This window comes from Armatimonadota bacterium (genome assembly GCA_031081675.1).
In the GTDB taxonomy this organism is placed as follows: domain Bacteria; phylum Sysuimicrobiota; class Sysuimicrobiia; order Sysuimicrobiales; family Kaftiobacteriaceae; genus Calidihabitans; species Calidihabitans tengchongensis.
This window is the reverse complement of record JAVHLZ010000004.1, coordinates 55,799-111,109: the sequence shown is the minus strand read 5'-3', so window position 1 is coordinate 111,109 and position 55,311 is coordinate 55,799. Positions and strand designations below refer to the sequence as shown.

Annotated in this window: 63 protein-coding genes, 1 tRNA gene and 1 pseudogene (2 of these 65 only partly in view); 16 read left to right on the top strand and 49 right to left on the bottom strand. The window is 72.9% G+C overall.

The window, feature by feature from the left end:
- The 11 genes from RB150_02700 to RB150_02650 form a co-directional block, all read right to left on the bottom strand.
- Window positions 1–798 carry the 5' portion of a transglycosylase SLT domain-containing protein gene (locus tag RB150_02700; protein ID MDQ7819449.1) on the bottom strand. 126 nt of this gene lie to the left of the window's left edge, so the window shows 798 of its 924 coding nt (coding positions 1–798); it begins with the start codon at window positions 796–798; the stop codon falls past the left edge of the window.
- A gap of 30 nt (window positions 799–828) precedes the next feature.
- Window positions 829–1,416 (bottom strand): YqeG family HAD IIIA-type phosphatase, encoded by a 588-nt coding sequence (locus RB150_02695; GenBank protein MDQ7819448.1) that lies wholly within the window; start codon window positions 1,414–1,416, stop codon window positions 829–831.
- Window positions 1,413–2,417 carry an endolytic transglycosylase MltG gene (mltG, locus tag RB150_02690; GenBank protein ID MDQ7819447.1) on the bottom strand — a complete coding sequence of 335 codons (1,005 nt, stop codon included), beginning with the start codon at window positions 2,415–2,417 and terminating at the stop codon, window positions 1,413–1,415. Before mltG ends, RB150_02695 begins: the two co-directional genes overlap by 4 nt.
- 24 nt (window positions 2,418–2,441) lie before the next feature.
- Entirely contained in the window at window positions 2,442–2,744 is a 303-nt protein-coding gene (locus tag RB150_02685; protein ID MDQ7819446.1) for a DUF1292 domain-containing protein, read from the bottom strand.
- 95 nt (window positions 2,745–2,839) lie between these two features.
- The gene (ruvX, locus tag RB150_02680) at window positions 2,840–3,250 is read right to left on the bottom strand and encodes a Holliday junction resolvase RuvX (GenBank protein ID MDQ7819445.1); all 411 of its coding nucleotides are present in this window, start codon (window positions 3,248–3,250) and stop codon (window positions 2,840–2,842) included.
- Window positions 3,247–5,940 (bottom strand): alanine--tRNA ligase, encoded by a 2,694-nt coding sequence (alaS, locus tag RB150_02675; GenBank protein MDQ7819444.1) that lies wholly within the window; start codon window positions 5,938–5,940, stop codon window positions 3,247–3,249. Before alaS ends, ruvX begins: the two co-directional genes overlap by 4 nt.
- Window positions 5,941–6,206: 266 nt before the next feature.
- Complete coding sequence (locus RB150_02670) at window positions 6,207–7,517, bottom strand: aminotransferase class III-fold pyridoxal phosphate-dependent enzyme (protein ID MDQ7819443.1); 1,311 nt, start codon at window positions 7,515–7,517, stop codon at window positions 6,207–6,209.
- Entirely contained in the window at window positions 7,504–7,959 is a 456-nt protein-coding gene (locus tag RB150_02665) for an NUDIX domain-containing protein (GenBank protein MDQ7819442.1), read from the bottom strand. The genes RB150_02670 and RB150_02665 overlap by 14 nt, the downstream gene beginning before the upstream one ends.
- 45 nt (window positions 7,960–8,004) lie before the next feature.
- The gene (locus RB150_02660; protein MDQ7819441.1) at window positions 8,005–8,457 is read right to left on the bottom strand and encodes a GatB/YqeY domain-containing protein; all 453 of its coding nucleotides are present in this window, start codon (window positions 8,455–8,457) and stop codon (window positions 8,005–8,007) included.
- Between the two features lie 119 nt (window positions 8,458–8,576).
- Complete coding sequence (rpsU, locus tag RB150_02655) at window positions 8,577–8,747, bottom strand: 30S ribosomal protein S21 (protein ID MDQ7819440.1); 171 nt, start codon at window positions 8,745–8,747, stop codon at window positions 8,577–8,579.
- A 149-nt stretch (window positions 8,748–8,896) separates the two neighbouring features.
- A complete protein-coding gene (locus tag RB150_02650; protein MDQ7819439.1) occupies window positions 8,897–10,147 on the bottom strand; it encodes an AMP-binding protein in 1,251 nt (416 codons plus the stop codon).
- 79 nt (window positions 10,148–10,226) lie between these two features.
- Between RB150_02650 and RB150_02645 the strand changes: the two genes are divergently transcribed.
- The 4 genes from RB150_02645 to RB150_02630 all read left to right on the top strand — a co-directional run bounded on the left by RB150_02645 (window position 10,227) and on the right by RB150_02630 (window position 14,922).
- Window positions 10,227–11,006, top strand: a complete 780-nt coding sequence (locus tag RB150_02645) for an ABC transporter ATP-binding protein (protein ID MDQ7819438.1) — start codon at window positions 10,227–10,229, stop codon at window positions 11,004–11,006.
- Window positions 11,003–12,967: an AMP-binding protein gene (locus RB150_02640; GenBank protein ID MDQ7819437.1), complete on the top strand. Its 1,965-nt coding sequence runs from the start codon at window positions 11,003–11,005 to the stop codon at window positions 12,965–12,967. Before RB150_02645 ends, RB150_02640 begins: the two co-directional genes overlap by 4 nt.
- On the top strand, window positions 12,964–13,845 hold the full coding sequence (locus RB150_02635) for a branched-chain amino acid ABC transporter permease (GenBank protein MDQ7819436.1): 882 nt from the start codon (window positions 12,964–12,966) through the stop codon (window positions 13,843–13,845). The genes RB150_02640 and RB150_02635 overlap by 4 nt, the downstream gene beginning before the upstream one ends.
- Before the next feature lie 87 nt (window positions 13,846–13,932).
- Window positions 13,933–14,922 (top strand): branched-chain amino acid ABC transporter permease, encoded by a 990-nt coding sequence (locus tag RB150_02630; GenBank protein MDQ7819435.1) that lies wholly within the window; start codon window positions 13,933–13,935, stop codon window positions 14,920–14,922.
- Window positions 14,923–14,976: 54 nt separating this feature from the next.
- On the opposite strand, the gene RB150_02625 is transcribed toward RB150_02630, so the two are convergent.
- From RB150_02625 to RB150_02615, 3 genes are all read right to left on the bottom strand, one after another.
- Entirely contained in the window at window positions 14,977–15,798 is an 822-nt protein-coding gene (locus RB150_02625; protein MDQ7819434.1) for an ABC transporter ATP-binding protein, read from the bottom strand.
- A 36-nt stretch (window positions 15,799–15,834) separates the two neighbouring features.
- Entirely contained in the window at window positions 15,835–17,109 is a 1,275-nt protein-coding gene (locus RB150_02620) for an ABC transporter substrate-binding protein (GenBank protein MDQ7819433.1), read from the bottom strand.
- Between the two features lie 172 nt (window positions 17,110–17,281).
- A complete protein-coding gene (locus tag RB150_02615; GenBank protein ID MDQ7819432.1) occupies window positions 17,282–18,961 on the bottom strand; it encodes a hypothetical protein in 1,680 nt (559 codons plus the stop codon).
- 131 nt (window positions 18,962–19,092) lie between these two features.
- On the opposite strand from RB150_02615, the gene RB150_02610 reads away from it, so the two are divergent.
- The 3 genes from RB150_02610 (at window position 19,093) to speB (ending at window position 21,335) form a co-directional block, all read left to right on the top strand.
- Window positions 19,093–19,572 carry an arginine decarboxylase, pyruvoyl-dependent gene (locus RB150_02610; protein ID MDQ7819431.1) on the top strand — a complete coding sequence of 160 codons (480 nt, stop codon included), beginning with the start codon at window positions 19,093–19,095 and terminating at the stop codon, window positions 19,570–19,572.
- 16 nt (window positions 19,573–19,588) lie between these two features.
- On the top strand, window positions 19,589–20,413 hold the full coding sequence (gene speE / locus RB150_02605; GenBank protein ID MDQ7819430.1) for a polyamine aminopropyltransferase: 825 nt from the start codon (window positions 19,589–19,591) through the stop codon (window positions 20,411–20,413).
- Window positions 20,414–20,489: 76 nt separating this feature from the next.
- Complete coding sequence (speB, locus tag RB150_02600; protein ID MDQ7819429.1) at window positions 20,490–21,335, top strand: agmatinase; 846 nt, start codon at window positions 20,490–20,492, stop codon at window positions 21,333–21,335.
- A 103-nt stretch (window positions 21,336–21,438) separates the two neighbouring features.
- On the opposite strand, the gene RB150_02595 is transcribed toward speB, so the two are convergent.
- The gene (locus RB150_02595) at window positions 21,439–22,416 is read right to left on the bottom strand and encodes a dipeptidase (protein ID MDQ7819428.1); all 978 of its coding nucleotides are present in this window, start codon (window positions 22,414–22,416) and stop codon (window positions 21,439–21,441) included.
- 17 nt (window positions 22,417–22,433) lie between these two features.
- The gene (locus RB150_02590) at window positions 22,434–22,730 is read right to left on the bottom strand and encodes a MazG nucleotide pyrophosphohydrolase domain-containing protein (protein ID MDQ7819427.1); all 297 of its coding nucleotides are present in this window, start codon (window positions 22,728–22,730) and stop codon (window positions 22,434–22,436) included.
- Between the two features lie 143 nt (window positions 22,731–22,873).
- Here RB150_02590 and RB150_02585 point away from each other — a divergent pair, with 143 nt between their 5' ends.
- From RB150_02585 to RB150_02570, 4 genes are read left to right on the top strand one after another with little or no spacing between them, the layout of a single operon-like run.
- A complete protein-coding gene (locus RB150_02585) occupies window positions 22,874–23,407 on the top strand; it encodes a ComEA family DNA-binding protein (GenBank protein ID MDQ7819426.1) in 534 nt (177 codons plus the stop codon).
- Between the two features lie 59 nt (window positions 23,408–23,466).
- A complete protein-coding gene (locus RB150_02580) occupies window positions 23,467–24,048 on the top strand; it encodes a sigma-70 family RNA polymerase sigma factor (GenBank protein ID MDQ7819425.1) in 582 nt (193 codons plus the stop codon).
- Window positions 24,045–24,521, top strand: a complete 477-nt coding sequence (locus RB150_02575; GenBank protein ID MDQ7819424.1) for an anti-sigma factor — start codon at window positions 24,045–24,047, stop codon at window positions 24,519–24,521. The genes RB150_02580 and RB150_02575 overlap by 4 nt, the downstream gene beginning before the upstream one ends.
- The gene (locus RB150_02570; GenBank protein ID MDQ7819423.1) at window positions 24,518–25,531 is read left to right on the top strand and encodes a sigma-E factor regulatory protein RseB domain-containing protein; all 1,014 of its coding nucleotides are present in this window, start codon (window positions 24,518–24,520) and stop codon (window positions 25,529–25,531) included. The genes RB150_02575 and RB150_02570 overlap by 4 nt, the downstream gene beginning before the upstream one ends.
- A gap of 5 nt (window positions 25,532–25,536) precedes the next feature.
- On the opposite strand, the gene leuS is transcribed toward RB150_02570, so the two are convergent.
- From leuS to RB150_02405, 33 genes and pseudogenes are all read right to left on the bottom strand, one after another.
- Entirely contained in the window at window positions 25,537–28,017 is a 2,481-nt protein-coding gene (gene leuS / locus RB150_02565; GenBank protein ID MDQ7819422.1) for a leucine--tRNA ligase, read from the bottom strand.
- A 4-nt stretch (window positions 28,018–28,021) separates the two neighbouring features.
- A complete protein-coding gene (locus RB150_02560) occupies window positions 28,022–28,948 on the bottom strand; it encodes a branched-chain amino acid transaminase (GenBank protein ID MDQ7819421.1) in 927 nt (308 codons plus the stop codon).
- Between the two features lie 127 nt (window positions 28,949–29,075).
- Window positions 29,076–29,150: transfer RNA gene (locus RB150_02555), tRNA-Ala, on the bottom strand.
- 346 nt (window positions 29,151–29,496) lie between these two features.
- Window positions 29,497–30,147: an SPOR domain-containing protein gene (locus RB150_02550; protein MDQ7819420.1), complete on the bottom strand. Its 651-nt coding sequence runs from the start codon at window positions 30,145–30,147 to the stop codon at window positions 29,497–29,499.
- Window positions 30,148–30,200: 53 nt separating this feature from the next.
- Window positions 30,201–31,415, bottom strand: coding sequence for an MFS transporter (locus RB150_02545; GenBank protein MDQ7819419.1), 1,215 nt, complete (start codon window positions 31,413–31,415; stop codon window positions 30,201–30,203).
- A 77-nt stretch (window positions 31,416–31,492) separates the two neighbouring features.
- Complete coding sequence (locus RB150_02540) at window positions 31,493–32,347, bottom strand: GNAT family N-acetyltransferase (protein ID MDQ7819418.1); 855 nt, start codon at window positions 32,345–32,347, stop codon at window positions 31,493–31,495.
- Between the two features lie 12 nt (window positions 32,348–32,359).
- Window positions 32,360–32,704 carry a ribosome silencing factor gene (gene rsfS, locus RB150_02535; GenBank protein MDQ7819417.1) on the bottom strand — a complete coding sequence of 115 codons (345 nt, stop codon included), beginning with the start codon at window positions 32,702–32,704 and terminating at the stop codon, window positions 32,360–32,362.
- Window positions 32,701–33,327 (bottom strand): nicotinate-nucleotide adenylyltransferase, encoded by a 627-nt coding sequence (nadD, locus tag RB150_02530; GenBank protein ID MDQ7819416.1) that lies wholly within the window; start codon window positions 33,325–33,327, stop codon window positions 32,701–32,703. The genes rsfS and nadD overlap by 4 nt, the downstream gene beginning before the upstream one ends.
- A 54-nt stretch (window positions 33,328–33,381) precedes the next feature.
- Window positions 33,382–34,365: pseudogene (gene obgE, locus RB150_02525) on the bottom strand (GTPase ObgE).
- 76 nt (window positions 34,366–34,441) lie between these two features.
- Window positions 34,442–34,699, bottom strand: a complete 258-nt coding sequence (gene rpmA / locus RB150_02520; protein ID MDQ7819415.1) for a 50S ribosomal protein L27 — start codon at window positions 34,697–34,699, stop codon at window positions 34,442–34,444.
- A 15-nt stretch (window positions 34,700–34,714) separates the two neighbouring features.
- On the bottom strand, window positions 34,715–35,035 hold the full coding sequence (rplU, locus tag RB150_02515; protein MDQ7819414.1) for a 50S ribosomal protein L21: 321 nt from the start codon (window positions 35,033–35,035) through the stop codon (window positions 34,715–34,717).
- Window positions 35,036–35,239: 204 nt separating this feature from the next.
- Window positions 35,240–36,880 (bottom strand): Rne/Rng family ribonuclease, encoded by a 1,641-nt coding sequence (locus tag RB150_02510; GenBank protein ID MDQ7819413.1) that lies wholly within the window; start codon window positions 36,878–36,880, stop codon window positions 35,240–35,242.
- A gap of 16 nt (window positions 36,881–36,896) precedes the next feature.
- Complete coding sequence (gene rodA, locus RB150_02505) at window positions 36,897–37,991, bottom strand: rod shape-determining protein RodA (GenBank protein MDQ7819412.1); 1,095 nt, start codon at window positions 37,989–37,991, stop codon at window positions 36,897–36,899.
- The gene (mrdA, locus tag RB150_02500) at window positions 37,988–39,745 is read right to left on the bottom strand and encodes a penicillin-binding protein 2 (GenBank protein ID MDQ7819411.1); all 1,758 of its coding nucleotides are present in this window, start codon (window positions 39,743–39,745) and stop codon (window positions 37,988–37,990) included. The genes rodA and mrdA overlap by 4 nt, the downstream gene beginning before the upstream one ends.
- Before the next feature lie 35 nt (window positions 39,746–39,780).
- Window positions 39,781–40,278 carry a rod shape-determining protein MreD gene (gene mreD / locus RB150_02495; GenBank protein ID MDQ7819410.1) on the bottom strand — a complete coding sequence of 166 codons (498 nt, stop codon included), beginning with the start codon at window positions 40,276–40,278 and terminating at the stop codon, window positions 39,781–39,783.
- Between the two features lie 65 nt (window positions 40,279–40,343).
- The gene (gene mreC, locus RB150_02490) at window positions 40,344–41,165 is read right to left on the bottom strand and encodes a rod shape-determining protein MreC (protein MDQ7819409.1); all 822 of its coding nucleotides are present in this window, start codon (window positions 41,163–41,165) and stop codon (window positions 40,344–40,346) included.
- Between the two features lie 6 nt (window positions 41,166–41,171).
- A complete protein-coding gene (locus RB150_02485; GenBank protein ID MDQ7819408.1) occupies window positions 41,172–42,200 on the bottom strand; it encodes a rod shape-determining protein in 1,029 nt (342 codons plus the stop codon).
- A 135-nt stretch (window positions 42,201–42,335) separates the two neighbouring features.
- Window positions 42,336–43,028 carry a DNA repair protein RadC gene (gene radC, locus RB150_02480; GenBank protein ID MDQ7819407.1) on the bottom strand — a complete coding sequence of 231 codons (693 nt, stop codon included), beginning with the start codon at window positions 43,026–43,028 and terminating at the stop codon, window positions 42,336–42,338.
- A gap of 224 nt (window positions 43,029–43,252) precedes the next feature.
- Window positions 43,253–43,516 (bottom strand): DUF4321 domain-containing protein, encoded by a 264-nt coding sequence (locus tag RB150_02475; protein ID MDQ7819406.1) that lies wholly within the window; start codon window positions 43,514–43,516, stop codon window positions 43,253–43,255.
- Between the two features lie 21 nt (window positions 43,517–43,537).
- Complete coding sequence (gene tatC / locus RB150_02470) at window positions 43,538–44,269, bottom strand: twin-arginine translocase subunit TatC (GenBank protein MDQ7819405.1); 732 nt, start codon at window positions 44,267–44,269, stop codon at window positions 43,538–43,540.
- A gap of 19 nt (window positions 44,270–44,288) precedes the next feature.
- Window positions 44,289–44,474 carry a twin-arginine translocase TatA/TatE family subunit gene (locus RB150_02465; protein ID MDQ7819404.1) on the bottom strand — a complete coding sequence of 62 codons (186 nt, stop codon included), beginning with the start codon at window positions 44,472–44,474 and terminating at the stop codon, window positions 44,289–44,291.
- Window positions 44,475–44,492: 18 nt separating this feature from the next.
- On the bottom strand, window positions 44,493–44,687 hold the full coding sequence (locus tag RB150_02460; protein MDQ7819403.1) for a hypothetical protein: 195 nt from the start codon (window positions 44,685–44,687) through the stop codon (window positions 44,493–44,495).
- The gene (locus RB150_02455) at window positions 44,684–45,079 is read right to left on the bottom strand and encodes a phage holin family protein (protein ID MDQ7819402.1); all 396 of its coding nucleotides are present in this window, start codon (window positions 45,077–45,079) and stop codon (window positions 44,684–44,686) included. The genes RB150_02460 and RB150_02455 overlap by 4 nt, the downstream gene beginning before the upstream one ends.
- Window positions 45,069–46,103, bottom strand: a complete 1,035-nt coding sequence (locus tag RB150_02450; protein ID MDQ7819401.1) for an NAD(P)H-binding protein — start codon at window positions 46,101–46,103, stop codon at window positions 45,069–45,071. The genes RB150_02455 and RB150_02450 overlap by 11 nt, the downstream gene beginning before the upstream one ends.
- A 6-nt stretch (window positions 46,104–46,109) precedes the next feature.
- Window positions 46,110–47,078: a polyprenyl synthetase family protein gene (locus tag RB150_02445; protein MDQ7819400.1), complete on the bottom strand. Its 969-nt coding sequence runs from the start codon at window positions 47,076–47,078 to the stop codon at window positions 46,110–46,112.
- Window positions 47,079–47,113: 35 nt separating this feature from the next.
- Window positions 47,114–47,491, bottom strand: a complete 378-nt coding sequence (locus RB150_02440; GenBank protein ID MDQ7819399.1) for a cupredoxin domain-containing protein — start codon at window positions 47,489–47,491, stop codon at window positions 47,114–47,116.
- A gap of 221 nt (window positions 47,492–47,712) precedes the next feature.
- The gene (locus tag RB150_02435) at window positions 47,713–48,162 is read right to left on the bottom strand and encodes a hydrogenase iron-sulfur subunit (protein MDQ7819398.1); all 450 of its coding nucleotides are present in this window, start codon (window positions 48,160–48,162) and stop codon (window positions 47,713–47,715) included.
- On the bottom strand, window positions 48,159–49,352 hold the full coding sequence (locus RB150_02430) for a cytochrome b N-terminal domain-containing protein (protein MDQ7819397.1): 1,194 nt from the start codon (window positions 49,350–49,352) through the stop codon (window positions 48,159–48,161). The genes RB150_02435 and RB150_02430 overlap by 4 nt, the downstream gene beginning before the upstream one ends.
- On the bottom strand, window positions 49,349–49,549 hold the full coding sequence (locus RB150_02425; protein ID MDQ7819396.1) for a hypothetical protein: 201 nt from the start codon (window positions 49,547–49,549) through the stop codon (window positions 49,349–49,351). Before RB150_02425 ends, RB150_02430 begins: the two co-directional genes overlap by 4 nt.
- 59 nt (window positions 49,550–49,608) lie before the next feature.
- Window positions 49,609–49,854 (bottom strand): hypothetical protein, encoded by a 246-nt coding sequence (locus RB150_02420; protein MDQ7819395.1) that lies wholly within the window; start codon window positions 49,852–49,854, stop codon window positions 49,609–49,611.
- 4 nt (window positions 49,855–49,858) lie between these two features.
- Window positions 49,859–51,019: a cytochrome b N-terminal domain-containing protein gene (locus RB150_02415; protein MDQ7819394.1), complete on the bottom strand. Its 1,161-nt coding sequence runs from the start codon at window positions 51,017–51,019 to the stop codon at window positions 49,859–49,861.
- A gap of 9 nt (window positions 51,020–51,028) precedes the next feature.
- A complete protein-coding gene (locus RB150_02410) occupies window positions 51,029–51,721 on the bottom strand; it encodes a Rieske 2Fe-2S domain-containing protein (GenBank protein MDQ7819393.1) in 693 nt (230 codons plus the stop codon).
- A gap of 99 nt (window positions 51,722–51,820) precedes the next feature.
- On the bottom strand, window positions 51,821–52,723 hold the full coding sequence (locus RB150_02405; protein MDQ7819392.1) for a c-type cytochrome: 903 nt from the start codon (window positions 52,721–52,723) through the stop codon (window positions 51,821–51,823).
- Between the two features lie 165 nt (window positions 52,724–52,888).
- Here RB150_02405 and ccmA point away from each other — a divergent pair, with 165 nt between their 5' ends.
- The 5 genes in view from ccmA to RB150_02380 are tightly spaced (each overlapping or abutting the next) and all read left to right on the top strand, a layout consistent with a single transcriptional unit that may run on beyond the window.
- Window positions 52,889–53,581 carry a heme ABC exporter ATP-binding protein CcmA gene (gene ccmA / locus RB150_02400; protein MDQ7819391.1) on the top strand — a complete coding sequence of 231 codons (693 nt, stop codon included), beginning with the start codon at window positions 52,889–52,891 and terminating at the stop codon, window positions 53,579–53,581.
- The gene (locus tag RB150_02395) at window positions 53,578–54,237 is read left to right on the top strand and encodes a heme exporter protein CcmB (GenBank protein MDQ7819390.1); all 660 of its coding nucleotides are present in this window, start codon (window positions 53,578–53,580) and stop codon (window positions 54,235–54,237) included. The genes ccmA and RB150_02395 overlap by 4 nt, the downstream gene beginning before the upstream one ends.
- Complete coding sequence (ccsA, locus tag RB150_02390) at window positions 54,234–54,887, top strand: cytochrome c biogenesis protein CcsA (GenBank protein MDQ7819389.1); 654 nt, start codon at window positions 54,234–54,236, stop codon at window positions 54,885–54,887. Before RB150_02395 ends, ccsA begins: the two co-directional genes overlap by 4 nt.
- Window positions 54,884–55,009 carry a hypothetical protein gene (locus RB150_02385; GenBank protein ID MDQ7819388.1) on the top strand — a complete coding sequence of 42 codons (126 nt, stop codon included), beginning with the start codon at window positions 54,884–54,886 and terminating at the stop codon, window positions 55,007–55,009. The genes ccsA and RB150_02385 overlap by 4 nt, the downstream gene beginning before the upstream one ends.
- Window positions 55,006–55,311, top strand: partial view of a cytochrome c maturation protein CcmE gene (locus RB150_02380; protein MDQ7819387.1) — the 5' portion only. It continues 84 nt past the right edge of the window; only the first 306 of its 390 coding nucleotides appear in the window; its start codon is at window positions 55,006–55,008; its stop codon lies beyond the right edge, outside the window. Before RB150_02385 ends, RB150_02380 begins: the two co-directional genes overlap by 4 nt.

Below are 55,311 nucleotides of genomic sequence, written 5' to 3'. Positions count from 1 at the left end.
GGCGTTGTAGGCCGCCAGGGCCAGGGAGACGTTGCCCCCGAAGCGGTCCAGCTGGGCCCGCAGCCACCGCACCGTCCCGTAGATGTTGCCCACCGGGTCCAGGGGGTTCACCCCCAGGCTCTGCCAGGTCTGGGGCATCAGCTGTCCCAGACCGACCGCTCCGGCCGGCGAGCGGGCGCCGATGTGGAACCCGGACTCCACGGCGATCAGGGCCACCACCAGGCGGGGGTCGACGGCATAGCGGTCACTGTAGTACAGGACGCTGCGGACGATGGCATCCACCTGGGATGCGGACAGGACGGGGTTGTACCAGCGCACCACGCGGGCGTAGGCGTCCACAGACGGCGGGTGGGCCAGCACGGCCATGTGGTCGGCCTCCTGGGCCCGCAGCCACTGCCAGGCCAGGGTGGAGGTCTGCGGGTGGGGGCTGCGGGCGGCCCTCCGGAAGGCGGCGCGCGCCTCGTCATCCCGGCCCGCCTTCACCAAGGCGGCTCCCAGCCACAGGGCGACCTCGGGGGAGGGACGCAGGGCCAGGGCCTGCCGGAAGGATGCCACGGCCTGGGGGGCGGCCCCCAGCTGGTAGTAGGACGCGCCCAGCCACACCCAGGCGGACGCGTCGGCGGGGTGGGCCTGCAGATACGCCCGCAGAAGGGCCACCGCCTGGGCGTGGCGGCCGGCCAGGTGCGCCTGTCTGGCAGCTGTCAGCGCGTCGCCTGCCACCGCGGCGGCGGCCGCCGCCACCAGCACCCCCACGGTGGCCACGATGACCGCCGCATACCGCTTCTGTTGGGCGCTCACACGTTCGCTATGCCCGTGGGCTGCTCGGCGTTAGTCATCCCCGGGCTGCTGGTGAGAGTCCCCTGCCGTGCCACCGCCCGGCCCGCCGCCCACCATCCGGCGCACCGCGGCCTCCAGGCGGCGGACCCACCGGGTGGTGACAAACTCCCGGGGCGACAGCGGCTCCACCAGGATCGTGCGCAGGCCCAGCAGGTTGCCGCCCAGGATGTCGGTGAACAGCTGATCGCCCACCAGCGCCGTCTGGGCGGGGGCGGTCCCCAGGACCCGCAGGGCGCGCCGGAAGGCCCACGGCGCCGGTTTGGCGGCCCAGGACACCACCGGAACGCCCAGGATCTCCCCCACCCGCCGGGCGCGGGAGGTGAAGCTGTTGGAGACGATGCACACCGCCAGGCCCGCCGCCCGCACCGCCGACACCCACCGCACCACGTCGGCAGAGGGAGCGGCCGACCCCCAGGGCACCACGGTGTTGTCCAGGTCCAGGATCAGCCCCCGCACCCCGCCCGCGCGCAGGTCCTGGGGGGACAGGTCGAGGACCGACGCCGCGGTCCGGCTCGGGGTGACCCACCGGGTCAGGGGCAACATGCGGCCGCGCGCCGCCCGCAACCACGCCGTGATCACTGGCCCGACCGGTGCCTCCGGATGGCGGCCAGGTGCTCGCGGTAGGTGCGGCTGAAGACGTGGGAGCCGTCGGGCCGGGCCACGTAGTACAGGTAGTCGGTGGCCGCCGGCCGCAGGGCCGCCCGGATGGACGCCAGACCCGGGTTGGCGATGGGGCCGGGAGGCAGGCCCGCCCGGCGGTAGGTGTTGTACGGGGAGTCCACGTCCAGGTCGCGGTAGGTCACCACCGCCTTGTGCCGGCCCAACGCATACAGGACCGTCGCGTCCACCTCCAGGCGCATGCCGCGGCGCAGGCGGTTGTACAGGACGCCCGCGATCAGCGCCCGCTCGTCGTCCCGCCGGGCCTCCCGTTCCACCAGGGACGCCATCGTGACGATCTCATGCAGGGACCGGCCTCCTCCCTCCTGCCGCCACAGGGGAAGGACCACGTCGGCAAACCGGTCCAGCAGGACGCCCACCACCCGCTCCTCGGGCCAGCCCCGGGGCAGGCGGTAGGTGTCGGGAAACAGGTACCCTTCCAGAGAGCCGGTGGGCACGCCGCGGAGAAAGGCGTGGGGCAGGCGCGCCGCGCCACCCCGGACCAGCGCCTCCAGCCGCCGGCGGTCGCCCAGGCCGGCGTCGGCCAGGAGCCGGGCGACATCCAGTGCCGTGTAGCCCTCGGGCACCGTGACCTCGTGGAGGAGGACCTGGCCCCGGGCCAGGACATCCACCACCTCCAGCAGACCCATGGCCGGAGACAGCCGGTACTCCCCGCCCTGCAGCCGCCCCTCCAGCCGGCGCAGGCGCACCACCCACACGAAGTCGGACGCGCGGCGGATGATGCCCTCGGATTCCAGCCGCCTTCCGATCTCCGCGGCCGGCGCGCCCGGGGGCACCAGCACCACCTGGGGGGATCCGGAGGGGTTGGCGGGACGCACCGCGGTGGCGGCGGATGCCACCGCCGCCGCTCCCGCCGCGAGAACGGCTCCTGCCAGCACCGCAGTGCGCCGCGCTGACGTCATCGGCCAGCCGGCACCGCGCGGAGGTCAGTTGACGGCGTCGTCGTCGGAGGAGGAGTCCTCGCCCACGACCTCCACATCGTCGTAGCCCGCCTCGGCCTCGATGGCGTCGGCGACCTTGCGGAACTCTTCCTCGTCCTCCACCGCCACCAGCGTCTCCCCCTCCACCCGGAACACCACCGCAGGGTCGTCTTCGGAGACGCCTTCGCCCGACAGCGGCTGGAGGATGGCGTAGCGGTGCCGGTCCACCTCGATCACGTCCACCAGGCTGAAGTCGTGAGCCTGGCCCTGCTCGTCCAGCAACGTGATGACTTCTCCCCGGTCGGCCACGACCGCACCTCGCGCCGGAGGGCCGGCCCGCCGGCCGGCCCATCCGGAGAATTCCCGCCACGACGGTGAGAGCGTAACACCGCGCCGGGGGGGTGTCAACGCCGCCGGTCGAGGTAGGTCTGCAGGATCAGCGCCGCCGCCACCGCATCGCGCGTCTGGCGCCGCCGGCGGCGGCTGAGGTCGGCGGCCACCAGCAGTCGCTCGGCCTCCACCGTCGTCAGCCACTCGTCGGCCAGGTCCACCGGCACCCCCAGGGCCTCCTGCAGCCGGCGGGCAAACCGCCGGGCCACCTCCGCCGCGGTGGCCTCGGTCCCGTCCAGGCGGCGAGGCAGGCCCACCACCACCCGCTCCACCCCGTAGCGTCGGATCCGCTCGCGCAGCGCCTCCACCACCTGGGGCCAGGAGCGGCGCTCGACCACGCCTGCGGGCTGGGCCAGGGTCCCGTCGGGCGACGAGATCGCCAGCCCGATGCGCCGCGCGCCCACATCCAGCGCCAGAACCCTCATCCCGACCCCGCCGCCTCCTCCCGCGCCTGCTCCAGCAGAGTCCGCAGAAACGCGGGATCGCGGCTGGCCCGGACCATCTCGCCGACCAGGGCCCGGTCCCGCAGGCCCCCCTGGCCCAGGGTCGGTCGGCCGCCCCCGCGCCCGCCGAACCGCTCCACCAGCAGCCGGACCAGACGGCCGGCGTCCACGGGCGGCGTCACCGCGGTGGTGCGGGTCGCCACCACGGCCCCGCTGCGGGAGGAGGCGACCACCACGACGCCCGCCACGCGCTGCTGGTCCAGCCGCGCCCGCAACCGGTCGGCTTCCGCGCGCAGGTCCGCCGGCTCCTCCAGATCGGTGTCGGCCACGACGACGGTGGTGCCGTCCAGGACCACCGCCGGCACGGCCTCCACGGCAGAGGCGCGGGCGCGGGCCGTGCGCAGCTCCCGCTCCAGATCCCGCTCCCTCTCCAGCAGCCGGGCGACCCGCTCCACCAGCTCCTCGGGGCCCGCCCGCAGGCGTTCGGACAGCGCCCGCAGGGTGGCCTCCTGCTGGCGCAGGAGCGCCAGCACTCCGCGCCCGGTCACGGCCTCCACCCGCCGGATGCCGGCGGCGACCCCGCTCTCGGCCGTGACCTTGAACAGCCCCGCCTGGGAGGTGCGCGACAGGTGGGTGCCGCCGCACAGTTCGCGGCTGTAGTCGGCGATGCTGACCACCCGCACCCGGTCGCCGTACTTCTCGCCGAACAGGGCCACGGCGCCCAGGCGCAGGGCGTCCTCCAGAGACATCCAGCGGGCGCGCACCGGCAGGTCGGCCAGGATCTGCTCGTTGACCCGCTCTTCGACCGCCGCCCGCTGGGCCGCGGTCAGCGGGGCGGTGTGCACGAAGTCGAACCGCAGCCGGTCGGGGGCCACCAGGGACCCGGCCTGGCGGGCGTGCTCGCCCAGGACCTCCCGCAGGGCCCGGTGGAGCAGGTGGGTCGCCGTGTGGTTGCGCATGATGTCCCATCGCCGTGCCTGGTCCACGGCCGCCCGCACGCTCTGCCCGGCCCGGATCCGCCCGCGCACCACGCGGCCGCGGTGGACGATCAGCCCGGGCAGCGGCCGCTGGGTGTCCGTCACCTCCACCTCGCCGTCGCGGCCCGCCAGGACGCCCGTATCGCCCACCTGACCGCCGCCTTCGGGATAGAACGGCGTGCGGTCCAGCACCACCTCCACCTCGGCGCCTTCGCGCGCCTCCTGCACCTGCCCGTCCGGCACCAGCACGGCCAGGACCCGGGCGCGCGCCCGCAGGCGCCGGTAGCCGATGAACTCGCTGGTCACTCCCGCCTCCGCCAGGGCCGCGTACCGGCGCTCGTCGGGCCGCAGCCCGAACGCCTGGGCGGCCCGGGCGCGCTCCCGCTGGGCCTCCAGGGCCCGGGCGAATCCGGACTCGTCCACGGTCAGCCCGCGCTCGCGGGCCACGTCCCGGGTCATCTCCAGGGGGAAGCCGTAGGTGTCGTACAGCCGGAAGACGTCCTCGCCGGCCAGGACCCGATGCCCCCGGGCCAGGGTGGCCGCCACCAGCTCGTCCAGCTTCTGCAGGCCCGCCGCCAGGGTCTGGGCGAAGCGTTCCTCCTCCTGGCGGGCGACGGTCCGGATGAACTCCCGCTGGGAGGCCAGTTCCGGATAGCGCTCTCCCATCAGGTCCACCACCGCATCGGCCAGGTCCGCCAGCAGGGGGTGGCTGACGCCCGCGGCGCGGGCAAAGCGCATCGCCCGCCGCATGATCATCCGCAGCACATAGCCGCGCCCCTCGTTGCCCGGCACAACCCCGTCGGCCATCAGGAACGCCATGGCCCGCCCGTGGTCTGCCAGCACCCGGTACGCCACCCGATGGGCGTGGCGGCCGGCGGCATCGTGCCCCAGCAGAACCTGCAGGCGGTCCAGGAGAGGGGTGAACAGGTCGGTGGCGTAATCGTCGTTCACCCCCTGCAGGACCGACGTGATCCGCTCCAGCCCCATCCCGGTGTCCACCCCCGGGCGCGGCAGGGGAACGCGGGTCCCGTCAGGCCGCTGCTCGTACTGCATGAACACCAGGTTCCACACCTCCAGCCACCGCAGGCACCCGTTGTCCAGCGCCACGCTGCAGTCGGCGCGGCCGCAGGTGCAGTGCTCCGGCCCCCAGTCGTAATGCAATTCCGAGGTGGGCCCGCAGGGGCCGGTCTCGGCCATCATCCAGAAGTTGGTGGCGTCGCCCATGGCCACCACCCGCTCCGACGGCACGCCCACCTCCCGCCAGGCCTCGGCGGCCTCCCGATCGGCGTGGTGGACGGTGACCACCAGGCGGTCGGGGTCCAGGCCGTAGCGCCCGGTCAGCAGGTCCCAGGCGTAGGCCACCGCCTCGCGCTTGAAGTAGTCCCCGAAGCTGAAGTTGCCCAGCATGAAGAAGAACGTGTGATGGCGGGGGCTGGGGCCCACGTTGTCCAGGTCGTTGTGCTTGCCCTGCACCCGCATGCATTTCTGCAGGGATGCCGCGCGGCGGTAGGAGCGCTGCTCCCGCCCCAAAAAGACATCCTTGAACTGCACCATGCCGGCGTTGGTGAACAGCAGCGTGGGATCGCCGGCAGGCACCAGCGAGGAACTGGGCACAATGGCGTGCCCCCGCTCCCGGAAGTACTCCAGGAACGTGTCGGCGACAACCTGCCACGGCCACCGTTCTTCCCGCGCCATGCCCAGGCCCTCCCCCAATCACAACGCCTCCCGTCCGCAAGGGACGGGAGGCGCGCTCCCGCGGTACCACCCTTCTTCCCCGGCCCGGGGGCCGGGGCGCTCGGATGCCGGTAACGGCGGCGCCGTCCCGCTCAGGGGTGGCGAGTCCCGTCCTCGCGGGTGCAGATGTCTGCACACCTAGTGTACCAGGACGCGGGGCGCTCCTGTCCAGGTCCACGCCGGACGCCGGGGCCGCTCCCGGGCCCGCGGCCGGCCGCGCCTGCGGTTCAGCCGCCTGTGTGCGCCCCGGCGCTTCCGCGTTCCCGCAGCTCCCCGACCGCGTCGGCCAGCAGGGCTTCCACCGCCGCCACGGCGTCCTCCAGCGCCCCCACCGCGCGGTCCAGCTGCTCGGGCGCGATCACCAGCGGCGGAGCGATGCGGAAGGTGGAAGGGTTGTTGAGGCTGTAGAACACGATCACCCCGCGCTGCAGCGCCTCGGCGGTCACCAGCAGGACCAGGTCGGGATCGGTGAACTCCACCCCCACCAGCAGCCCCTTGCCGCGGACCTGGCGGACCATGCCCGGGTGGCGGGCGGCCAGGTCCCGCAGACGCGCCATCAGGTGCTCCCCCAGGGCGGCCGCGCGCGCGGGCAGGTTCTCCTCCCGCAGGACGCGCAGCGTGGCCAGGGCCGCGGCGCACGCCAGGGGGTTGCCCCCGAAGGTCGAGGAGTGCAGGTAGGGGTTGCGTTCCAGGGCGGCCCACAGGTGGGGGCGGGCGGTGAACGCGCCGATGGGCATCACGCCGCCGCCCAGGGCTTTGGCCAGGGTGAGAATGTCGGGGACCACACCCCAGTGCTGGCAGGCGAACATCGCCCCCGTGCGCCCCAGGCCGGTCTGGACCTCGTCGAGGATCAGCAGCGCCCCGGCGCGGTCGCAGATCTGCCGGGCCCCCCGCAGGTAGTCGTCGGGAGGGACGATCACCCCGTTCTCGCCCTGGATGGGTTCGAGGATGACGGCAGCGGTCCGCTCGGTCACCGCGCGGGCCAGGGCGTCCAGGTCGCCGAAGGGCACGTGGGTGACCCCGGGCAGCAGCGGCTGGAACGGCGCCCGGTAGACGTCCCGCCCGGACACCGACAGCGCGCCCAGGGTCTTGCCGTGGAAGGCCCCCTCGGCGGCGACGAACTCCGTCCGCCCGGTGGCCAGCCGCGCCAGCTTCAGGGCACCCTCCACCGCTTCGGCCCCGCTGTTCACGAAGAAGGTGTACTGCAGGTCGCCGGGGGTGATCTCGGCCAGTGCCTCGGCCAGGTCGGCCTCCAGCCGGCGGGGCATGGCCCGCACGGACATGGGCATCCGGTCCAGCTGCTCCCGCACGGCCGCCACCACCGCCGGATGCCGATGGCCCACGGCGAACACCGCCGGGCCGCCCGAGCAGTCGATGTACTCCCGCCCGTAGACGTCCCGGATCACGGCGCCGCTGGCCTCCCACTCCAGGGTCAGGACGTTGGCAAACCGGTACAGGCGGGCCAGGCCGGGATTCACGTAGCGGGCGTACTTGTCCAGAGTCTGCTGGACCAGGCGGTCGGCCTCATCGGGGCGCATCGGATCCTCCCTCCAGGTAGTCCCGCGCGCGGCGCACCACCTCCCGGGTCTCCTTGTACGCGATGCGGGTCAGGGCCTCGTCGGGGGAGACCCACTCGCAGGCCACGAACCCTTCCTCGGCCTGCGGGCGGGGCTCCTCGCCCCCCAGAAACTCCAGCAGGAAGTACCGGACGGTCTTGTCGTAGTACGTGCGGTCCGCCCGCCAGTAGAACGAGTAGCGCTCCTCGCCCAGGTCCGCCACCACCCGCAGCCGCGACAGGCCGGCCTCCTCCCGCACCTCCCGCAGGGCCACCTCTTCGGGCGTTTCCCCCTCTTCGATGGTTCCTTTGGGCAGCATCCACCGGCCGCTGGTGTGGCGCAGCAGGAGGATCTCGTGCCGGCCGTCCCGCCGGCGGAAAACCACCCCGCCGGCGCTGCGGGCCTGTCGGACGGGCTTACGCACGCGACCCCGCGATGGCGGCATCGGCGTCCGGATCGGCGGCGGCAGTCACCGCGGCTGGCCGAGGGCCTGGCGCACCAGCTCGGCCACGGCGGCGCCGTCGGCGCGCCCCCGCACCTGGGGCATCACCGCGGCCATCACGCGGCCCACGTCCCGCGCGTCGCGGGCGCCGACGCGCTCGATGGCCTCGGCCACGATGCGCTGCAACTCCTCCGCAGACAGAGGCGGGGGCACGTACTCGGCCAGGATGGCCAGCTCCAGAGACTCCTTGCGGGCGAGGTCATCCCGGCCGGCGCGGGTGTAGGCCTCGATGGCCTCCCGCCGCCGCTTCATCTCCCGGGTCAGGACCTCGATCACCTCGTCGTCGGACAGGGTGTGACCCCGTTCGATCTCCGCGTTGCGGACCGCCGCCCGGGCCAGCCGGATGGTGGACACCCGCAGGGTGTCTCCGGCCCGCATGGCCTGATGGAGGTCGGCCGTCAGCCGCTCGGCGAGGCTCATCGCGATTCTGCCCGCGCGTACGCGCGGAGGGGGACCGCGTCCCCCTCCGCACCCTCATCCCGCCCCGGGCCCGACACCGGCCGAGAGATCTTCCTCCCCTGCCCGGCCGCCGGGACGGCCTACCCCCTCCGGCGCCGGCGTGCCATCTTGCGCCGCCGCTTGGCGCTGGGCGACTCGTAGTGCTCGTGCCGGCGGGCGTCGGTGAGGATGCCCGAGCGCTTCACCTGCCGCTTGAACCTGCGCAGGGCGCTGTCCAGAGTCTCGTCCTTGCCGACGCGAACCTCGGTCATCTCCCCCACCTCCTCCGCGCCGCCCGCCGCGGTTCCTCCCGGGTGGCGTCGGCCTGGCGGCGCCCCGGCCCACCGCCGGCCGTACGGCACGATGCTAGACACTGGGCCATTATACTACGGACGCACGCGCGGCTTCAAAGGCCGCCCTCTCAGTCCCACCGGCGACGGTCCAGGATCCGCGCGTCGTCCGGTCCCAGGGTGCCCGGGGAGACCACCTCCACCGCCGCCCGCAGCCGCGTGACCTCGTAGATGCTGCGGGCCACGGCCGCGGCCAGATCGGCCGCCGCGCCTTCGGCCTCCACCCGCACCGTCAGCTCATCCTGGTGGTCGCGGCGGGAGACCACCGCCTGGTAGCGGCCGATCTGGGGATGGCGGCGCACCGCCGCCTCCAGCTCGCGGGGGTGCAGGAAGATCCCGCGCACCTTCACCGCCTCGCCCACCCGGCCCAGGATGCGCTCCAGCCGCGCGGCGGTGCGCCCGCAGGGACAGCCCCCCGGCGCCAGGCGCGCCAGGTCTCCCGTGCCCAGCCGCAGCAGCGGGTACAGGGGCTCCAGAAAGGTCACCACCACCTCCCCCGCCTCCCCGTCCGCCACGGCGGTGCCGGTGGACGGGTCGACGAGTTCCACCACCACCCGGTCCGCCAGGTGCAGCCCGGCGCGCCGGTCGCATTCGTAGGCCACCAGCCCCAGGTCGGCGATGGCATAGCCCTGGCTGATCCGCAGGCCGTGGCGGGACTCGAGGGTGGCGCGCAGCGACTCGGGCAGCGGCTCGCCGGAGACAAATGCCCGCCGCAGCGGCGACCGTCCTCCGGACTGCTCCAGGTGCTCCAGGACGGCCGCCAGGAAGCTGGGGGTGCCGATGAATCCCGCCGCCCGCAGGTCCTGGAGGGTGCGGACCTGGATGTCCAGGTGTCCGACGCCGGTGGGAACGACGATGCAGCCCAGGCTCAGGAGCGCCCCGTCGAACATCGCCCCCGCCGGCGTGAGGTGATACGAGAAGGTGTTCACCACCACGTCCCCGCGGCGGAACCCCCCGGCGTACAGCGCCGGCGCGAACCCCCAGTAGTCGGGGCGGTGTCCTTCGGGCTCGTAGATGGGCCCCGGGGAGGCGAAGATCCGGCGGACCTGCTCGGGAGGCGCCCCCAGCCATCCGCCGAACGGCGGGCTGGTTGCCTGCCGGGCGGGCAGACCCTCCTTGGGCAGGACCGGCAGCCGGCCCAGGTCCTCGAGGGTGATGGTGTCGGGGTCGCACCCGGCCGCCTGCAGCGCCGCGCGCACCGCCGGGGCGTGGGCGGCGGCCTGCCGGAGGATCCGGCGCAGGGCCTGTTCCTGGGCCGCCCGGCGCTGCTCGGGCGGCTGGGTCTCGGCGGGGTCGTAGACGTCGGGCTGGATCGGTCTCATCTGGACGTTCCTCTTTTCTCTCCGCCCGGCGGCTTCCTGGTGGAGGAGGGCCGTCCCGGAAGCCCGTAAATAGACGGCAATGGGCGGCGGGGAGCCCATCCTCCAGGTCACAGACCTGCACCTGAGCTTCCGGGGGGTCCAGGCGGTGGACGGGGTGACGTTCGGCCTGGGCCCGGGGGAGATCCTGGGTATCATCGGTCCCAACGGCGCCGGCAAGACCAGCGTTCTCAACTGCATCAACGGCTTCTATCGCCCCCAGCGCGGACGGATCACCTTCTGCGGCCGCGACATCACCGACCTGCCCCCGCACGCCCGGGCCGCGCTGGGCATCGGGCGGACGTTTCAGAACATCGCCCTGTATCCGGGGATGACGGTCCTGGACAACATCATGACCGGGCGGGCCATCCGCATGACCGCCGGCGTCCTGGCCTGCGCGGTGTACGTGGGGCCCGCGCGGCGGGAGCACGTGGCCCACCGGGCGGTGGTGGAGGAGATCATCGACTTCCTGGAGATCGAGGCGGTGCGCCACCATCCGGTGGCCGACCTCCCCTACGGAATCCAGAAGAAGGTGGAACTGGGGCGGGCCCTGGCCCTGGACCCGCAGGTCCTGATCCTGGACGAACCCATGGCGGGGATGAGCCTGGACGAGAAGGTGGACATGGCCCGCTACCTGCTGGAGCTGAAGGAGGTCCGGGGACTGCCCATCGTCCTCATCGAGCACGACATGGGCGTGGTGATGGACCTGTGCGACCGGGTCGTGGCGATGGATTACGGGCGGGTCATCGCCTCGGGCCGGCCCGCCGACGTGCAGCGGCACCCGGACGTGGTCCGCGCGTACCTGGGGGAGGGGGCGTCGTGAGCGCGGCCCGGGTGGCCGAGCGCCCGCAGCCGGCGGTGGAGTTCCCCCTGGACCCCGCCGCCGACACCTTCCCCAAATTGCTGCGCCGCAACGCCCGCCGGTTCGGCGACCGGGCGGCCTTCCGGGAGAAGGACCGGGGTATCTGGCGGCCCATCTCCTGGCGGGAGTACTACGACCGCGCCCGGGCCGTCGGCCTGGGGCTGGTGGCGCTCGGGCTCCGGCGGGGCGAGGTCCTCGCGCTGATCGGGGACAACCGGCCGGAGCTGTTCTTCGCCGCCCTGGGCGCCCAGAGCGCGGGGGCTATCACCTACGGCATGTACCAGGACAGCCTGGCGGACCAGCTGGCCCAGCTGCTGGCGTTCGCCGACGCCCGATTCGTCTTCTGCGAAGACCAGGAGCAGGTGGACAAGATCCTGGCCGCGGAGGCCCAGCTGCCCGGGATCGAGCGGATCATCGTGGAGGACTGGCGGGGGATGTGGCGCTACCGCCACCCCCGGTTGATCGGCGTCGCCGACGTGGAGCGCCTGGGCCGGGAGCTGGACGCCCGCGAGCCGGAGCTGTTCGACCGGCTGGTGGACGCGGGGCGGGCCGACGACGTGGCCATCTTCTGCCAGACGTCGGGGACCACTGCCCTGCCCAAGCTGGCCATGCTCACCTACCGCAACCTCATCGCCCAGGGGATGAACTTCCACGCGGTGGAGCCCCACATCGGCGCGGGGGACGAGTTCGTCTCCTACCTGCCCTTCGCCTGGATCGGGGAGCAGATGCTGTCCACCACCCTGCACCTGCTGGTGGGGTTCACCGTCAACTTCCCCGAAGAGCCCGACACCGCCCAGCGGGACTTCCGGGAGATCGCGCCGCATTTCACCTTCGCCCCGGCGCGGATCTACGAGGGCCTCCACACCGCCGTGACGGTGCGGATCCTGGACGCCGGCTGGCTGCGGCGGCGGGTCTACGACTGGGCCCTGGACCTCGGCCTGCGGGTGGTGCACCTGCGGTCCCGGGGACAGCCGGTCCCCTGGTGGGTACGGACGCTGCGGGTCCCGGCCCGCTGGCTGGTGTACCGCCCCCTGCTCGACAAGATCGGGTTTGCCCGGATCCGGGTGGCGTGGAACGGCGGGTCGCCCCTGGGGCCGGACTACTTCGCCTTCTTCCACGCCCTGGGGGTCAACCTCAAGCAGATCTACGGGCAGACCGAGATCGCCGGCATCTCCTGCGTCCACCGGGACGGGCAGGTGCGCTTCTGGACCATGGGCTATCCCATCGCCCACACCGAGGTGCGGCTGACGCCGGAGGGGGAGATCATCAGCCGCAGCCCCAGCGTCTTCGCGGGATACTACAAGAACCCCGAGGCCACCGCCCGGGCCCTGCGGGACGGGTGGCTGCATTCGGGCGACTACGGCACCCTGGACCCCAGCGGGGACGTGATCATGTTCGACCGGATGTCGGACGTGATCACGCTGGCCGACGGCTCCCGGGTGAGCCCGTGGGTCATCGAGGCCATGCTGAAGTTCACGCCCTACATCCAGGAGGCGATGGTGGTCTGCGGCCCCGACGGGTCCACCCTGTCGGCCATCGTGACCATCGAGATGCGCAGCGTGGGCAAGTGGGCCGAGGACCGGGGGATCGCCTACACGTCCTACGCGGACCTCTCCCAGAAGCCCCAGGTCCTGGACCTGCTGGAGGGCATCGTGCGGGACGTCAACAGCCGCCTGCAGCCCGCCTGGCGGGTGCGGCGGTTCGTCTCGCTGTACAAGGAGTTCCACCCCGACGACGACGAGCTGACCCGCACCCGCAAGCTGCGACGCCGGTTCATCGCCGAGCGCTACCGCGACCTGATCGCCGCCCTGGGCGAGGGCCGGCCCGCTTTCGACGCCACCTTCCTGGTGCGCTACGAGGACGGCACCACCCGCCAGGTATCGACCACCCTCCAGATCCGGGAGGTCCCGGACGCGCCGTGATCGAGTTTGCGGCGAGCGGCCTGCTCAACGGGGTGGCGGTGGGCAGCATCTACGCGCTGATCGCCCTGGGCTTCGCGCTCCTGTACAAATCCACCAGGATCCTCAACCTGGCCCACGGGGAGCTGGTCCTGTTCGGGGGCTATCTGGCCATCGCCCTGGCCCAGGTCCTCCCCTTCCCCCTGGCCGTGACGGTCACGCTGCTGGCCGCGGCGGCGCTGGGGTTCGCCGTGGAGCGGGCCATCATGCGGCCGCTGTTCGGCCAGCCGCTGCTGTCGGTGGTGATCGTGACCCTGGCCCTGGGCTACATCGTGCGGGGAGCGATGGTGGGGATCTGGGGCGGCAGCACGCGCAACTTTCCCCCGGTCCTGCCGGCGGGGGTGGTGCGGGTGGCGGGGATCCCCCTGCAGGCCGTGGGGGTCTACAGCGCCGCCACGGCCGCCGTCCTGCTGGGAGCGTTCTGGCTGTTCTTCCGGTACACCCTGGTGGGGATCTCCATGCGCGCCGCCGCCAACGAGCAGCTGACCGCCAGCACCCTGGGGGTGAGCCTGCGGCGGGTCTTTGCCTACGCCTGGGCGTTTGCGGCCACCGCCGGGGCGGTGGGCGGGATCCTGCTGGGCCTGTGGCTGGGGGTGAACTTCGCCCTGGCCCACGTGGGGCTCAAGGCCCTGGCCGCGGTCATCCTGGGCGGGCTGGACAGCATTCCCGGGGCGATCGTGGGGGGGCTGGCCATCGGGGTGGTGGAAACGGTGGTGGGCGGCTACATCGACGCCCACGTGATCTACGGGTTCAAGGACATCACGCCCTTTGTGGTCATCCTGCTGGTCCTGCTGGTCCGGCCCTACGGGTTGTTCGGAACGGAGCACATCGAGCGCCTGTAGGGTGGATCCGCGGGGCCGGACCATCCCGACGAGGGGGCGAAGAGCATCCGGCCCTCGGGCACCTTTGTCACCACCTACGCCCAGGACATGGCGATCCTGGATCGCCCTGGCTACCGGGCGGGCATGGTCCTGCTGGTGGCCGCCCTGGTCCTGGCGCCCGTGTGGCTGGGGCGGTTCATCTTCCTGCTGAACACCATCGGCATCTTCGCCATCGGGGCCTGCGGGCTCACGCTGCTGACCGGACTCACCGGCCAGATTTCCCTGGGCCACGCGGCGTTCATGGCGCTGGGCGCCTACGGGTCCGCGGCGCTGGCCCGCGCCGGACTGCCCGTGCCCCTGGCGATGGTGGGGGCGACGGCCCTGACCTGCGCCGGCGGCATGGTGGTCGGCCTGCCGTCGCTGCGCATCAAGGGCCTGTACCTGGCCATTGCCACCCTGGCGTTCCAGTTCCTGACCGAGTACGCCCTCATCCACGCCACCGGAGGGGTGGGCGCGCTGTCGGTCCCGCCCCTGGGCGTGGGGCGGTGGGTGGTGCGCACCGAGGTCCAGTTCTACTACCTGCTGCTTTGCGTGTGGCTGCTGGCCGGGGCGGCGCTGGCCAACCTGGCCCGCAGCCGCGTCGGGCTGGTGTGGATGGCGATCCGGGACCGGGACTACGCGGCCCAGGTCCTGGGGATCCCCCTGCTGCATTACAAGGCCCTGGCCTTCGGTCTGGCCGCCGCCTACGCCGGGCTGGCCGGCAGCCTGTGGGCCCACTACCAGCGGCTGATCACCACCGAGCAGTTCACCGTCGGCGCGTCCATCGACTACGTGGCCATGGTGGTCATCGGAGGCCTGACCAGCATCTGGGGCGCCCACCTGGGGGCCGCGTTCGTGGTGGCCCTGTCCCAGGGGCTGAAGATCGCCACCCCCGCCCTGACGGCGGTGGTGCCCGCGTTTGCGAAGGTGGTCATCCCGCTGCGGGAGGTGCTGTTCGGGACGGTCCTGATCGCCCTGCTGATCTGGGAGCCCGGAGGCCTGGCGATGCTGCTGCGCAAGCTCAAGCGCAAGGTGGACCTGTGGCCCTTCGCCTACTAGGGGCGTGATCTGAGATCCGGGATCAGGAACCGATCTCGGATCCCGGATCCCGCATCAGGCCAGCCAGCGGCGGGCGCGCTTGTAGCTCTTGACCTCGCTGAACAGCCGCCGCTGGTCGCCCCGGACGCCCAGGTAGAACTCCTCGACGTCGGCGTCCTCCCGCAGTTTGTGCGTGGGGCCGTCCAGGACGATCCGGCCGTTCTCCATCACGTAGCCATAGGACGCCAGCTCCAGGGCCATCCGGGCGTTCTGCTCCACCAGGAAGATGGTCACGCCCTCGTCGGCGTTGAGCCGGCGGATGAGGTCGAAGATCTCCCGGGCCACGCGCGGGGCCAGCCCCAGGCTGGGCTCGTCCAGCAGCAGGAGCCGGGGACGGGACATCAGGGCGCAGCCGATGGCCAGCATCTGCTGCTCCCCACCCGACAGGTAGCCGGCCCGCGCGCGGCGCCGCTCCGCCAGGCGCGGAAAGTAGGCGTACACCAGGTCCAGCCGGTCCCGGGCGGCGCGGAGGCCGCCCCCGCGCAGGGCGGCGCCCACCAGCAGGTTCTCCTCCGCCGTCAGCTCCTCGAACAGCCGCCGCCCCTCGCGCACCATCACGATCCCCTCGCGGGCCGTGTCCTCGGGCAGCCAGTTGTCGATGCGCCGGCCCAGAAACTCGATGCTGCCCCGGGTCACCTCCCCGCGCTCCAGCCGGATGAGCCCGGTGACGGCCTTCAAGGTGGTGGTCTTGCCGGCTCCGTTGGCGCCGATCAGCGCCGTGATCTGGCCGGCGGGGACGGTCAACGACACCCCTTTGAGCACCAGGATGGTGCCCCAGTAGACCACCTCGACGTTGGTCAGGGTGAGCATACAGGTGGCGGGAACGCGGGAGGGCATCCACCCGCCTCCCGCGTTCCCGCGCTTCCGGATCCTCTAGAATCCCAGCCAGTCCTTGCGCCGGTCCACCGTCACCGACTGCACCACGGTGATCCGTCCGTTGCGGACGGTGACGATGCGGGTGGTGGTGGACGGGCGGTGGTCGTCCCGCGCCAGGGTGATGGGCGGAGCCAGACCCTCGGGATCCCAGTTCTTCAGGGTTTCCAGCGCCGACCGCACCGAGGGCCCGCTGAACCCGCCCAGGCGCGAGTAGGTGTTCCAGTTGTCCACGATGATCTCCAGCCCCTTCTTCAGCAGAAAGACGTTGAGCCACCCGCGGACGTAGGAGGCGATGAACGGCGTCTGCGTCGTCCCCCAGGTGAAGGTCGGCTGGCGGTTGTGGAACCTCCGCAGGACGTCGAACATCCTGGCCATCCCCGGCGCGGGTTCGCCGTAGTACACGTGGGGCGTGCTGGCCAGGACCCCCTCGGCGTCCCGGCCGATGAGCTTGATCATGTTCTCGTCAAAGCCCCACACGTTGACGAAAAAGCGCGTGGTCAGGCCGGCCGCCCGGGCGTCCCGCACGATCACCGAGGCCGAGTTGGTGGTCCCCCCGATCCAGGCGAAGTGCGCCCCGAACGCCTTCACCGCCGCCACCTGGGAGCGGGCCTCCAGGGCCGTGAGGGCCACGATCTGGTCCGGGCCGACCTCAAACCCCAGTTCCTGGGCGTAGGCCTTGCCCGCGGGAATGGGCGCCCGGCCGTACGGGTGGTCCGGATACAGGAAGACGATGCGCGGCCGCGCGATGCGTTCCTGGTCGGCCACCCCCCGGGCGTATTTGAGGACCGCCCGCAGCTGGTCCGAGTAGCTGCTCACCGGGTAGAAGTTGTAGGGCGTCTTGGACGGGTCGTTGAGGTGCGAGGAGTAGCTGGCGGAGATGAACGGGATCTGATCGGCGGCCACCTGGTCCTTCAGGGCCTCGGTGTCGCCCGTCCCCCACCCCACGATGGCGTTGACCCGGTCCACATCCCGGTATTTCCGGTACAGGGCCAGGGCGTCCGGGATGCGGTACCCGTAGTCCGACCACACCAGGTCGATCTTCACCTTCCCCCGGATCCCGCCCTCGACTTCGTTGATGTATCGGACGTGGTCCAGCGCGCCCCTGGAGTAGTCCACGCCCACGTCGGAGGTGGGTCCGGTGGTGTCAAAAAGCGCGCCGACCTTGATGGAGCCCGGCACGGCGGGCTGGGCGACGGCCGCCCACGCTCCGACCACCAGCACCGTCAGCCCGGCTCCCACCAGCCTGACGACCGCCCGAACGGGCGCCTGCATGCGCATCCCCTCCCTCGGCCTGCGCCGTCGACGTCATGGGGGAGTTCGGGGCGGCGGGGTGATCCCTCCTCCCGCCGACGACAGGGGTCTGACCCTCACGGGGGCCCGCATCGTGCGCGAGGACCGGCCCGCGGATACGTGAGGGACTCGCGGGGCGCGGATGCGGCGCGGCCTAGCGGACCACCGCGCGGACCGTCACCGACCGCACCACCAGGTCCTCGCGGCGGTTGCCGGCGGCGTTGAGGGCGAAGTCAAACCCCCAGGTGTTGGCGAACGCGGCGTCCAGCAGGCGGACCGTGTGGGTCACCCATCCGGGTGAGGCGTCCACCCACTGCCAGGGGGTGAACCGGTAGCCGCTCATGGAATCGTACCAGACGTTGAACCCCACGGCCCGGGCGGCCGACGCGCCGCGCACCTCCACCGCGATGTCGACCGCCGCGCGGCCGTCCACGAAGTACAGGAACGAGTCGTCCACGTCGAAGCGCACGTACACCCTGTCCGCCGCCGCCTCGGTGGCCAGGGCCTCCACGCCGTCGACGGTGACGACCCGCTGGGCCTCGCCCCGCCAGCCCCGGTAGGGCATGTTGTACAGGCCCCGCTCCCGGTTGGTCCGACCCAGCAGGGCGCTGACCTCCGATGCGCTGCCGAAGTCCTCGCCTCCCGGCGGCAGGGGCAGGCCGTGAGCCCGCATGCGCCGGGCGGCGGCCACCTCGTCCGGATCCAGCCCCACCAGCAGGACCGGATCAGGGCCCACGTCCGCCTCCACGCCTCCGTCGGCGGGTCGCGCCGGGCGTTCGTCGCCGGTCGGTCCCAGCGCCCGCACCGATGTGCCCCGGACCGCCACCGCCGCCGGCACCCTGCTCCAGGCCACCGCCACCGGGGGGTCTCCGCCGAACACCATCAGCAGCGCCGGACCGCGGACCAGGAACCCTTCATAGGGACGCCCTCCCAGATGGCGGGCGAGGGTCTGCAGGACGAACCCGGTCACCGCCGTGGGCTCCGCCGCCCAGAACACCTCGTCCACCCCCGCGGCGGCGGCCACCGCCGTCGCCATCACCAGCTGGCCGGGCCAGGACGACCGCGGGCCCGCGGTCAGGGGATCCCACTCCAGCCACAGGGGCGGGCGGCCGGCCGGCGCGATCCTCTCCCGGATCGTCGCCAGAGGGCGCAGCAGGCCGTCCGGAGGAATACCGCGCGGCTGGAGGGAGACGACGTCGAACTCACCGGCGGCCTCCCGCATCATTCCCCGCAGATCCGGCAGGTCCAGGCCGTAGGGCGTGGCCAGGACGACGCGGTTGGAGGGGTCGGCGGCCCGGAGCGCGATCCGGGCCGTCCGGAGCACCTGCAGATACTCGCGCGTCGTGCCCCGGAACACCGGCAGGCTCCGGGCGGTCCAGATCTGCCAGTCGCGCACCCGGCCGCGGTAGCGGGCGGCGGCGGCGGTCACGAACCGCTCCCACGCATCCAGCCGCCCGGGGGGCTGGCGGCTGCTGACGGCCGGATCCGCCCGCTCGCCGGCCGGCGCCGCCCATCCCGGGGTGTAGGTCAGGACCAGGACCACCCGCAGCCCGGCGGCGCGGGCCGCGCCGACCGCGCGGTCCAGCAGGTCCCACAGGGCCGCCCCGGGCAGCGGCTCGATCTGCGACCAGTCGGCCAGCAGCTTGACCGATCCGGCCCCGGCGCGGCGCAGGGCGGCGAAGTCCGCTCCCTCGGCCGCCACAAAGCCGATCCGGACCGGCAGCACCGGCGGCACGGCGGGCCGGGCGGGCCCGGCGGCGGCACCCACCACCACCGCCGCCATGGCGGCCCACGCGCGCACCAGCATCCGGGGGGTCACCGGCAGGGTGATCACGCGTCCGCTCCGTTCACGCCGGACGGCGCCCCACCGCACGCGCCCCGCCGGCGCGGGAGGACCGCCCGCCCGCAGATGGAATACTCCGCAACGTTGTGCCCCACTTGGCCGCGAGAGGAGGTGACTCCTGCATGTGGGTCCGGCCCCAGGCCGTCTCGGTCGTCGCCGGACGGGGCGAAGGGCTGACGGAGCTGACCGCGTTTGACCGGGCGCTGATGGACGCCGGCATCGCCAACATGAACTTCCTGCGGGTCTCCAGCATCCTGCCGGCGGGGGTGACGGTGATCCCGGTCCCCCGGTTTCCTCCGGGCATCCTCGCCCCGGCGGTGTACGCCCGGCGCACCAGCCACACGCCCGGGGAGCGCATCGCCGCCGCCGTCGGACTGGGGTTTTCCCGGGACAGCTACGGGGTCATCATGGAGTTCCAGCACAGCGGGACCGCCGAAAACGCCGAGGCCGTGGTGCGGCGCATGGTGGAAGAAGCCATGGCCGTCCGGGACCTGCCGGTGGACGACATCCGGGTGGCCTCCGCCGAGCACGTGGTGCAGCGCATCGGGTGTGTCGTGGCCGCGGTGGTGTTCTGGCCGTCGGCGAACGGCCTCACCCCGTGATCCGGAGATCGTCGCCATGGAGTGGCTGGTGGACCTGGTCGGGCCCGGCGTGGCTCAAGCCGTACAGATCACCGACGTCCTGTGCGCGGTGCGTTCCCCCTACCAGAGGATCCTGATCGCGTCCAGCCCTCTGTTCGGCCGCATGCTGATCCTGGATGACGCCGTGCAGACCACCGAGCGGGACGAGCACACCTACCACGAGATGCTGGCCCACCTCCCGCTGGTCACCCACCCGTCTCCCCGCCGGGTCCTCATCATCGGGGGCGGCGACGGGGGCACCCTAAAAGAGGTCCTCAAGCACCCGGTGGAGCACGTCACCCTGGTGGAGATCGACGCCGTGGTGGTCGAGATGTGCCGGCGCCACCTGCCGTCCATCGGCGGGGAGGCGTTCAGCGATCCGCGGGCGGAGGTGGTCATCGACGACGGGGTGAACTACGTCGCCCGGGCCGGCGGGTCGTTTGACGTCATTCTGGTGGACGCTCCCGACCCCAAGGGGCCGGGGCTGGCCCTGTTTTCCCCCCAGTTCTACGCCGGCTGCGCCCGCCTGCTGACCCCCCAGGGAATCCTGGTGGCCCAGAGCGGGTCGCTGCTGTACCAGCGGCCTGTCACCGACATGGTCCGCCGGCACCTGCGGGAGGTGTTCCCGGTGGTGGGCACCTACTGGGTCCCGGTCCCGTCCTATCCCGGGGTGCTGTGGACGTTCACCTATGGCAGCCGGCGGCCCGACCCCCGCGCCGTCCCGCCCGATGTGATCGCCGGCCGTCTGGCGGGGGTGTCCACGCGCCTGTACTCTCCCGCCGTCCACGCCGCCGCGCTGTCCCTGCCGGCCCTGACCGACTGATGGTCGCCGAGTGCCTGCGCCCCGCCGCCGGGATGTGCGCGCGGCGCGATCTCCGCCGGGTCAAGGCGTCCGGGCCGTGACCTTCCTGGCCTCCCGCCCCCACCCCGCGCCCGCCGCCGTCATCGTGGGCGTGCCCTACGACGCCACCGCCTCATTCCGCGCCGGCGCCCGGGCCGGCCCGGCGGCCATCCGATGGGCATCCCAGAGCATCGAGACGTACAGCCCCATCCTGGATGCCGACCTGGAGCAGGTGGCCGTCGCCGACGCGGGAGACGTGGAGGTGGACGGGCTGGAGCCGCCGCGGATGGTGGAGGTGGTGGCCGGGCACATCAGATCGCTGGACCCCGCCGTCCTCCCGGTCATCCTGGGAGGGGAGCACACGATCACCCTGGGGGTGGTCTCGGCCCTGGTCCGCCGCCACCCGGACCTGGCGGTGGTGCAGGTGGACGCCCACACCGACCTGCGGGACACCTACGAGGGACAGCGGGTGGGCCACGCCACGGTGATGCGCCGGGTCGTGGAGATCGTCGGCGCCGGCTCGGTGGTCCAGCTGGGGGTGCGGGCGGGGACGCGGGACGAGTGGGAGCTGGCGCGCGCGCTGGCCCACAGCGGGCCGACGCTGGACGTGCCCCCGCGGGTGTGGGCAGACCTCTCTCGCCGCCCCGTGTATGTCTCGGTGGACATCGACGCCGTCGATCCCGCCGACGCCCCTGGCACGGGCAATCCGGAGCCCGAGGGGATTCCGGCCCGGGACCTGCTGCGCTTTGTCCGCCGGCTGGGCGGGCTGGCGGTGGTGGGGCTGGACCTGGTGGAGGTCTCGCCGGCCTACGACCCGTCCGGCCGCACGGCGGTCCTGGCCGCGACCGTCCTCCGGGAGGCGATCCTGGCCCTGCGGGGTCCTGCAGGGTTGCAGGTCCGATGACTGCGGGATCCGGGATCGGGGATCCGGGATCAGATCTGGCAGGCCCCCCTCGCCCCAGCCCTCTCCCGCAGGGAGAGGCGAGCCGGTGTGTTCGACCATTTCCCTACCGTCCCCACACCTGGCGGAACACCCGCAGGGCGTTCTGGCCGAGGACGTTGCGGACCACCTCCGGAGCGTGGCCGCGCTCGAGCAGGGCGGCGGTCAGCCGGGGCAGGCAGGTGACGTCCTCCAGACCGGCCACGGCGTCGCTGAAGCCGTCGAAATCCGACCCCAGGGCCACGTGGTCAGGGCCCGCCACGTGGATCAGGTACTCCAGATGGTCGAGCACGCGGTCCAGGGACGCCCCGCCGGTGAAGGCCGGGTAGAAGTTCACGCCGATCACGCCTCCGCGCCCCGCGATGGCCCGCAGCTGCGCGTCGGTGAGGTTGCGCGGGTGGGGAACCAGCCCCGCGGCGTTGGAGTGGGTCGCCACCACCGGCCCCCGGGTCGCCTCCAGGACGTCCCAGAAGCTGCGCTCGGAGAGGTGGGAGACGTCCACCACCATCCCCACCGCCTGCATGCGCTCCAGGACCCGGCGGCCCAGGGGCGTCAGGCCGCCGTGCCGCGACTCCAGAGCGCCGTCGGCCAGCCCGTTGCTGGCGTTCCAGGTCAGGCTCATCATCCGCACCCCCCGGCTGAAGAGGGCGTCCACCCGGTCGGGGTCTCCCCCCAGCGCGGAGGCGTTCTCCACCGCCAGGACCAGCGCCAGCCGACCGGCGGCGACCAGCGCTTCGATCTGCTCGACCGAGGTGGCCATGCCGACCAGGTCCGGCCGGGCGGCCACCAGCCTCCGGGCGGTGTCCAGAAGCGCCGCGACGATCTGGTAGCCGCGGTCGGCGTCGCGGGGATGCACGAACAGGGCGCAGACCTGCACGTCCACGCCTCCCTCCCGCAGCCGCGGAAAGTCCGAATGGCCGGCCGTCGTCCTGCGGGTGACGTCCCGCCGACCGCTGTGGGCATCCAGCAGGAAGTCGTTGTGCAGGTCCACCACGACGGCCTCGCGGTGGAGGACCCGGGGATCAGGCGCAGGCCGGACGCCCATGGCGGGCCGCGCGGCCCCTACGGGGACGCCTCGGCGGGGCACGCGCACGGCGTCTGGCCGCACTTCGGGCAGGCGTCCGCGTACCGCGAGGCAGCCTGCTCGATGTCCACCCCGCACAGCGTCGCCAGGCTGGTGGTCCAGGCCAGCACGTCGGCGATCTCCTCCCGCAGCGAGGCGGGGGAGCCGTCGCGCAGGGCGCGGGCCAGTTCGCCCACCTCCTCCACCAGCCAGCGGAAGGTCCCGTCCGCACCGCGGCGGCGGTCCCGCTCGCCGTAGATGAGGGCAATCCGCCGTTGAAACTCCCGCAGCTGCACGCCTCACCTCCCGTCCTGCCGGGTGCGGTCCAGAATTTCGCGGCGGCGCGACCCCGGCCCTGTGCGCGCGGTGCCCGGACGTGCGTGCCGCCTGCCGGGGATTCGTGCTATAGTGGCTGCGGTCGCGAGGGCGGGGCGCGCGGGTGAGGTGGAGCCGCCCGGAACAGCTGGTGACGCTGGGGGCGCTGGCGGCCGCCCTGGTGGCCGCCGGGGCGCTGGCGGCGGTGCGCCGCCCGGCCCCGCCCGTCCGCCTGATCGAGCCGGCGCCGGCGGACGCGGTGGTTGTGCAGGTGGACGGGGAGGTCGTCCGGCCGGGCCTGTACCGCCTGGCCGCGGGCTCGCGGGTGGCGGATGCCGTCCAGGCCGCCGGGGGAATGCTGCCGGGCGCCGACACCCAGGCTCTCAACCTGGCGCGGCTGCTGCGGGACGGTGACCGCGTGACGGTTCCCCCCCGCGCGTCGCTGGACCCGACCGGCCCGGGGGCCCCGGTCAACATCAACACCGCCGACGCCGCCCGCCTGGAGACCCTCCCGGGCATCGGCCCGATCCTGGCCCGCCGGATCGTGGAGTACCGCAACCGCCACGGACCGTTCCAGCGCCTGGAGGACCTGCTCCAGGTACAGGGCATCGGCCCCCGGCTGCTGGAGCGCCTGCGGCCGCTGGTGACCGTCCCGTGAGGGAACCCCAGGGCCGGCCGGCCCCGTAAGCACAGAGAGGCGGGCAGGGAGAGGTGAGGGTGCGCCGACCGACGCCGCCTGCGCCCGGCACCACCCCGGACGACGTCGCTGCCTTCGAGGCCCTGGTGGCCCGCTACGGCCAGAAGATCTACGCGCTGGCCTACCGCATGGCGGGCAACGAGGCGGACGCCCGCGATCTGGCCCAGGAGGCGCTGATCCGGGTGTGGCGGCACCTGGGGTCGGTGGATCCCGCCGCCGCCCTGGAGGGGTGGCTGTACCGGATCGTCGCCAACCTCTTCATCGACATGCTGCGGCGACGCCCGCCGGTGCGGATGGACTCCCTGGACGCGCCCGTGACCACCCGCGGGGGAGGGGATGTGGTGCGGGAGGTGGCCGATCCGCGGGCCAATCCGGAGGCCGCCGTGCTGGACCGCGGGCTGGACGCCGACGTGCAGGCGGCCCTGATGGCCCTGTCCCCGGAGCTGCGGGCGGTGGTGGTGCTCTGTGATGTGGAAGGGTACTCGTACGAGGAGATTGCGGGAATGTTGCAGGTTCCCGTGGGGACGGTGAAGTCCAGGCTGCACCGCGCCCGCCGGACCCTGGCCGACCGCCTGCGCCACCGCCTGGAGGCGTCGCCGTGACCCACTCCCGGCTGGTCCGCCAGCTGTCGGCCTACCTGGACCGCGAGCTTCCTCCGGACGACGAGCAGGAGGTCCGGGAGCACCTCGCCGGGTGCGATGCCTGCCAGGAGGAGCTCCGACGCCTGCAGGCCGTGCGGGCGATCCTCCGCCGGTTGCCCGAACCCCGGGCACCCGCGGACCTGGCGGCGGTGTGGGGACGGCGCGGCCGCGCCGGACGCCGGTGGCCCGCCACGGCGCGCATCGCGCTGGCGGCGGTCGCGGCGGCGGTGATCGTGCTGCTGGCCCTGCCCGCGGTGCGCGGTCGGCTCGACCGCCTGCGCGCCGCCGGGGCCGGCGTGGACGTGGTGGTGCGGGAGCACGCGCTGGCGGCGGCCTCCGACCCGTTTGCCGACCGGGCGTACCTGGGGCTGCTGATCAGCGATGCGAGCGCGGCTCTGGCGGGCGCGGGGCGCGGGGAGGACGAGCGCCGATGAGGAAGATCGCCGGGGCAATGGCTGCGACGCTGGCGGGGGCGGTCCTCGCTGCCGCATCCGCGGCCTCCCCGCTCCCGTCGGCGGACCGGGTACTGGAGGCCATGCTGGCCGCCCCCGGCGTGATCGACTACGAGGGCACCAAGGTGATGACCGCCGTGCGCGGGCCGCGGGCCGAGACGGTGACCGTGCTGGAGGCGTACAAGCGGCTGGGCCGGCTGCGGCTGGAGTTCCTTTCCCCCGACGGGCTGGCGGGACGCCTGGTGGTCGACGACGGCGCCGTGGCCTGGCAGTATGAACCCGCCCACCACCTGGTCATCCAGAACCCGTCCTTCGCGCGCCCGGCCTTCTCGCCATCCGTGGCGGACATCCGGCGGGCGTCCCTGGTGGCGGTCTTGGGTCGGGAGGAGGTCATCGGCCGGCCCGCGATCGTGGTGGCCCTGGAGCCCCGGGAGGGGGGAGCCAGCCGACGGTACTGGGTGGACGAGGCCACCGGGGTCGTCCTGCGCACCGAGGAGCGCGATGTTGCCGGCCAAGTGGTCTTCACCAGCTTCTTCACCCGCATCGGCTTCGGCCTGAACGTCCCCACGGCGCTGTTCCGGTTCACGCCGCCGGCCGGAGCGCGGATCCTCCCCCTGTACGTGTCCGGGGACCCGGTCGCCAGTCCGGACGCCCTGGCGCGCCAGGCGGGACTCTCCCGCGCCGTCCCGGCCGCGTTGCCGTGGGGCTACCGGTTCCGGGCCGGGTCGGTGGCGCGGCGGGGGGCTCTGACCCTCGCCTCCGCCGTCTATTCGGACGGCGCGCGGGCGCTGACCGTGTTCCTGGCGCCCGCGGCGCGGTGGCCGGTGCCGCAGGTGGGCGCCCCACACCCGGTCGCCGGCCGGATGGGGCGGATCGTGGACGTGGGGTACTTCCGGGTCCTCCTGTGGCAGGCCGGCGCCACCACCGCGGCCGTGGCAGGCAGCCTGCCCGCAGACGCCCTCGCGGTGGTGGCGGAAGCGCTGGCGCCCTGAGGTCCTCAGCGGGTCACGACGTTCACCAGCCGGCCGGGAACGACGATGACGTCGGCCACCTCCCGTCCGTCCAGGAAGCGGCGGACCTTCTCGTTGCTCAGGGCCAGCTCCCGGGCCTGGGCCTCGGTGAGGTCGGCGGGCACCTCCACCCGGTCCCGGACCTTCCCGTCCACCTGCAGGACCAGGGTGATGGTTGCGGCCCGCGCCAGCTCGGGATCGTAGGCCGGCCAGGACTGGGTGTGGACGCTGTAGGGCTCGCCCAACCGCTCCCACAGTTCTTCGGCGATGTGGGGCGTCATGGGGGCCAGCATCAGGACCAGGGCGCGGATCGCCTCCCGCCAGGCGGGCGTTCCCGCGTGGCGGGACCGGACCCGGTACAGGTAGTTGGTAAACTCCATGAGGGCGGCCAGGGCCGTGTTGAAGTGGAAGCCCTCCAGGTCCTCGGTCACCTTCTTGATGGTCCGGTGGGTCCAGTGGCGCAGCTGCGCCAGGTCCGAGTCCGCAGTCCGGGATCCGGGCTCCGCGTCCCCCTTCCCCGGTTCGCGCGTCCCCGCGTTCCCCTCGGTGCCGACCACCAGGTTCCACACCCGGTGCAGGAACCGGTGCACGCCGTCGATGCCGCGGCTGTTCCAGGGACCGCCGCCCTCCCAGGGACCGATGAACATCAGGTACGCCCGCACCGTGTCGGCGCCCACGGCGCGCACGAAGTCGTCGGGGTTCACCACGTTGCCCCGGGACTTGCTCATCTTCTCCCCGTCTTCGCCCAGGATCACGCCCTGGTTGAACAGGCGCAGCATCGGCTCGCCGAAGGCGACCAGCCCCAGGTCGCGCATGACCTTGGTCCAAAAGCGCGTGTACAGCAGGTGCATGACGGCGTGCTCCACGCCGCCGGTGTACTGGTCCACGGGCAGCCAGTAGGCCCCCGCCCGCGGGTCGAACGGGCCCTCCCGGTAGTGGGGGCTCACGTAGCGGTACTGGTACCACGAGGAGTCCACGAAGGTGTCCATGGTGTCCGTCTCCCGCTCGGCCTCCCGCCCGCACCGGGGGCAGCGGGTCCGCCGGAACCCCTCATGGTACTTCAGGGGGGACTCGCCCGTGGGCAGGAACTGGGCATCCATGGGCAGCAGCACCGGCAGGTCGCGTTCGGGGACCGGCACGGTCCCGCAGTGACCGCAGTAGATGATGGGAATGGGCGTACCCCAGTACCGCTGCCGGCTGATCAGCCAGTCGTGCAGGCGGTAGTGCACGGCCCGGCGGCCGATGCCCCGCTGCTCCATGTACTCGGCGATCCGCTCCCACCCCTCCCGGGAGGGCAGGCCGTCAAACGGCCCCGAGTTCACCATCGTCCCCTCGTCCAGGTAGGCCTCCGGCAGGGGCGCGCCGGTCCACCCGGGAGGAGCCACCACGACCCGGATGGGCAGACCGTAGCGCCGGGCGAATTCGAAGTCCCGCTGGTCGTGGGCGGGCACCCCCTGGATGGCGCCGGTGCCGTAGGTCAGCAGCACGTAGTCGGCGATGAAGATGGGGACCGGCTCCCCGTTCATCGGGTTGATGGCGTACGCCCCGATGAAGACGCCGTCCCTCTCCCGCTCGGTGGACAGCCGCTCGATGTCCGACTCCCGGGCCGCCTTGTACTTGTACGCCTCCACCTCCGCCCGGCGATCGGGGGTCGTCAGCACGTCCACCAGCGGGTGTTCGGGCGCCAGGACCGCGAAGGTCATGCCGTACACCGTGTCGGGCCGCGTGGTGAACACCCGGAACGACACTCCCGGGTGTCCCTGTACCGGCAGGTCGAACTCCACGCCCCGGCTGCGGCCGATCCAGTTCTCCTGCAGGACCCGCACCCGCTCGGGCCAGTCGATCCCCGAAAAGTCCAGCAGCTCTTCGGCGTAGGCGGTGATCCGCAGGAACCACTGCTCCAGGGTCTTCTTGACCACCGGCGTCCCGCACCGCTCGCACACGCGCTCCTCGCCCACCACCTGCTCCCGGGCCAGGGTGGTGTTGTCCTGGGGACACCAGTCCACCGGCGCCAGGGCCCGGTAGGCCAGCCCGCGCTCGTACATCTTCAGGAAGAACCACTGGTTCCACCGGTAGTACTCCGGATCGCAGGTGATGATCTCCCGGGACCAGTCCCACATGGCGCCCATGGATCGCAGCTGGACGCGCATGCGGGCGATGTTGTCCATCGTCCAGCGGTAGGGGTGGATCCCGTGCTGGATGGCGGCGTTCTCGGCGGGCAGGCCGAAGGCGTCGAAGCCGATGGGGAACATCACATTGTACCCCTGCATGCGCCGGAAGCGCGCTCCCGCGTCGCTGGGCGCCATGGCGTACCAGTGTCCGATGTGCAGGTCCCCCGACGGGTACGGGAACATGGTCAGGAAGTAGAACTTGGGGCGGGGGTCGAAGTCCTTCGCCTCGTACAGGCGATCGGCCTCCCAGCGGGCCTGCCACTTGGCTTCAATGCGGGTCGGGTCGTAGCGGTCCATGGGATCACCGCGCCTCCGCCGCCGGGCGGGCGGCCTGGACGTATGTCAGCCAGCCGTGCCGGTCGGGCACGCGGCCGTCGGTGATGCCGAAAAACTCCTCCTGCAACCGCCGGGTCACGGGCCCGCGCCCGGCGCCGACGGGAATGCGGTCCACCGAGCGGACGGGGGTGATTTCCGCCGCGGTGCCGGTGAAGAAGATCTCATCGGCCACGTACAGGAAGTCCCGCAGCAGGGGCGCCTCCCGCACCGGAATGCCCAGGTCGGCGCACAAGGTCATCACCACTCCCCGGGTGACCCCGGGCAGGATCGCGCTGGTCAGCGGCGGCGTGTACACCACCCCGTCCTTCACCACGAAGATGTTCTCCCCGCTGCCCTCGCTGACGAATCCGGCGCTGTCCAGGGCGATCCCCTCGGCATACCCCAGGTCGGCCGCCTCCATGGTGATGAACTGGGAGGTGACGTACTGGCCGCCGATCTTCCCCATGGGCGTCCCCGTGCCGGGCGCGAGGCGCCTCCAGGAGCTGACCATCACGTCCACGCCCTGCTCGATGGCGTCGGCGCCCAGGTACCGGCCCCACTCCACCACGATGACGGCCACGTGCAGGGGCGACCGGCGCGGGTCCAGGCTGAACGAGCCCGCCCCCCGGAAGACGATGGGCCGGATGTAACAGGAGTCGAACCCGCTGGCCCGCACCGTCTGGACCACGGCGTCCTCCAGCTGCTCGGCGGTGTACGGCAGCTCCATGCGGAAGATGCGGCAGCTGTCCCGCAGCCGCGCCAGGTGCGGCCCCAGGCAGAAGACCGCCGGACCCCGCGGGGTGCGGTAGGCCCGGATGCCCTCAAAGACGCTGCTGCCGTAGTGCAGCGCGTGGGCCAGGACCGACACCGTCGCCTGCTCGGTGGGCACCAGGCGTCCGTCACACCACACCATCCTGCCGGGCGTCATTTCCCGCCTCCCCCGGCCCGCCGGCTCGCCTCCGGCGGCCGCAACAAAAAACCCGCCTCCGTCTCGGGGACGAAGGCGGCCTCCGTGGTACCACCCCGGTTGACAGCCCCGATGGTGGACCTGGCGGGAATTGAACCCGCGACCTCCCGCACGCCAAGCGGGCGCTCTCCCGCTGAGCTACAGGCCCCCGGCTGTCCTCTCCCTGCCGCGTCTCGTGCGGCCTCCCGGCCCGACCTACGCCGACAACCGACACACGCCGGTCTCGGGTTCGGCGGGCGGCTCCCGGACGAGTTCGGCCGGCTGTCCGGCGCCGGCGTCTCATCGGCTGCCGGCTCGCTGGGCCGCAGGCCGGCCTACTACTTCCGGTCGTCGCCTGTCTATGCGGCCGCCCCGCACAGCGGGGCGGCAGGCTAAGCGCCATTATAGCCGCAGCCGGCGCGCACCGTCAACGACGCCACGGGAGCGCGGTGATCCGTGGGGAGATCCATCGGCCGGGGTCGAGGCGGCCGTGGGGCGCGCGCCGGCCTGCTGTCCTAAGGCGCGCGGACGACCAGGGCGTCGTAGCCGCGCTCCCGCAGCCGCGCCGCCAGCAGGTCGGCGTCCTCGCGGGAGTGCGGCGGCCCGACCACCACCACGTACAGGATCCCCGAGCGGCGGATCTCCGCCTGGAAACCGTCCCGCGCCAGGCGTCCCACCTGGGCCACGGCGTTCGCGCGCTGGCGGAACGCCCCCGCCTGCACCCGGTACTCGGCGGCGGGCGCGACGGGTGCCGGAGATGCGGCGGACGGCTCCGCCGGCGGCGCCTGCGGGGACGTCGGTTCCGCCTCCGCCGACGCAGCGGGAGGCGACGCCTCCGCGGGGGCGGGAGATTCCGGTGCGGAGGCGGCAGGCGCCGGAGCCGGCTGGACGGCGGATGGGCCCGCGCTGCGGGGCCGCAGAAGCGGAAGGCCTGCCGCGCCCAGGTAGCCACTGGCTGCGCCCAGGGCGAACGCCAGGAGGAGCGCCGCCGCGCGCGACCGGGGTCCGGGCCGGGCGGCGGGGACCTGACCGCCCATGGCCTGGTAGACCTCGTGGATCAGGCGCTCGGCGGTGGCGCGGTCCGGCCAGCCGGCGCCCACTTCCTCGGGCACCTGGATGGTGATGCTGAACTTGCGCCCCGATCCCGCCTTCCCGCGCTCGGCCACGGTGCCCTCCCGGAATTCGCTGAAACTGCCATCAAACCTCCCGCACGACGGTCTTACCCGCCGGGCGGAGGTTTAGACTTCCCGTCGGCGGCGTCCAGGTCCCGCAGAGCCGGCCACCTCCAGGCGGCCACCCCCAGCAGGACGGAGAGGGCGCTAGCCCCCACCACCCCGCCGGCCACGCCGGCCCGCGACACCATCCACCCGCCCAGCGCGGCGCCCAGGGGAACGCCCAGAGCCACCACCGCGGCGTACGCGGAGAACACCCGACCGCGCAGGTGGTCGGGTGTCGCCCTCTGGCGGGCGGTCAGCGCCAGGATGGGATAGGGAGCAAAGACCACGCCGCCAGAGGCCATCATCGCTGCCGCCGGGGATATGCCCCCGGCCCACGGGAGGGCCACGGTCAGGATGCCCCACAGGAGCGGGCTGGCGGCCAGCCCGGCCCACGATCGTCCCTCCCAGCGGATGGCACCGCACAGCAGGCCGCCGGCCATCCAGCCCGCCGCGAACGCCGACCACAGGGCGCCCAGCGCCCGCGGTCCGGAGCCCAGCACGTCCCGGACCAGCACGGGCAGGGCGACCTCCAGAGGCCCGTAGGCAAAATTGTACGCAAACGTGAGCGCCGTCAGCGACCGCAGGCCCCGGTGCCCGGCCAGGTAGGCGATGCCGGCGATCAGGTGGCGCCCGCCGCCGGAGTCGGCTGCCCGGGCATGGGCTGGCGAGGGAGGCAGCCGGAGGAAGATGATCGCGCCGGCCATCAGCAGGGCCCCCGCCACCTCCAGGGTCCGGGGAGCTCCCAGCCCCGACGCCAGCAGCCCTCCCGCGGCCGGCCCGGTCAGCGTGGCCATCTGGCTGGCCAGGTCCAGCAGCGCGTTGGCGGTGGTCAGGCGCTCGGGCCCCACATAGGCCGCGGCCAGCATCTCCGGGCCGAGAAGGGTGAACGCCGCCAGCAGGGCGTCGGCGCCCAGCAGGGCATAGATGCCCGGCAGGCTCACGGCATCGCCGGAGGCCAGGGTGCCGAGCAGCGCCAGGATCCCGGCCCGCAGGGCGCAGGTGCCCACCAGGACCGTCCGGCGGTCCACCCGGTCGAGGATGGGGCCGGCGACCAGGGCCCCGGCCGCCCGCACGAGGCCGCGGACGAGAAGCAGGACGCCCACGGCTTCGGCCGAGCGACCCCTCTGGAGGACCAGCCACACCCCGGCCAGGGCGGTGACCTCCACGCTCAGCCAGTCCACCAGTCTCCCGACGACCAGGACGGGATAGGTGCGGATGGACAGGACCTGACGATACGCCGCCCACGCCGCCGGACGAGGACGGCCGGCCGCCGGAGGGGCGCGATGCCACGGACTCAGAGGGGCCTCTCGAAGTACAGGTAGACGCGCTCGGTGCAGGCTCCCAGATGGCGGACGAAACCGGAGGCGGCCGCGTCCAGCGCCCAGTAGGTGGTCAGGGGAACCAGCCGGCGGTCCCTGGCCACGACGGCCACCTCGCGGGCCAGCGCGGTGCCCACCCCCCGCCGCCGGTGGGCCTCGCGCACGCCCACCGTCCAGCGACCCACCGGGCCGTCGGCGCGCAGCAGACCCATCCCCACCGGCACCGACTGCCGTTCCGCCAGCACCGCCCACACCTCGCCGCGCCCCGGATCTGCGGGCAGCGTCAGCGCCGGAAAGACGTCGTCGCGCAGCCGCGCGATGGCGCGGGCATCGTCGGCCGCCGCCCGGCGCACGGTGTACCCGGGAGGGGGATCCGCCGGCCCCCGATCCATCCCGCGGGCCACCACCAGCGCGCTGCTCAGGGTGAACCCGAACCGGTGAACCAGCGCCAGAGCCCACGCGTTGGCCTCCGCGCACCGCACCGTCAGCCGGTCCTGGCGCGCCCGCTGGAACATCTCCACCAGGAAGTCGAAGATGGACTGCAGCAGCGTCCGGGCCTCGCCGCCGCCCAGGTCGTGGGGGGGACGGACCAGCACCTCCTCGGCCAGCGCCTGGCGGGCGACCTGCCCGACGACGATCACGCCGGCGGGCCGGCGGTCGATGTCGATCAGGTGCACCGACTTTTCGGCCTGCAGCCACCAGAAGTCCTGCGGGCGCGCGGGGCCGTAGCGGTCCAGGCAGGCCGAGTACCCGCCGCGGTAGGCGTGGTCATACAGCTCCACCAGGACCGGGACGTCGTCGGGGGCAGCCGGACGGATCGCCACGCGCACGGCGCGCCTCCCCTACCGCTCCACCACGATGGGCGCATCGGCCCACAGCCGTTCCAGGTCGTACAGCGCCCGTGCCTCCGGCCCGAAGACGTGCACCACCACCGCTCCGAAGTCGAGCAGGATCCACCGGGCCCGGGCATGCCCCTCGCGTCCGAGGAGGGGGACGCCGGCCTCGGCCATGGCCTCCTCCACGGCTTCCGTGATGGCCCGGATCTGCACCGCCGTGTCGGCAGATCCGATCACGAAGTAATCGGCCACCGGGGTGAAGGCGCCGATCTCCAGGATGACCACGTCCGCGGCCTTCTTGGCCTCCATGGCGCTGGCGGCGCGCACCGCCAGCGCCCGCGGCGCGGTCACGGGGATGCGCCCCCCCGGCGGTACAGCCCGTGCTTGTGGATGTACACCTCCACCGGCTCCGGGACCAGGTAGCGGATGGGGCGCCCCCGGGCCACCCGCTGGCGGATGTCGGTGCTGGAGATGGCCAGGGCGGGAATCTCCATGACGTGGATGTTGGCCAGCTGGGTGCCGGTGACGTTGAACCGGCGGAGGTCATGGGCGTCGATGGGAAAGCCGGGACGGCTGGCGGCGATGAACTGGCACAGGGTCAGCAGTTCGGCGGCCCTCTCCCAGGCGCCGCGCACGATCTGCAGGATGGCGTCGGCCCCGGTGATGTAGAACAGGTCGGCGGCCGCGTAGGTCTCGCGCAACTGCCGGATGGTGTCGATGGTGTACGACGGCCCCGGGCGGTCGATCTCGATGCGGGAGACGGCAAAGTGCGGGTTCGTGGCCGTGGCCAGCAGGGTCATCCGATAGCGGTGCTCCGGGTCGCTCACGCCATCCAGGCGTTTGTGGGGCGGATAGCGGTTGGGCACGAACAGGACCCGGTCCAGGCGAAACTGGACCCGGGCCTCCTCTGCGGTCACCAGGTGTCCGTAGTGAATCGGGTCGAACGTCCCCCCCATCACGCCGACGGCCGCCACCGGTGTCCTCCGCCGCTAGCCGTGTCCGGCGGCCGCCCCCGCCGGCACCGCGGCGCGCAGCGCGTCGGCCACCGCCGCCATCAACGCGTCCACGCCCTCCCCGGTGGCCGCGGAGATGGGGAAGACCGGGTAGCCGAGGGCGGCGATCCGCTCCGCCACATCGCCCGCCCGCTCCCGGGCGGCGGGCAGGTCGATCTTGTTCAAGGCCACCAGCATGGGGCGGGACAGCAGGCTCTCGTCGTACAGCCGCAGTTCCCCGTTCACCTCCTCGAAGTCGGCCACCGGGTCGCGGTCCGCCGCCAGATCCACCACGTGCACCAGGACCCGGGTCCGGGAGATGTGCCGCAGGAAGGTATGGCCCAGCCCCGCCCCCCGGTGGGCCCCCTCGATGAGCCCGGGGATGTCGGCCAGGACGAAACTGCGGCCATCGGGCAGCCCCACCACGCCCAGGCAGGGCTCGGTGGTGGTGAACGGGTAGTCGGCAATCTTGGGCCGCGCGGCCGAGACGCGGCTGAGCAGGGTGGACTTGCCCGCGTTGGGTTTGCCCACCAGGCCGGCGTCGGCGAGCAGGCGCAGTTCCAGCTCCAGCCGGCGCTCTTCCCCCTTCTCGCCGGGTTCGGCATACCGGGGCGCGCGCCGGGTGGGCGTGGCAAAGCGGGCGTTGCCCCGCCCGCCCCGCCCTCCCCGGGCCACCACCACCTGCTGGCCGGGGCGGACGAGGTCGGCCAGGACGGCGCCGGTGTCCGCGTCCATCACCACGGTTCCCACGGGCACCGGGACGATCAGCGAGGCGCCCCGCCGACCGTGGCGGCGGCCCCCCTCGCCGTGACCGCCTCGTTCGGCGTGGTAGTGCTGGCGGTAGTGGAAGTCCAGCAGGGTGGACAGGCGCTCGTCGGCGACCAGGATCACGTCGCCCCCGTCACCTCCGTCGCCGCCGTCGGGACCGCCCTTGGGCACGAACTTCTCCCGGCGGAAGCTCACGCAGCCCCGGCCGCCGTCCCCGCCTTTGACATGGATGACCGCACGGTCGATGAACATCGGCGGGAGGCCCCGTGATGCCGGCGGCCACGGCGGGCCGCACAGCGCCGTGGCCGCAGGCGGGTCGAGATCCCGGTCAGGCGCCGACCGGGTACACGCTGACCCGGGACGTGTCTCCGGCGCGCTCCCAGGCCACGATCCCGTCAATGAGGGCAAACAGGGTGAAGTCCCGGCCCATGCCGACGTTGCGGCCGGGCCTGACGCGCGTCCCCCTCTGGCGCACCAGGATGCTCCCGGCCGTCACCCACTGCCCCGAAAAGCGCTTGATGCCCAGCCTCTTGCCGGCGCTGTCCCGCCCGTTGCGGGACGATCCCATGCCCTTCTTGTGCGCCATCGGAACACCTCCCCCCTACCGGCCGCCCGCCTCGATCCGATCGATGCGCAGCAGCGTGTAGGCCTGCCGGTGCCCCAGCCGTCGCCGGTAGTGGGACTTGGGTTTGTACTTGAGGACCAGGATCTTCCGGCTCCGGCCGTGCGCCATCACCGTGGCGGTGACGGTGGCGCCGGGGACCACCGGAGTGCCCACCCGCGTGCCACCCTCACCGCCGACCAGCAGGACCCGGTCAAAGGTCACCGTGGCGCCCGGGGTGAGGTCGAGGCGCTCGACCTGGACCATGGCCCCCTCGGCGACCCGATACTGCTTGCCTCCCGTTTCGATGATGGCGTACACGCCGGCCACCGGCATCCTCCTCCGAACCCGGCGTATTGTACCACAGCGTCCTGAGGTCAATCTACTCGATCTGCCCGCTCTACTCGATCTCCCCGATCGGCGCGATCTGCGCCATCTGCGCAATCCCCGCGACCTGCGCGGTCTACGGACTCTGCCGATCCAATCCTTTCCCTCTTCGTTCTTCCCTCTTCCCTTTTCCCTCTTTCAGCGCGCCAGCATCCGGCGCAGGCGTCCCAGCCACCCCTCCCGCGTCGAGGCGGCGGCGGTCGCCAGATCCTGCTCGTCGTCAGCCTCGCCGACGGCGACCACCTCCGCCGGGCCGAAGTCCAGCCACACGGCCTCGCGGCGGTCCTCCCGGGCCCGGAGCTCCAGCTCGTCCACCGACGCTCCCTCCAGAACCCGGACCCGCTCCACGTGCATCCCCGGGCGACCCCGCACCCGCAGCGTCCGGCCGAACCGCTGCTCCAGCGCCCGCAGCCAGGCGTCGCCGTCCCGGAACAGCAGCGCTTCCACGTCCGGATGCACTTCCATCAGCACCGCCGGCGCCCGCCCGGCCGCCAGCACCCGGCGCGCCTCGCGCCGCACCTTCAGCGCCATGGTCTCCACCGACAGGACGCGGCCGCGCCCCTCGCAGTAGGGGCACGGCATCCGCATCACCTCCTCCAGGTCCTGGTAGACCCGCTTGCGGGTGATCTCCACCAGCCCCAGGGCCGTCAGGTCGATGATGTGCATCTTGGAGCGGTCCCGCCGGACCGCCTCCTGCAGCGCCTGCATCACCTGGCGGCGGTGGTGCTCGTTCTCCATGTCGATGAAGTCCACCAGGATGATGCCGCCGATATCCCGGAGGGTGATCTGGCGCACCACCTCGTCCACCGCCTCCATGTTGGTGCGGAAGATGGTGCTGGCCAGGTCGGTCTTGCCCACGTACTTGCCCGAGTTGACGTCGATGACGGTGAGGGCCTCGGTGCGGTCCACCACGATGTAGCCGCCCGACCGCAGCCACACCTTGCGGCGCAGGGCCTTGTCCACCTCCCGCTCCACGCCCAGGGCCTCGAAGACGGGCTCCTCCCCCTGGTACAGCTGCAGGCGGGAGACCAGCTTGGGGGCGAACGACCGCACCAGATCGGCAATCCGCTGGTACTCCTCGGGGGAGTCGATGAGGAAGCGGCTCACCTCCTCGGTGAACAGGTCCCGCACGACCCGCCGGATCAGGCGCAGGTCCTGATAGACCAGCGCCGGCGCCCGGCTGCTGCGGGAGCGCTCCTCCACCGTGGACCATAGCTGCAGCAGGAACCGGATGTCATCGGCCAGCTCCTTCTCCGTGGCGCCCTCGGCGGCCGTGCGGACGATCACCCCCATCCCCGGCGGCCGCAGCCGGTCCGCCAGCTGGCGCAGTCGGCGGCGCTCCTGCTCGTTCTCGATGCGCCGGCTCACCCCCACGTAGTTGACGGTCGGCATCAGGACCAGGTAATAGGCCGGCAGGGCCAGGTAGGTGGTCACCCGGGCGCCCTTGGTCCCCATGGGCTCCTTGGTCACCTGCACCAGGATCTCCTGACCCACCCGCAGCCGCTCGGCGATGGCTCCCCGCCCGAAGGACTCCTCGACCTCCTCCCCCGCCAGGCGCTGGGACCGGATGTCGCCCACGTGCAGGAAGGCGTTGCGCTCCAGCCCGATATCCACGAACGCCGCCTCCATGCCCGGCAGGACGGCGGCGACCCGGCCCTTGTAGATGTTGCCGGCCAGAGGTTCCCCCCGCTCGATGTACAGGTTCACCAGCCGCCCGTCGTCCAGCACGGCCACCCGGGTTTCCTGCGGTTCGACGGTGGCGATGATCTCCTTGGCCATGTCTGTTCCCATCCCACTAGAAGAGGATTTTCTTGCGACGCATGCCGACGTTCAGGACCAGCCCCGTGAGGGCCCCGAACGCCACCAGGGCGCTGCCGCCGTGGCTGATGAACGGTAGCGGGATCCCGGTGATGGGCATCAGGCCCACCGTCATGCCCACATTGACGAACACGTGAAACGCCGTCAGGGCCACCGCGCCCACGGCCATCAGCATCCCGGTCCGGTCTTTGGCGGCAGCGGCGATGGCCGCCCCGCGCCACAGCCAGAGGGCGAACAACCCCACCAGGGCCACCGCGCCCACAAAGCCCAGCTCCTCGCCCACCACGGTGAAGATGAAGTCGGTGTGCTGCTCGGGGATGAAGTGCAGGAGGTTCTGGGTCCCCCGCAGCAACCCTTTGCCCCAGATCTGGCCGGATCCCACGGCGATCCGGGACTGGATGAGGGCATAGCCGGCGCCCAGCGGATCGGCGGCGGGATCCAGGAACGCCAGCAGCCGCTGACGCTGGTAGTCGTGCAGCATTCCCCACGCCACCGGCGCCAGCGCCGCCGCCCCCGCCCCCAGCCCCACCAGCACCCGCAGGGGCGCCCCGGCGACGAACAGCAGGGCTGCCAGGACGGCGCCGAGGGCGAGGGCGGTCCCCAGGTCGGGCTGGCGGGCGATGAGGGCCATGGGCACGGCGGCGTGCAGCAGGACAGAGACCACGGCCCGCCAGGACCCCACGTCCCGGTGGCTGTCGATGTGGCGGGCAAGGGTGATGACCAGCGTCACCTTGGCCAGTTCCGAGGGTTGGAATCCCGTCCACGACCCCACCGCCAGCCAGCGCTGGGCGCCGCCGCTGGAGCGGCCGGCCACCAGGACCAGGACCAGCAGCAGGACCGCGCCCGCCCACAGGGGGCGCCACAGGCGCGCCAGGGTGCGGTAGTCCACCGCCAGGACCGCCGCCAGGACCACGAGGCTGACGGCGATGTGCGCCAGGCGCATCCGGACCACGGACCCGGGATCGGCGGAGTTCTGCACGGCGCTGTACAGGATGACCGTGCCGGCGGCCATCAGGGCCAGCGTGACGGCCAGCAGCGGCCAGTCCACGTAGCGCAGCAGCCGCCGGCTCACGGCGAAGCCTCCGGCCGGGCCAGGGCCGCCTCCAGCACGGCGCGGGCGACCGGAGCCGCTGCGATGCCGCCCCGGAAGCCGTGCTCCACAAAGGCCACCACCACGACCTGCGGAGCCTCGGCGGGCGCGTAGCCGGCGAACCAGGCGTGGGGCCGGCCCCGCGGGTTTTCGGCGCTGCCGGTCTTGCCGGCCACCGCCACCCGGTTCAGGCGGGCGGCCACCCCGCTGCCCCGCTCCACCACCGCGCGCATCCCTTCCCGCAGCACGGCCAGCGTGGCCGGCCGCAGGGAGACCTGGCGCTGCAGCACGGGGGCCACCCGCTCGAGGCCGCGGTCGTGGTGGACGGCCAGCAGCACGTGAGGCTGCATCACGCGCCCTCCGGTGGCCAGCCCCGCCACCATCCGGGCCACCTGCACGGGGGTGACTGTCACCGCGCCCTGGCCGATGGACATGTTGACGGCGTCGCCGGGGTACCAGGGCTCTCCCACCAGGGCCTGCTTGGTGGCGGGGCTGGGGATGGTCCCCGCCACCTCTCCGGGCAGGTCGATGCCGGTAGGCTCGCCCAGGCCCAGGCGGAATGCGTACTCGGCCAGCGTCTCGCCGCCCAGGCGATACCCCAGGGTGTAGAAGACCACGTTGACCGAGTGGGCGATCCCGGTGATGAAGTCGATGCGCCCCCAGGCCCGGAGGTCTCCGAATGTCCACTGGCCCAGGCGGAAGTATCCGGGGGCGTCGAAGACGGTGCGGCGGCTGACGATTCCCCGCTCCAGGGCCGCGGTGGCCGTCACCAGCTTGAAGACCGATCCCGGTTCGTAGGTGGCGCTGATGGCCCGGTTCAGCAGCGGACGCCGCCTGTCGGACGTCAGTGCCAGCCAGCGCTCGGGGCTGATCCCCCGGGCGAACAGGTTGGGATCGAACGTCGGCATGCTGGCCAGCGCCAGGACCTCGCCCGTATCCGGGTCTAAGACCACCACCGCTCCCGCCTCCAGCCCGGTGGCCCGCAGGGCCTCCTCGGCGGCGGCCTGGATGTCCAGGTCGACGGTCAGGACGACGGCGCGGCCCGGGGAGGGCGGCTGCCGCGAGAGGACCCGCAACGGCCGGCCCAGGGCGTCCACCTCCATCCGCAGCCGCCCATCCACCCCCCGCAGCAGCGACTCGTACGCCTTCTCCACGCCCGCCTTGCCGATCAGGTCTCCGGGGCGGTAGCCCTCGGCGCGGCGCGCAGCCAGCTCGTCGCTGTCGATCTCTCCCACGTACCCCAGGAGGTGGGCGGCCCGCGTCCCGTGCAGGTAGTGGCGCACCGGGTCGGCGAGGATGATCACCCCGGGCAGATCCAGGCGGTTCTCCTCAATGCGCGCCACCACGGTGGGATCCACGTCCCGGGCGATCCGCACCGGCTCAAAGGGCCGCGCGCGGGCGGCCCGCAACCGGGCCTCGATCTGCGCGGCGGGCATGCCCAGCAGGGCCGCCAGGCGGCTCACCACCGTCGGAGGATCCCGCAGCTCCAGGGGCAGCACCGCCACCGTGAACGCCGGCCGGTTGGCCACCAGCGGCCGCCCCCGGCGGTCGTAGATGATCCCCCGGGGGGCGGCCAGCGTGTACTCCCGGATGCGGTTGTCCTCGGACTGGCGGAAATAGGCCGCGCCCTGGAGGACCTGGACCTGCCACAGGCGCACCAGCAGGATGCCCAGCAGAACGGCCACCACCGCCGAGAAGGCCTGCAGCCGCCGGGTCGGCGGCGGAGTGTCGACCACGTCTGTCCCCCGGATCTCGGACGGGGAAGGCAGGGTCAGCCGGCCCGGACCACCCACGCCTCCAGCGCCCGGATGCCGCGGAAGACCGCCGGGGCCAGCGCGGAGTTGAGGATCACCTGGGCCGCAATGCGGGCCAGCTCGACCGGCCAGGGCCCCAGGGCCAACCCGACGACCCCGGCCACGGCCAGCAGGATCACCTCGGAGACGACGGTTCCCGCAGCGGTGGCCACGGCCGGCAGCAGGGGATTGTCCACGTAGATGCTGCGTTCAAACAGCCCCGACCCGAACCCCACCACCAGCTTGGAGAGCCCGTACACCCCCAGGGGCCCTCCTCCCGACAGCAGGTCCTGGAGCAGGCCGGCCGCCGTGCCCACCACGGCTCCCCGTTCCGCTCCCTGCAGGACGCCGACCCCCACGGCCAGCGCCAGCAGAGGGTCCGGGGCCGCCCCGGCCACCCGCACCCGCGCCAGCCAGGCCGCCTGGACCACCCCCACCAGCGCCAGCGCGCCGGCGTAGGCCAGGACCCGCCTCACCGCGGCCGCTCACGCCCTCTGCGGAACCGTCCGTACACTCCTCCCCCTCCGCGCCGCCTCGGGTCTCAGGGCGGCACCAGAATCAACACCTCTTCCACCCGATCCAAAGCCGCTGCCGGTTCCACCTCCGCCTCCAGCAGCAGCTCGCCCTCCTGCCGCACCACCCGGCGGATCTGGCCGATCACCAGGCCCCGGGGAAAGACCCCGCCCAGCCCGGAGGTGACCACCAGATCGCCCGGGAGCACCTGGGACGCCCGGGAGAGGTAGCGCAGGTGCAGGACCCACTCCCCTCGCCCCTCCACCACGCCGAGGTCGCGGGTCCGCTGGACCAGCGCCCCCACGGCGCTGCGGGAGTCCGCCACCAGCAGCACCCGGGCTGCGGTCGGGGTGACTTCCATCACCCGGCCCACCACTCCCCGGGCGGTCACCACCGGCGCGTTGCGGCGCACGCCGTCGCGGCTGCCCCGGTCCACCACCACCGTCCCGTACCACCGCAGCGGGTCCCGGGCCACCACCCGGGCCGCCACGGCCCGGTGGGCCATCTGGTTCCGGAACCCCAGCAGATCTTCCAGCCGGCGGGCCGCCGCCGCCTGCTCCCGAAGGGCCGCCGCCTCCCGGGTGATCCGGTCCAGCTCCTCGCGCAGGCGGGCGTTCTCCGCCCGCACCCGGCCGATTCCCGTGTACAGGGCCCACAGCCGCGCCCCCCCATCGGCCACCCGGGCCAGACCCACCTGCACCGGCTGCAGCCCGCGCAGGACCAGCTCCCCCAGCGCGCCGACCTGGCGGCGGTCGGGCGCCCGCACCTGGGTGGTCAGCAGCGTCACCACCCCCACAAAGAGGACCACGAACACCGCCACGCGCCGACGGGCCGCAATCAGCTCGGTCATCGCGTCCTACAGCCTGCGCGACGTGATCAGCACCCGCTTGAACGTCTCGATCTCCTCCAGCGCCCGGCCGGTCCCCAGGACCACCGCCGAGAGGGGATCGTCGGTCAGCACCACCGGCATCCCGGTTTCCTCGCTGAGCAGGCGGTCGATGCCCCGCAGCAGCGCGCCGCCCCCGGCCAGAACGATTCCCCGATCCACGATGTCCGCCGCCAGTTCGGGGGGGGTCCGCTCCAGCGTCTGCTTGACCGCCTCCACGATCTGGGCCACCGGTTCCGCCAGCGCCTCCCGGGCCTCCGCGCTGGTCATGCGGACCGTGCGCGGCAGACCGCTGACCAGGTCGCGCCCGCGCACCTCCATGGTCTGCTCCTCTTTCATCGGGTACGCCGACCCGATGGCGATCTTGATCTCCTCGGCGGTGCGCTCCCCGATCAACAGGTTATAGGCGCGGCGGCAGTACTGGATGATGGCCTCGTCCATCTCGTCGCCGCCCACCCGGATGGATTTGCTGGTCACGATCCCGCCCAGGGCGATCACGGCCACCTCGGTGGTGCCCCCGCCGATGTCCACCACCATGCTGCCCACCGGCTCGGAGATGGGCAGACCCGCGCCGATGGCCGCGGCCATGGGCTCCTCGATCAGGTAGGCCTCCCGGGCCCCCGCCTGCTCGGTGGCATCGATGACCGCCCGCCGCTCCACCCCCGTGACTCCCGACGGGATGCCCACGATCACCCGGGGACGCAGCAGGGTCCGGTTGCGCAGGCCCTTGCGGATGAAGTAGGCCAGCATCGCAGCGGTGGTGTCGAAGTCGGCGATGACCCCGTCCCGCAGCGGGCGGGTGGCGACGATCTGGCCGGGCGTGCGGCCGATCATCCGCTTGGCTTCCTCCCCCACCGCGACGATCTGACCATCGTCGGCGCGCTTGGCCACCACCGACGGCTCCCGCAGGACGATGCCCTCCCCGCGGACGAAAATCAGCGTGTTGGCGGTCCCCAGATCCACCCCCATATCCCGGCTCAACCGGCTCAGAAAGCTCACCGTGCGCCCTCCCCCGCGATTCTGTGCGAGTGAACTCCTGCCCCGCCGGACCGCGCGCTAGGCCCTCCCGGGTGGTCGTCCCCGTCCGGAACCCTGCCGCGCCCCGGACCCCCGTCCCCCCGGCGCGCGGGGATGCTAGGGGAATCCCAGCTGCCGCTCCCGCAGGCTGCAGTAGTCCCGCTCGCCGACGATGATGTGGTCCAGCACCTCGATTCCCACCAGGCGCCCCGCCGCCCGCAGCTGCTCGGTGATCAGGACATCGTCCCGACTGGGCTCCGGGTGGCCGGAGGGATGGTTGTGCACGACGATCACGGCGGCGGCCGACCGCCGGATGGCTTCCTTGAATACCTCCCGCGGGTGGACGGGCGCCGACTGCAACCCGCCCACCGAGACATCCACCACGTCCAGCACCTCGTGGCGCGTGTTGAGGAGGATGGCCCGGAAGTGCTCCCGGTCCAGTAAGCGCATGGACGCGCACAGCGCCGCCGCGTCGGCCGCGCACCGGATCGCCCGGCGCAGCGGCGGGGGCTCGACCAGGCGCCTGCCCAGCTCCAGGGCCGCCAGGACCCGCGCCGCCTGGTGTTCGCCCACGCCCGGCACCCGCGCCAGCTCGGCGGCCGACGCCCTCCCCAGAGCCGCAGCCGACCCGAACCGGCGCAGCAGGGCCGTGCCCACATCCAGGGCCGTATGTCCCCGCACCCCGGTGCCGATCACCACGGCCAGCAGTTCGGCGGTCGACAGGGCGGCGGCACCGCTGGCGCGCAGCCGCTCGCGAGGCCTGAGTTCTGCCGGGAGGTCTTTGATCGTCAGGCGGCCCGCCTCTGGCATCCCCTGCTCCGCGCCGCCCCCGCGGGGCGGCCGGGGTCAGGCCGCCGGGCGGTCACGCCGCCGGGGGAAGGCGGCGGGGGAGGAGGAACCCGCTGCACCGCCCGCGGCCGGACCGGTTCTGAGTCCGCGCTCCCCGCGCAGCGCCCCAAGTATAGCAACCGACCTGCGGGGATTCAACGCGCGCCGGGTGACCCGGTCCGGCCAGCGGCCCCCGACCGGACGGGCTACTGGAGCAGGCGGAAGATCCAGATGGCCAGCAGGATGCCCACCACCGTGGCCAGATTGAGCCGGACGGTGAACCCCCCGGTGAGGGTCAGGATGCGCAGGTCCAGGGTGAGGGGAGGGTCCAGGCCAGCCCGGATGTCGCGGCTGAGCAGGTCCAGGACGGGATAGGCGGAGGTGGCCTCGGCGATGACGCTGCCCAGCAGCGCGCCGGCCACCACCACAACCACCAGCATCCACCAGGGGGTGCGCGCGCGGCGGGCCACTCCGGATACCCGTGGGGGAGCCTATCGCCCGGGACTCAACGACTCCCGGGGCGCCGGGCGGGGGGCGAACACCCGGGCCACCCATATGCTGACCTCGTAGAGCAGGTACGTGGGCAGGGCCATCAGCAGCTGGGAGGCCACATCCCCCCCGGGGGTCAGCGCCGCCGAGGCCACGACGATGGCCAGCAGGGCGTAGCGGCGGCCGGCCGCCAGCGCCGCGGGGGTCACCACGCCCAGGCGGGCCAGGAACAGGATGACGACCGGCAGCTCGAACAGGACGCCGAACGCCAGGACGAAGGCGGTGGCAAAGGAGGTGTAGGCGCCCACCGAGATCATCGGCACCAGGGACTCGGTCTGGTAGCTGAGCAGAAACCGCACGCCCACCGGCAGGATCACCCAGAACGCGAACGCCGCCCCGGCGACAAACAGTCCCAGGGCCGGCGGCAGCAGCCCCAGGGCGTACCGCCGCTCGGTGGGCGTCAGCCCCACCGAGACAAACCGCCACAGCTGGTACAGCACCACCGGCAGGCTGAGGAAGGCCCCCGACAGCGCGGCCACTTTCAGGCGGACGAAGAACGCCTCGGTGGGAGCCAGGAACACCACGCGCCCGACGGGCCGGATCAGAATGGCCAGGATGCGCTCGACAAACAACAGGCTGAGTCCCGTGGCGGCGGCAAACGCGGCCAGGGAAATGAGGAGCCGCAGGCGCAGCTCCTCCAGGTGCTCGACGATGGTCATCGGGCGGTCTTCCACGCCGACTCCTCACCGCCGCTCAGGTGTTCTTCTTGTCGGATGCCGTCGCCCGGTCGATCTCGTTCTCGGCGTCCCGGACCGCGCTGCGGAACTCGCGGATCGCCTTCCCCAGCGCGCCGCCGATGCCGGCCAGCCGGGAGGGACCGAACACGAGCAGCGCGATCACCAGGATGACGATCAGCTCCGTCCACCCGATGTTGGGCATGGGCCACCTCCGCCCCGATTATACACCCCGCGTGCGCGCGCGGCCGGATCGCTCCCGCCACCCCGCCCACGCCCCGGCCAGCAGGCCGGCCAGGATGGCCGCGCCCACCGGCAGCCAGCGCCCCGCCGCCCACCGGCGCCGGATGGCGGCCAGATCGGCGGCGATCTGTTCCCGGGCGCGGGCGACGCGGGCCTCCTCCCCGGCGCGGGTCATGGGCGGCGCTCCAGCGTCCGACGGATCGCCCGCCAGTCTTCGCGCAGGTCCTGCAGCAGCGTCAGCCGCCGCCGTCGCAGGCGCCCCCGGGCCACCGCCGCCAGGACGACGATCACCACCGCCATCGCCGCCAGGACGACGGCGGTGGCCAGCCACGGGGGAAGGACCTCAGCCAGCACCAGGATGAGGACGGCGACGGCCACCGGCACCATCAGCAGCAGCAGGGCCAGGGCGATGGCCAGCAAGACCGCCGCGGCGGCGAGATCCCGCAGCCACGCCCGGGCCTCGGCCCGGGTCAGCCGCAGCCGGGCGTCCAGCAGGGCTCCGGCCTGCTGCAGCAGGCGGACCAGCAGGGTACTGAGCGGCTCCGGCCGCTCCGGCTCACGGTCCACGGGAGCCTCCTGTCCCGCCGTCAGGCGGGTGTTCCGCATCGCCCGCAAGCGCGAACCGGATGGCCTCGCGGAACGGACGCGGGGTGAGGCCGAACACGCGCTGCACCGGACCCGGATCGCCGACGTTGTCGAGGATCAGCGCCTCGAATTCGTCCGGCGTGATGGGCGGAGAGGGGAGGCGGGCCATCTCCCGCACCAGGGCCCGGGCAGCCCGCAGGGGGATGTGGACCTTCCACCGCCGCACCCCCAGCGCGCTCATCACCTCGTCCAGGATCGCATCGTAGGTCAGTGTGTCCGGCCCCACCACGTCGAAGGTCTGCCCGACCGCCGCGGGGTGGTCCAGCGCCCGCCCCACCAGGTCCACCACATCCCGCACGTCCACGGGCATCGACCGGTACTGGCCCGATCCCAGGACCGGCACCGCCGGGGTGACCGATGCCAGCGCCGCCAGCGGCCGGAATGGCACCCCCAGCAGCCACAAAGGATACCAGGCGCCCAGGCGGACGACCGCCGCGAACTGGCGGGCAGCCCCTCCCCCGGGACCGATGATGAACGACGGGCGGAAGATGACCCACGGGATGCCGCTGCGGCGCAGCTCCTCCTCCCCCGCCCACTTGGACTGCAGGTAGCGCGGGGCCCGGGGGCCGGCGCCCAGCGCGCTCAGGTGCACCACCCGCCCCACGCCTCCCGCCCGCGCCGCCGCCGCCACCTCCCGCACGCCGCGCCGGTTGATCAGGTCGAAGGTGGCGCCTACCCGCTCCCGGATGATGGCCACCAGGTGCACGACGGCGCGGCAACCGGCCAGGGCCCGCTCCAGCGCCGCCAGGTCGCCCACGTCGGCCTCCGCCACCTCGCATCCCCACCGGCGCAGGGTCGCCACCCGCTCCACCCGGCGGGTGCCGGGCCGCACCACCGCCCGCACCGGTACCCCCGCGTCATGCAGGCCCCGGACCACGTGCATGCCCACGAATCCCGTGGCGCCGGTGACCGCCACCGGACCCGCGGCGTGGGGCTGAGCGGACATCGCGGGTCAGTGCGACCTCACCACGACGAACTCGGTGAGGGCCAGCAGGCTCTCTTTGGCCGGACCGGGAGGCAGCGGGGCCAGGGCCTGAGCCGCCTGGCGGGAGTACCGGCCGGCCACGTCCAGGGCGTACTCGATGCCGCCGTAGCGCTGCAACAGCCGCCGGACGTCCTCCCGGGCCCCGTCTCCCAGGGGACCGTGCAGCAGGCGCAGCAGGTGATCCCGGTCCTGGGGGGTGGCCTGCCGGAGGGTGCGGATGAGGGGGAGGGTCACCTTCCCGGTCTGGATGTCGCTGTAGACCGGTTTGCCCAGGGCCGCCTCCCGCCCGGTGAGATCCAGGGTGTCGTCGGTAATCTGGAAGGCCATGCCCCAGTGCAGGCCGAACATGCCCAGCCGCTCCGCGGCGGGACGGTTGCCGGCCAGCAACCCTCCCGCCCGGCAGGCCGCCGCGAACAGGTGTGCCGTCTTGCCGGCGATGATCTGGAAGTACACGCCTTCGTCGTCGTGGGGCTCGTGGCCGTACTTGACCTGCAGGATCTCCGCCTGGCTCATGCGCACCGTAGCCACGGCCAGCGTGGGGGCCACGTCGGGATGGCGGATGCGGCTGAGCAGGTGGAAGGCCTTGCTGAACAGGTAATCCCCCAGCAGCACGGCGATCTGGTTGCCCCACTGCACGTTGACGGTCGCCACCCCCCGGCGCACGGCGGCGTCGTCGATGACATCGTCGTGGATCAACGAGGCGATGTGGATGAGCTCCACCGCCGCCGCCAGCCACAGGCGCGCCTCTCCGGCTCCGCCGCTGGCCTGGGCGGACAGACAGACCAGGGCGGGGCGGATCATCTTGCCCCGGGTGCTCAGCACGTGGCGCACCAGGTCCCCGATGAAGGGATCGTCGGCCTGCAGCTCCTGTTCCAGCAACCGCTGCAGGCTGTCCAGGTCGTCCCGGACCGGGGCGTAGATGGCCGACAGATCCATGGCGCCCGCCCTCTCGCGGCGGGGCGACGGGCTCGTCAGGGAGCGACGGTGATGGTCGTCTTCATGCCGGCCTCCAGGTGGCCGGGGAGGTTGCAGACCACCTCATACGTCCCCGGCCGCAGGTCCACGGTCACCTGCCGGGACCCGCCGGGGGGGATGGCGTCCACTTCCACGCCCAGCCCCTGGATGACGAAGTTGTGCTCGATGGTGCCCTCGTTCCTGATGACCAGGGTGGCCTTCCCGGCCTTGAGGGGGGTGCCGGGAAACCGGATGGCCCACTCGGTCTCGGTGACGGTGATGGCTCCCTCCGCCGGCGCCGCCGGCTGCCCGCCCCGGGGACCACCGCCCCCGCAGCCCGCGACGATCACCGCCACGCCGGCCAGCACCGCCCACCGCCCCATCCTCCTGCCCATGCGCTCCCTCCTTGTCTGGACACGGACTCTGGCGTGCGGAAAACCGTCACCAGAATAGCAGAGGGACTCCGCCACCGCCAGCAGCGCCGCCGGAATCCCGGGCCACCCGAGGGCGGCCTACGCCTCGGCCACCAGCCCGAAGGACGCGATGAACGTCAGCAGCAGGAACCAGAACAGGTAGAACAACAGGTACAGCAGGTGCACCCGCAGCGGCGCCCGGCTCACGTCCCCTCCCCCTCCGGCGCGCCGGCCGGTTGCGCCACCGCCGGGCGGCCCGGCCGGGCCGGAGCCGGCAGCGCGGCCACCCGGTCCGCGAAGGCGCGCACCGCCTCCAGGAACGCCCGCCCGTCGTGCAGCCCGTGGGCCAGCATGGCCACCCGGGCGGGGTCGATCTTGCGGCGCTGCAGCCGGCGCTGCAGCTGGTCGATCCGATCCCGCATCAGGAAGTTGCCCTCGCGGTTCAGGCAGTCCCCGTACGGACACCCGGTGACGAAGGCGCCGGCGGCGCCCCGGACGAGGGCCTCCTCCAGCCACGCGGGGCGCACGAAACCCGAGCAGGGGACGCGGATGATCCGCACCCCGGGCAGATCCCGCAGCCGGCCGCCGTCCACCAGGGGCCGGAGGTCCACGCTCCAGTCGCACACAAACCCCACGATCCGGGGCTCGCTCATGCCGACACCGCCTCCGCCACCTGCGCCAGCACGTCCCGCTCCAGGAGCCGGGGCAGCTCCAGCGCCTCAAAGGGGCACGCGCCGATGCAGATCCCGCATTCCACGCACCGGGACTCCACCACCACCGCCAGCAGGGTGCGGTTCGCCGCCGCCTTGGTCAGCCCCGGGGCGGGAGACGGCACCATGACGATGGCGTTGTAGGGACAGTCGTAGTAGCACAGCTCGCATCCGGTGCAGTTGCCGTCGATCACCTGGGCCACGCCGGCGTGGCGCACCCCCATGGCCGCGGGGTGCTCTCGCCGGCTGAGGTACGGGATGGCCAGGCCGGCGGTGAACAGGACCACCCCCAGGGCCACGACCCCGCGGGGCGGCAGCCAGTTCAGCAGCCAGAACGGCCACAGGAAGAAGACATCCAGGGCGAACCGGGTGGGCCGCGCGGCCGGCGCCGCCGGCGGGATGGCCTCGGCGCCCACGGGAATCAGGCCCGCCAGCAGGAAGACCAGCCCCACGCAGAACAGCACCCACATCGCCGGCGGCCAGATCTTGGGGTGGCGCAGCCGCAGGTAGTGCCACCACAGCAGCAGGTACAGGGCCGAGGCGGGCCCGATGTGCAGGAACAGCATCCGCACCAGGGTGGCATCGCTGACCCCGCGCCCCCCCAAGAACAGCTCGGCCAGCGCGCCGCCCACCCCGGGGATGCTGCGCAGCAGGCGCGCGAACAGCGCGGTCAGGACCTGGGCCCGCTCATCCCACACCAGCTGGTAGCCGGTGACCCCGATGAAGCCCCCGAACAGCAGCAGGATCATCCCCGAGATCCACGGGTTATCCCGGGAGAACAGGTAGCGGTCGGTGAACCAGTTGCGGAACAGGTGCAGCAGGATGGCCACCACGAAGGCGTCGGCGGCGTAGCGGTGCACCCCCCGCAGCAGCCCCCCGTAGGGGACCGCCTGGGTCAGGTAGCGCACCGAGGCGAACGCGCCCTCCAGGCTGGCCTCGTAGTAGAAGAACAGGAAGATACCCGAGAGGACCAGGACCAGCAGGAAGAGGTTGGCCAGGCCGCCGGTGTAGTACAGCGGGTTGTAGTCGGTGGGCACGATCCGGTGGATCCACGTGTCCACCCGCAGGGTGGCCCGCAACAGCGCGGTCATCACCCGCCCGTAGCGGCTGGGCCGCACGTCCGCGACGCTCACCGCTCAGCCCTCCGGGGCCCGATCAGGCCCATCCGACGCAGCAGCAGCACGATGCCCGCGTACGCGATCAGCAGCACGCCCACCAGGGCGCCGCCCAGGTACCACCGGTCGGTGGCTTCCCCGTAGACGATGCCGGCCGCGGCCGCCACGGCCACGGCGCTGAGGGCGATGATGCCGGTCAGATGCGCGTTCCGCATCCCGTCCCCTCCGCATTCACGCCCATCCCTCCCCGACGCCAGGGGCTCCCACCGGGGTCCTACCGGCCGGCCAGGAAGCGCTCATACAGGCCGATGCGCCGGCGGACCCTGCCCGCCGCGCGGTCCGCCGCGTACACCCAGAACCCCAGGTACAGAAACGCCGCCGCGAAGACCAGCGCGTACCCCGCCACCCGGGCCAGGGCGCCCGGGGTGGGGGCGGCCCACGCCGCCTGCACCGCCGCCCACCCCGCCGACAGGGCCGCCAGGGCCGCCACGAACGCCACCGCGATGGACAGCAGCCGCATCGGCCTACCCGCGGGCGGGCGCCCGGGCTGGCGCAGCGGGGGCCGCCGCCCGGCGGCGGCGGTACCGGATCTCCCACGCCAGGCCCAGGCTCAGAACCGCCAGCGTCACCAGCATGATGATGAACGGATCCCGCTCGATCACCGCGATGTTGAACAGGATCAGCGCCGTGAACACCAGGAAGTAGGTGAGCGCCAGCACGCCCACCACGAAGAAGAACGGCCGCTCCAGGGGCCGGCGGCCCCGGCTGCGGTCCAGAAAGGGCACCAGCATGCCGAAGCCGATGAGCAGCCCGGGGCCCAGCCCCGCCCACAACGGCGGCGTATACTTCACGTACTGGTACAGGGCCAGGAAGTACCAGTCCGACAGGATGGGCAGGGGCGTCCGCGTGGGATCGGCCCGCCGGCCGCTTTCGGCTGGCAGGAGGAGGGAGATGACCACCAGCATGACCAGGAACACCGCCAGGGGCGTCAGCGACATGTTGATGCGCTTGCGGCGGGTGCGGAAGAACAGCACCTCCACCAGGACCAGCAGGACCAGGGAGATGCCGAAGTGGATGGCGTAAAACCGGGTGATGGTGGCCTGGCCGATGGCCGGCCCGCCCAGGAACAGGTAGGCGATCATCGAGCCGAACTTCAACTGGCCCAGGACCGGGATCTCGTCGAAGTACACCGGGACCGTCAGGACTACCTTGGCGGCCCAGAAGGCCCGCTGGTTCCAGATGAGCAGGTAGCCGGTGATCCCGGAGATCATGGCCAGGATCAATCCGGCAAAGGCCAGCATCCACGACAGCTCGCCCGGCTTCTTGTACTCTCCCAGGAAGTACATGCGGTACAGGCGCAGGAAGATGACGGTGATGAGGGCGTCGGCGCCGTACTTGTGCAGGCCGCGGATCAGCCCGCCCAGGACCACCGGGCGCCCGAACACGGTCAGGCCGGTGCGGCCGATCTCGTTCTGAATGCGCTCAATGGAGCTGTAGGCGCCCGTGGTGGTGGGCTCGTACCACAGCATCAGGACGACCCCGGTGACGACGGTGATGAGCCAGAAGTAGTACAGCATGGGCCCCAGGAGGTAGAAGGGATTGCCCTGCCGGGCCACCAGGGTCTCGTCGAACAGGTCCAGTTTCTCCCGGCGCTCTCGCAGCCAGTCGCGCACCGTCTCCCACATGGTCAGACCTCAGGCGATTCCCCCCGGCTCCACGTCGGTGATGACGATGTCCCCGCCCCGCACCTCAAACAGAAACGTGCGCGGGGGGCGCGGCGCCGGACCCGAGAGGACCCTCCCCGGGACCTGCGGGTCGGCCGGGTCGTAGATGCTCAGGTGGCAGGGACACCCCATCAGGGCGTGCCGGCGCTCGGGGGGCGGCACGTAGCCGCCGTAGCCGGCGGTGATCTCCCGGTAGTCGGGGACGTAGTTGAAGATGCAGCCCAGGTGCGGGCAGATCCGGGAAAACACCACCAGGTCGCTGTCGGTGACCCGGGGGGTCTTGCCGATGTCCCGGGCCCACGCCAGAGGGCCGCGGCCGGTGGCCGGATCGTACAGACGGATCTTCCGCGGCAGGCGGACCACCACCCCCGGCACGACGGCGGCTTTGAATCCCTGGGGCGTGTACTGGGGATACTTCTGGGTGAACACGAAGTACTTGAAGTCCCAGGGGCGGGCGACCTCCGACAGGGTGGCCGCCACGATGGCCTCGCCCTGGGGGGTGTCGTGCGCCGTGGGGGCGTAGATGCGGAACTTGTCCACGTTGGGCTTGAGCAGCCGCAGCAGCGGCGACACCAGCCCGGCCAGGGCGGCCAGCGCCGGAACGGTGGTCGCCAGGCGCAGGAACCGGCGCCGCTCCATCATCCGCGTCGGCGGGTTCTCCATACGATCATCCCACCCGTTGTGACCCCATCACTATAGCACGCACCCGCGCGCGCACCGCCCGGGCACCATACGCTGTGGCCCGACGGACGGGAGGGCGCGCTACCGGCGCAGCCCCGGATAGTCGTAGACGAACGTATAGATGTAGTTCACGAGGGCCCAGATCTCGTCCTCGGTGAGCTTCCCCCGGTAGGCGGGCATCTCTCCCCGTCCGTCCACGACCGCCTGGAACAGGTCGCTGGGCTTGCGCTGGGCCATCAGGTTGAAGTCGGTGAAGATCCCCGGGCCCTGTCCCCGGGCCCACGTCCACAGCCGCTGGCTCAGCCGCACGCCCTCCGGCCCCCGGCCGTCCCCCCGCACCCCGTGGCAGGACGCGCAGGTCAGGGCGCGCCCGCCCACCTCGATGGCCCGCGTCTCGTACAGCTCGCGTCCCCGCGCCACCTCCTCGGGCGTGGTGGCGAACGCCCACTCGAAGAAGATCACGTGCCAGCGCTCCGCGTCGGTCAGCCGGACGCCGAAGGACGTGGCGCCGTAGGCCGGGCGCGGGCCGAACGCCGGCATCGCCGTGTGCGGGCGCCCCCGGGTGACGGTCTCGTACATGCTGAACGGGCTGTTCAGGCGCATCGCCACCACGTTGCGGAAGTTGGCCGGGCGGCTGGGCAGCCGCTCGGGCTGCAGGCGGATCCCCACCAGGCGGGCCAGGTCGTGCAGCAGCGTCTTCTGCTCCGCCCGCAGACCCGCCGCCGCGGGCCCGTCGCCGCGTCCCTGAGGGCCGTGGCAGACGTCGCACCGCGCCCGGCTGAACACCTGGGCGCCCACCTCGGCCGAGGGACGGATGGGCTGGCCCCGGGCGTCCACGGGCAGCAGGGGTCGATCCGGCGGCGCCGGGGGCAGCTCCCGCGCCGCCTCCACGCCCGCCCGGGAGATGTCCACCGCGGGCTGGCAGCCGGCCAAAAAAAGAGCGCCGGCCACGACGATGGCGACGGCGACGATCCGACCCCCCATACGCCCGGGACAATTCTCCGACCGCGCGCGCTGTCCCTGCCGGGGCGTGGCGAAGTGGCCTTCCGCCGTCGCGCGGTGGAGCGGCAGGCGCCGGCGCCGCCGGGCGCGAACTGGACACGGCGAGTGTCCTCCCGCACACCGACAGGAGGACGAGGGGGCAGGGGTGTGGACGTCCCGGCCGTGCGCGCGGTGAACCTGGGACGGCGGTTCGGCCCGGTCTGGGCCGTGCGCCGCATCACCCTGACCGTGCCTGCCGGCCGGGTGCTGCTGGTCTCCGGTCCCAACGGGTCGGGCAAGACGACGCTGCTGCGCCTGCTGGCCACCGCCCTGCGACCCACGGCGGGCGGGGGCACCGTCTTCGGATGCGACCTGGTCAGGCAGGCGGACCGGGTGCGCCCGATGGTGGGGCTGGTGGGCGCCGCCTTCGGCGGTTACGAGCTGCTCACGGCCCGCGAGAATCTGGAGTTCGCAGCCGCCCTGTGGGGGCGCCCGCAGACGGACGTGGACGCCTGGCTGCGCCGGGTGGGTCTGGGTGCCGCCGCCGACCGGCTCGTCCGGACCTTCAGCCAGGGCATGAAGCGCCGGCTGGCGCTGGCGCGGGTCTGGTTGGGCCAGCCGCGGCTGCTGCTGCTGGACGAGCCCTACGCCGGGCTGGATCCCGAGGGGGCCGCGCTGGTCGCCGCCATGGTGGCGGAGGTCGTCGCCCGGGGAGGCAGTGCCGTGATCGCCACCCACGACCGCGACCGCGCCCGGGCGCTGGCGGATGCGGAACTGGTGCTGCAGGCCGGGGAGCCCGCCGCGCTCCGATCCCTGGCCCCCGGTGCGCCGGCGTTCGCCGCGCAGGGAGGCCGCCCGTGAGCGGGTGGACGCGGGCGGCGGCGGTGGCCCGCAAGGACCTGCGCGCGGAGTGGCGAGGACGAGCCGTCGCCCTCACCATGCTCCTGGCGGGCCTGCTGCTGGTGCTGGTCCTGGGCGTGGCGCTGGGGCCCGAACCCGCCCGCGCCGCCGCCGTGGTGTGGGTGTCGGCAGCGTGCGCGGCGGCGGTGGGCATCCCGCGGATCACCCAGGCCGAGGCTGACCAGCAGGCGCTGGAGGCGCTGCTGCTGTACCCGGGCCGGCGCGAGCACCTGTACTGGGGCAAAGCCGCCGCGCTCGCGGTCCTCCTGGGGGGTGTGGTGGCCGTCCTGCTGATCCTGGCTGCATTCCTGTTCGGGCTCCCCGTGGCCGCGCGCCTGCCGCAGCTGGCGGCGGTGGGCGGGGCCGGCGTGGCCGCCCTGGCGGCCCTGGGAACGCTGGTGGCCGGACTGCTGCTGCACGTGCGGGGGCGGGAGCTGCTGGCGCCCCTGCTGATGCTGCCCCTGGCCCTGCCGCCCGTGCTGGCCTGCATCCGGCTCACCGAGGCCGTCCTGGCGGGCGCGCCGGCAGGCGTGTGGCCGGGGGTGCTGGCCGGCAGCGTCGCGGTGTTCGTGCTGGCCTGTCCGATCCTGTTTGAGGCGGTGATGGACGAGGTATGACGGTGTCTGCCGTCCTGGGCGGTGCGGCCGTGTTGCTGCTGGGCGCCGCGGCCTATGCGGGCCTGGTGGCGTCGCCGCCGGACGCCTTTCAGGGCGACTACGTCCGCATCATGTACGTCCATGTGCCCACGGCCTGGGTGGCGTACCTGGCGGTGGGCGTCACCCTGGTCGGCGGGGTCCTGTACCTGTGGAGGCGTGAGGCGCGCTATGACGCCCTGACCCGCAGCGCCACCGAGCTGGCGGTCCTGTTCACGGGCCTCACGCTGGCCACCGGCTCGATCTGGGGGCGCCCCGTGTGGGGGGTGTGGTGGACGTGGGATGCGCGCCTGGTCACCACGGCCGTCCTGTTCCTGATCTACTGCAGCGCCCTGCTCGTGCGGGCGCTGGCCGACGATCCGCAGCGGGGAGCCCGGCTGGGCGCGGTGGTGGGCGTCCTCGGGGCGGCAGACGTCCCCCTCATCCACTACTCGGTGGTCTGGTTCCGGACCCTGCACCAGCCTCCGTCCATCACCCGTGGAGAGGTCGCCCTGGCGCCGCCGATGCTCCTGACGCTGCTGCTGAGCCTGCTGGCCTTCACCGTCCTGTTCGCCTACCTGCTGCTCCTGCGCGTGCGGGTGGCGCGCCGGGAAGAGTCCGAGGAGGCCGGATGACGCCGGCGGTGTGGATCGCCCTGGCCTACGGCGTGGTGGCGGCGGCGGTGGTGCTCTACGTGGTCCACCTGCGCCGGCGGCTGCGCCGCACCCGCCCCGGCAGGGGGGAGGAGACGCGGTGAGGCGCGCGCGCCTGATGCTGGCGGCGGCGGTGGTGGTCGGCGCCCTGGTCTACCTCGTCATCGGAGGGCTCCGCGGGGCGGTGGTCTACTACATCACCCCCGGCGAGCTGCTGGACCGGGGCCCGGACGCGGTGGGCCGGCCCCTGCGGCTGGGCGGCCAGGTGCAGCCGGGGTCGCGATCGTTTGATCCCCGAACCCTGGAGCTGCGCTTCGTGCTGACCGACGGCCGCGCCGCGGTCCCGGTCCTGTACCGGGGCGTGCCCCCCGACCTGTTCACCGAAGGCCAGGGGGCGGTCGTGGAG

Bases quoted from the DNA above. Each gene is read 5' to 3' on its own strand.
- ruvX (MDQ7819445.1), bottom strand. From the start codon at position 3,250: ATGAGGGTTCTGGCGCTGGATGTGGGCGCGCGGCGCATCGGGCTGGCG.
- mreC (MDQ7819409.1), bottom strand. From the start codon at position 41,165: ATGACCGAGCTGATTGCGGCCCGTCGGCGCGTGGCGGTGTTCGTGGTC.
- rpmA (MDQ7819415.1), bottom strand. From the start codon at position 34,699: ATGGCGCACAAGAAGGGCATGGGATCGTCCCGCAACGGGCGGGACAGC.
- ccsA (MDQ7819389.1), top strand. From the start codon at position 54,234: ATGACGGTGTCTGCCGTCCTGGGCGGTGCGGCCGTGTTGCTGCTGGGC.
- radC (MDQ7819407.1), bottom strand. From the start codon at position 43,028: ATGCCAGAGGCGGGCCGCCTGACGATCAAAGACCTCCCGGCAGAACTC.
- RB150_02415 (MDQ7819394.1), bottom strand. From the start codon at position 51,019: ATGTGGGAGACGGTGCGCGACTGGCTGCGAGAGCGCCGGGAGAAACTG.
- RB150_02630 (MDQ7819435.1), top strand. From the start codon at position 13,933: ATGGCGATCCTGGATCGCCCTGGCTACCGGGCGGGCATGGTCCTGCTG.
- RB150_02670 (MDQ7819443.1), bottom strand. From the start codon at position 7,517: ATGCGCCCCGATGAGGCCGACCGCCTGGTCCAGCAGACTCTGGACAAG.
- RB150_02645 (MDQ7819438.1), top strand. From the start codon at position 10,227: ATGGGCGGCGGGGAGCCCATCCTCCAGGTCACAGACCTGCACCTGAGC.
- alaS (MDQ7819444.1), bottom strand. From the start codon at position 5,940: ATGGCGCGGGAAGAACGGTGGCCGTGGCAGGTTGTCGCCGACACGTTC.
- RB150_02440 (MDQ7819399.1), bottom strand. From the start codon at position 47,491: ATGGGCAGGAGGATGGGGCGGTGGGCGGTGCTGGCCGGCGTGGCGGTG.
- RB150_02620 (MDQ7819433.1), bottom strand. From the start codon at position 17,109: ATGCAGGCGCCCGTTCGGGCGGTCGTCAGGCTGGTGGGAGCCGGGCTG.
- RB150_02570 (MDQ7819423.1), top strand. From the start codon at position 24,518: ATGAGGAAGATCGCCGGGGCAATGGCTGCGACGCTGGCGGGGGCGGTC.
- RB150_02625 (MDQ7819434.1), bottom strand. From the start codon at position 15,798: ATGCCCTCCCGCGTTCCCGCCACCTGTATGCTCACCCTGACCAACGTC.
- RB150_02650 (MDQ7819439.1), bottom strand. From the start codon at position 10,147: ATGAGACCGATCCAGCCCGACGTCTACGACCCCGCCGAGACCCAGCCG.
- RB150_02420 (MDQ7819395.1), bottom strand. From the start codon at position 49,854: ATGCGGCTGCTGTCCATCGCGGTGGCGTTCGTGGCGGCCCTGGCGGCC.
- RB150_02595 (MDQ7819428.1), bottom strand. From the start codon at position 22,416: ATGGGCGTCCGGCCTGCGCCTGATCCCCGGGTCCTCCACCGCGAGGCC.
- RB150_02510 (MDQ7819413.1), bottom strand. From the start codon at position 36,880: ATGGCCAAGGAGATCATCGCCACCGTCGAACCGCAGGAAACCCGGGTG.
- RB150_02560 (MDQ7819421.1), bottom strand. From the start codon at position 28,948: ATGGTGTGGTGTGACGGACGCCTGGTGCCCACCGAGCAGGCGACGGTG.
- mltG (MDQ7819447.1), bottom strand. From the start codon at position 2,417: ATGACGTCAGCGCGGCGCACTGCGGTGCTGGCAGGAGCCGTTCTCGCG.
- RB150_02410 (MDQ7819393.1), bottom strand. From the start codon at position 51,721: ATGGAGAACCCGCCGACGCGGATGATGGAGCGGCGCCGGTTCCTGCGC.
- RB150_02405 (MDQ7819392.1), bottom strand. From the start codon at position 52,723: ATGGGGGGTCGGATCGTCGCCGTCGCCATCGTCGTGGCCGGCGCTCTT.
- RB150_02610 (MDQ7819431.1), top strand. From the start codon at position 19,093: ATGTGGGTCCGGCCCCAGGCCGTCTCGGTCGTCGCCGGACGGGGCGAA.
- RB150_02660 (MDQ7819441.1), bottom strand. From the start codon at position 8,457: ATGAGCCTCGCCGAGCGGCTGACGGCCGACCTCCATCAGGCCATGCGG.
- RB150_02465 (MDQ7819404.1), bottom strand. From the start codon at position 44,474: ATGCCCAACATCGGGTGGACGGAGCTGATCGTCATCCTGGTGATCGCG.
- RB150_02445 (MDQ7819400.1), bottom strand. From the start codon at position 47,078: ATGGATCTGTCGGCCATCTACGCCCCGGTCCGGGACGACCTGGACAGC.
- RB150_02435 (MDQ7819398.1), bottom strand. From the start codon at position 48,162: ATGAGCGAGCCCCGGATCGTGGGGTTTGTGTGCGACTGGAGCGTGGAC.
- leuS (MDQ7819422.1), bottom strand. From the start codon at position 28,017: ATGGACCGCTACGACCCGACCCGCATTGAAGCCAAGTGGCAGGCCCGC.
- RB150_02450 (MDQ7819401.1), bottom strand. From the start codon at position 46,103: ATGTCCGCTCAGCCCCACGCCGCGGGTCCGGTGGCGGTCACCGGCGCC.
- speE (MDQ7819430.1), top strand. From the start codon at position 19,589: ATGGAGTGGCTGGTGGACCTGGTCGGGCCCGGCGTGGCTCAAGCCGTA.
- rpsU (MDQ7819440.1), bottom strand. From the start codon at position 8,747: ATGACCGAGGTTCGCGTCGGCAAGGACGAGACTCTGGACAGCGCCCTG.
- RB150_02425 (MDQ7819396.1), bottom strand. From the start codon at position 49,549: ATGCGGAACGCGCATCTGACCGGCATCATCGCCCTCAGCGCCGTGGCC.
- RB150_02460 (MDQ7819403.1), bottom strand. From the start codon at position 44,687: ATGACCCGCGCCGGGGAGGAGGCCCGCGTCGCCCGCGCCCGGGAACAG.
- RB150_02385 (MDQ7819388.1), top strand. From the start codon at position 54,884: ATGACGCCGGCGGTGTGGATCGCCCTGGCCTACGGCGTGGTGGCGGCG.